Consider the following 57,671-nt stretch of genomic DNA (forward strand, 5'->3'; position numbering starts at 1 on the left):
GATCAGCGCGGCATCGTCGAGTTGCTCGCGCGGCGCGGGCGCGGTCGTGCCGATGCGCTCGATCACGGCTTGTGCGCCGGTGAACGCGTGCGGCACGTCGACCGCGAAGCGGGCTTGCGTCTTGTCGAGAATCCGCGCCGTGACCGCGGCGGGTGAAGTGCGATGAATCGGCACCGCGACGCATCCCGCGAGCCACACGCCGAGCAAGCCGGCGAAGTCATGCGGCTGATTCGACACCCGGACGTGCACCGGCTCGTCGTTCAGGACGCCGAGTTTTTCGAGTCTGGCCGCGAGCGCCGATGCCGTGCGCAGCAATTGCGCGTAGCTGACGGTGTCGCTGGCCGCGTCGATCGCGAGTGAGCCATGATGCTGTTGACACGCCGCTGCTACGAGCGCGCCGAGATTGCCTTTGCTGTTCATGATGAGTCGTCTTCAAAGAGGAAGCTTCGATTGAATCAGGGGCCGCTCAATGGCCGAACAGGAGCAAGGTTCCACCCATCACCGTGAACATCACGAAGAAGATGATGACCGTGAAACCCATGACGCGTCCCATGCCGACGCCGGCGATCGCCAGCAGCGGAATCACCCACATCGGCTGGATCATGTCGGCGACGCCTTCGCCGAGCGCCACCGAAATCGCCACCGCGCTTTGCGGCACGTGCAGATGTTCGGCGGCGGGCACGACGAACGGCGCCTGCACGATCCAGTGACCGCCGGCGCTCGGCACGAACATGCTGATCAGTGTGGACGAAACGAAGCTCCAGAAGGGCAGCGTCTGCGTGGTGGAAAACCCCATGAACCACTGCGCGATGACATCCGCGAGACCGGTGGCCGTCATGATCCCCATGATGCCGCCGTACAGCGGGAACTGCAGCAGGATGGGGCCCGCCACGCGCGCGGCGTTGTTGATCGCGCGCAGGTAGGCCTTCGGGGTCCAGTGCGTGACGAGGCCGAGCAGCAGGAAGATCATCACCAGCATGTTCAGGTCCATCGTGAACGCGCTTCTGGCCACCTTCAATCCGATATACCCCAGGCCCAGCGCGACGAGCACGAGATTGAGCAGCCACGCATTGTCGAGTTTGCCGGCGACCGTTTTCGGCGGCGCTTCCTCGGACTGGATCGTGTCCTCGGCGATCAGACGAGCCGGGTCGGCGGCGATCGACTCGTGCTCGCGCGGCATCATGATGCGAAACACCACCGGCACCACGACCGCCAGCATGAGTACCGGAATGGTGTTCAGTGGTGAGAACAGAAACTCCTTCATCGGCAGCACGTCGCCGGTGACTTTCTCGATCAGGTTCATCGGCGAGCCGCGCGTCGCGCTCAGCAGTGCGATCGAACTCGAGATGCCGCACACGTAGAAGGACCAGCCCGCGTAAGCGGCGGCAACCAGCCACGCAAAATCGACGCGAATCCGTTTGGCGATTTCACGCGCGAACAGCGCCGACACCACGAGGCCTACCGCCCAGTTCAGCATGCCGCCCACCATCGACACGAAGAACGTAAGCGTCATCGCGCCGGCGGCGGTGGCCGGCAACGAGGCGATGCGGCGCAACAGCTTCGACACCGGTCCGGACGTGGACAGCGCGTGGCCGGTCACGAGCGTCAGCGCAACGAGAAACGCAAAGCTGGCGATCTTGAACACGCCGTCGTACCAGCTCGTCAGCACCTCGGGAAGAGACGCTTTCGGTGCGATGGCGAACGCGAGCGCGCAGGTCAGCAGGGTGAGAAGAATCGCGATCACGAACGGATCGGGCATCACGCGCTCGACCAGCACGACGCATAGCCGGGTGATTCTCTGCAATCCGAAAGACCATACCCGGTTGCTGCTGGCGACCGGGGGCGCATCCGCATTCAACTTTTCCATGGCTTGTCTCCTTATGCCGGCTGCCCGCTCGAGGCCGTGCCCGCTATCGATCCCGGTTGTAGACGACCGGTCAGTCTGGATTTATAGACACTAGTTGACTGGTCGTCTACAAAAAACTATAGTTGCTCGGGTAATTCCCGATCGCGTGAAAAGAAGGGACGATCGACACGACAATCGCTGGCCGCGCGCAGTAGCGAGCTGGAGGAGGCAGGATGGAGGACAGGCTGGATGCCGCCGATACGGCGAGTACCGTAAGCGCGACGGAGGCGGCGCTCAACACGGCACGCGCGAATCGCGCCTTGCTGGTGATCGCCGTCGCACAACTGCTCGGCACATCGCTATGGTTCAGCGCGAACGGCGCGATGCGCGACTTGCAGACCGCGTGGCAATTGAACGCGTCCGGGATCGGCTGGCTGACGAATGCGGTGCAGGCGGGCTTTATCGTCGGAACCCTGGTCTCGGCAACTACGGGACTCGCGGATCGTGTGTCGGCCAGCAAGGTGTTCGCCGTGTGCGGTGTTCTCGGCGCCGCGTTGAATGCGCTGTTCGCGCTGTGCAGCACCGGGCTCGTATCGGCGATCGTGTTCCGGTTCGGTGTGGGCGTCGCGCTCGCGGGCATCTATCCGCTGGGGATGAAGCTGCTGGTCTCGTGGGACCCACGCCGGGCCGCGCAGACGCTCGCGTTGCTGGTCGCGATGCTGACGCTCGGCACGGCGTCGGTCCATGCGATCCGCGGTCTGTTCTCCACCGTTGCCTGGCAAACCGTGGTGCTCGCTTCGTCGCTGCTCGCGGTGATCGGCGCGCTACTGGTGCTCGCGCTCGGCGAAGGGCCGCACGCGCGGCGCGCGGGCAAGCGTCGCGCGGGTTTGTCGGCGGGAGTCGGGCAGGTCTTGCGGATCAGCGAGTTTCGCGCGGCCGCGCTCGGCTACTTCGGGCACATGTGGGAGCTGTACGCGTTCTGGACGCTCACGCCGCTTCTGGTGCAGCGTGCGTTTGCGGGCGGCGTGCATGCGTCGGCCAGTGTGGTCGCGCTGTGGTCGTTTCTGATCATCGCGATCGGCGCGATCGGCTGCCTGCTGGGCGGCAAGCTGAGCAAATCGGCCGGCAGCGCGCGCACCGCCGCGCTCGCGTTGACGATCTCGGGCACGCTGTGCGCGGTCTATCCGTTCGCGTCGGCGCTGGGCACCGCCGGGCAGCTTGCGCTGTTGCTGGTGTGGGGCATCAGTGTGATCGCCGATTCGCCGCAATTCTCCGCGCTGTCGGTCAAGGCATGTCCCGCCGACAAAATCGGCGGAGCGTTGACGTTGCAGAACAGCTTCGGTTTTTTCCTGTCGGCGTGTTCGATCCTGTGGTCGACGAGCGCCTATCATTCGCTCGATGCGCGGGTCGCCTGGCTGCTGTTGCCCGGACCGATCATCGGTTTGATCGCGATGAGGCCGCTGCTTCGCAAGCGGCCGCTGTGGTGATCGGCGTCGCGATGCGCGCCGGGGCGGGGCAGTGCATAGGCAGTGCAGGTGCGCAAGGGCAGGCTCGATCGAACCGTGCCAGCAGTCTCAGCAGTCAATGAGGAGAGGACAAGAAAAATGGCGACCACGACAACCAAACGCGACACGGGACGACGCGCCGAACTGGTACGCATCGGCGTAGCCATTCTCACCGAGAAGGGTTTCTACAACTTCTCGCTGGACGAACTGGTCGCGCTGGCGGGGGTGCCCAAAGGCTCGTTCCACTACTACTTCAACAGCAAGGACGCGTACGCGCTGGAAGTGATCGAGAGTTACGCCGCGTACTTCGCGCGCAAACTCGATCGCCATCTCGGCGACACCACGCTCGACCCGATCAGTCGTATCGAAGCGTTCGCCGAAGATGCGGCGAGCGGCATGGAGCGCTTCGACTTCAAGCGTGGCTGTCTGGTGGGCAATCTCAGTCAGGAACTCGCCGCGCTCGACGAAACGTTTCGCGCGGCGCTGCTGAACGTGATCCAGGATTGGCGCCGGCGCATCCAGGTCTGTCTCGACGAAGCGAAGGAGGTCGGCCAGATTCGCGCGGACGCGGATACGGCGGCGCTCGCCCGATACTTCTGGAACGCGTGGGAAGGGGCGGTGCTGTGCTCGAAGCTGGAGAAGTCACGCGCGCCGCTGGATGATGCAAGCGCGGCGTTCATCGAGCATCTTCAATGCACGGCGAATCGCGTGGGTCAGAAATAGATTTTTTCAACCGTGGCGGTGAGGTGTCGGGCGCGCCGCAAGGTGCGGCTTCATCGCACCCCCAACGGCGTTGGGCGGCGCGTGGTTCGCCGCCATGTTCAACACCGCCGCACCGCAAAGCCGCTTCTCACTTGACGCCGTGCTTCGCCTGCCAGCGATGCATGAAGGCGATCTCATCGTGCTGGGCCTTGATGATGTTCCGTGCCAGGCGCTTGATCTCCGGATCTTTCCCATACTTCAATTCCACCTGCGCCATTTCGATCGCCCCCTGATGATGCGGAATCATGTGCGCGACGAAGTCCTTGTCGGCGTCGCCGGTGTATTCGGGTGCGTTCATGTCATGCATCATTTTTTCGTCGGCGGCTTTGAACGCGTCCGTCGATTCGCCCGCTGCGCCGTGTTCCGAACCCGACATGTGCATGCCCTGCATCGCAGGCGCCTGCTGCGCGTGGACCGGCATCGCCGCTACAGCAAACGTGAAGCCGCTGAATATACAAAGAGCACGAAATGCGCGAAGGTTTTTCATAGTGGATGTCCGTAGGTAAAAAGTTGTCCCGAGTGGAGAGGGCTCGAGTGAGCATGCTGCCGGAAGAGCGGAAGTTTAACCAGGGCTCGCGCCTTCCCGGCCGTGTTCCGGTCAATTTCCTGCCGAAGGATGAAAACCGGCTGCCTCAATCACCTCGATGAGCCGCTGCTCGGCCAGCATCGACGTGATCTTGACGGTCTTGACGGAGATATCGGCGTCGAGCTTCGCCGCAGGGTCGAGCCGGTTGACCGCACGAGTGATTGCATTGGCGCATCCGCGACACGCCATGTCCGGGATTGCGAATTCCATGTGTTGCCCCCAATGAATAACCAGACACAAGCGTGGACCTTCCCACGGCGGTAAGGTCAAGCCTGTTCGCTGATTGATCGACGCGGTTGGACATCGCACACCCTGCATGGCGACGCGGATGACGGTGAAAGTGAGCACCAGAGGCCGTTTCGTAACGCGCCTGAAGACGAGCCTCGGCGCGATGCCGAAAATCGACGCCCGGCAGCGTTGGCGCGTTGAACTCGCTCGCAAGGAGCCGGTTCAACGCAGGCCTATAATAAAAAACCTCATCGCGGGCTCATGAGGTGTGAACCGAAGAGCCCGCCGCCTGCCAACCGTATCGCAACCGCAAAGAGGGCTGACAGCATGTATATCGCCATGAACCGCTTCAAAGTGACGCCTGGGTCCGAGGCTGCATTCGAAAATGTGTGGACGTCTCGCGACACCCATCTGAAAGAGGTTCCGGGCTTCGTGGAATTTCATTTGCTGAAGGGACCGCAGAAGGAAGATCACGTTCTGTATTCGAGCCATACGATCTGGCGCGACCGTGCCGCATTCGAAGCGTGGACGAAATCGGAAGCCTTTCGAGCCGCGCATCGGAGTGCGGGAAACGAAAACCGTGTGCTCTATCTCGGACATCCGGAATTCGAAGGCTTCGAGGTCATTCAGACCGTGAAATAGCTACCGTAAGTAAGGCAACGTCCCGCATCGCGTTTGGCAATGAACGGGGCGAGTTGCATGAGCCGCGCACTGCATGCGCGACGACGCGCTAGTCGTGCGCCTGCGTAACTCACAAAGGGATGGACACATGAAAGCCGTCAAAATCGGTTCGCCCGCCACCGTGGCGAATCTTCAAGTGGTCGACCTCGCGGACCCTGGTCAACCCGAGGCGGGACAGATTCGCGTGCGGATTCACGCGAGCTCGTTGAACTATCACGACTACGGCGTGGCAAGCGGCAACCTGCCTGCGGAAGCGGGCCGGATTCCAATGGCGGACGGCGCTGGCATTGTCGAAGCGGTCGGCGCTGGCGTGAGCGAATTCAAGGCCGGCGATCACGTGGTGTCATGCTTCTTCCCGTTCTGGGAAAACGGGCCGCCCGCCATCGCCGACTTCCGCACGACGCCCGGCGACGGCGTGGACGGTTACGCGCGCGAAGTCGTCGTGTTGCCGGGCCGCTACTTCACGCGTGCACCGCGCGGCTACAGTCACGCCGAAGCAGCGACGCTGACTACGGCCGGGTTGACCGCGTGGCGCGCGCTCGTCGTGGATGGGCAGTTGAAGGCCGGCAGCACGGTGCTCGTGCTCGGCACAGGCGGCGTGTCGATTTTCGGCTTGCAGATCGCCAAAGCGATGGGCGCGTCGGTGATCGCCACTTCGTCATCGGATGCGAAACTCGCGAAGCTTCGCGAGCTGGGCGCGGACCATACGATCAACTATCGCGACAATCCCGAATGGGGCAAGCAGGTTCGTCAGTTGACGGATGGACGAGGCGTCGATCATGTGATCGAAGTAGGCGGCCCTGGCACGTTGCCGCAGTCGATTACCGCTTGCCGGATTGGCGGCCATATCGCGCTGATCGGCGTGTTGACCGGACGCGCGGGACCGGTGCCGACCGCTGCGTTGATGGCAAGACAGCAACGCTTGCAAGGGCTGATCGTTGGCAGCCGCCAGGATCAGATCGACATGATTCGCGCGTTGGAAGTGACGGGCATCAAGCCAGTGATCGACAGCACGTTTGCGCTGGAGAAACTCGGCGATGCGTTCCGGCACGAGGAGTCGGGCGCGCACTTCGGGAAGATTTGCGTGACGATGTGACGAGCGCGTCGGCAGCGGGGGCGGAGGCCAGTCGAGGAGCGCGGCGCTACTCCCGCTGCTTCTACGGGGGCGGGACAGTGTTTTACCCGCAGCCCTCACCCGCGCCGCGCGAGGCCCGCGAAATCGACGCTCGTCGCTTCGCACGCTTTCGTCAATGCCGTGTCGTAGCTGGTAAAGAACACCGTGCGCGTGCTCGCCAACGATTTGAACAAATCGACCAGCACGGCGCGTGCGGCGGCGTCCAGGCCGCCGGCCGGTTCATCCGCGATGACAACGCGAGTCTCGCCAAGCGCCGCCGCCGTCAGGAAAAACTTCTTCCGCGTACCAAACGACATCTGTTCGAAATGTTTGTCGAGATGTGGCGTGAGGCCGAAGCGGTCCGCCAGATCGAGCGTATCGCTTCCGACCGCGGTCTTTCTCTGATCCGCCACATCCTTCAGATACTCGCGACCGGTCCGATCGGGATCGATCATGCAGTCCTCGGGGACATACGTGAGCACGGACTTCGCGGCGAGTGGCGCGCCGCGCAATGAATGGCCGCCGAGCCAGACGTCGCCCGAGTCGGCTTCGATCGTGCCGGCCAGGATGCCGAGCAACGTCGATTTTCCGCTGCCCGATTCATCGTTTAACGCGATACATCCTGATGCGGCGTCGTAATGCAGTCCCTGGAAGATGATGCGGTCGGCGTAGTGCTTGCTGAGGTTGTCGAATCGAAGCATGAGTTGGCGCGTAGGTGTTCAGCAGGTTGGCGTTGCGCCAGTTTAGCAGCGCAACGCCATCGCCTTCACCGGTCCGCGTCGAGCAGGAACGTCACCATCCGGTCGCACACACGGCCGAACATCTGCGTGCCCGTCACGGTCGGGCAGCCGCGCGCGCGCGCCGCTTCGATCAGCGGCGTGAGCGGCGGTTTAGTCACCACATCGCCGACGAACGTCGTGGCCGGCAAGCGCGATATGTCGATCGGCAACGGATCGTCCGCGCGCATGCCGAGCGGCGACGCGTTCACGACCACGTCGTATGCATGAGCTTGCACCGCGGCGTCCACGCTGCGTGCTTCGCCATGCCCGAGCGCATTCAATCTCCCGACCAGCGACGCGGTGCGTTCGGCATCGTTGTCGCGCACGTCGAGCAAGCCGACGCCGCTTTGCATCAGCGCATGGCCGATCGCGGAGCCCGCACCGCCGGCGCCGATCAGCAACGCGCGTTTGCCGCGCAACTCGCAGCCCGCATCGACGAGCGCCGCGACGAAACCGGTGCCGTCGAACATGCCGCCGTGCCAGTGCCCGTCCGCTGTACGGCGCAGCGTGTTGACCGCGCCGAGGAACGCCGCTTCCCCGGACAAGGTCGAGCAATATTCGGCGGCGCTGAACTTGTGCGGCACCGTGATGATCACGCCGTCGACGTTGCGCATCGGCGTGACGCCCGCGAAGAACGCGGGCAGGTCGGCGGGGGCGACGTGAGCGGGGACCACCAGCGCGTCGCGGCCGGCGGCGCGCAACGCGGCGGTCACGCCGGACGGCGAGCGCACCTGCGCAATCGGATCGCCGACGATGAAATACACCCGCGTCGCGCCGCTAAGGCCCTCGTCGAGCGAAGCGGAAAACGGCAGTGCGTGAGCTTGCGTCATGTTCGAATCTCCAGAGAATGAAGCCCTGTTGCATCGTGCACGATGCCGGGCTGTCCTGCTTGATCGGGTTGAGGTGCGAGTTAGCGATAGAACGCCACGGTTTGCTGCAAGCCCTGTTCGAGCGGCGTGTGCGGCAGACCCGGCAGCAGTTCCGCAAGTGCGGGGTCGACGGGAAACGAGGTGGCGATCGGCAACGGTTGACCGGCTGCATCGATGCGCGCGCCCGGCACGATCTCCTCGATCCGTTCGATGACCTGGTCCACCGAAACGATGTCGCCCGCCAGCGTGAACACGTGCGCGCCGCGCGGCGCTTCAAACAGCGCGGCTTCGTAAGCGGCGGCCACGTCGTCCGCGAACACGAGGCCGGTCGAACCGCTGAACGGGATCGTGTACCGCTCGTGCCGCGCCGCGGCGCGGCACGCGAGGCTCGGTCCGGCGCTCGAACCGGTTTCGCGTCCGGCGCCATACACGACGAGCGGCCGGAAGCCCACGCTGGCGATGCCGTGGTCGTGCCAGTAAGCGCGCGCCGCGCCTTCGCACGCGAGTTTGAACGCACCATATAAGGTCTGCGGAAACGGCACGCTGCCGTCGTCGGGACCGAACACGCCCGCGCTGCTCGCATACAACAGGCTTTTCAGGCCGGCGGCGCGCGCGGCTTCGAATACGTTGAGCGTGCCGATCAGATTGATTTGCGCGCCGCGCACCGGATCGAGCGCGCACGCCGGCGTCAGCACGCCGGCCAGATGAATCACCGCTTCGCAACCGTCCAGTGCGCGCGACACGTCGTCCGCTAGCGCGATGTCGCCGCTCGCCCATTGCACTGACGCGGCCCGCTCCGGTGCGAGCGCTTCCAGCAGCGGCGAGCCGGCGCGCAGATCGAACGCCTTGACGCTCAGGCCTTTGTCGAGCAGGCGGCGCATCACCCACGCCGCCAGAAAACCGCTTCCTCCAGTCACCAATACGCGCATTGCTGTGTCTCCGTGAAATGTTTCAACGCTTTGCATTTTCGCTTTTGTGGAATAGTATTCCAATTCAAGAGCAAATTCTAGATGCGCGACGAGCGGTGAAAAATTCAGCCTGGTCGTCGCCGGCAAAAGATCACAAAGGGCACAAAGGAGCAGCAGATGGTGGAGACACTCAGCGGTTTGCAACCGGACGAAAAGTTCGACGTCGTCGTGATCGGCGCGGGCGGGGCGGGCATGTCGGCGGCGCTGTTCGCCGCGATCGACGGCGCGCGCGTGTTGCTGGTCGAAAGCACCGAATACGTGGGCGGCACCACCGCTTACTCGGCCGGCACCACGTGGATACCCGCTTCGATGCACGGCCCGTCGGTCAACCCGGACGACAGCAGCGCGAACGCCGAGGCCTTTCTGCGCCGCGCGGTCGGCGAGCGCAGCAACGAGGCGTTGCGCCGCGCGTTCCTGCAGGCGGGTCCGCAGGCCGTCGCGCACATCGAGGCGAATTCGGACGTGAAGTATCGCGCGCGCCCGTTTCATCCCGACTATCTGTCCGAACTCGAGGGGTCGACATTGCGCGGCCGCGCGCTCGAACCGCTCGCATTCGACGGCCGCAAGCTCGGCAAACAGTTCGCGCTGATCCGTCCGCCGATCCCCGAGTTCACGGTGCTCGGCGGGATGATGGTCGATCGCGACGATGTCGGTCATCTGCTCAACATGACGAAGTCGTTGAAGTCGCTGCGCCATGCGGTCAAGCTGCTCGCGCGTCATGCGCGCGACCGCATGAGCTGGCCGCGCGGCACGCGTCTCGTGATGGGCAATGCGCTGATCGGCCGCTTGCTGCATTCGCTGCTGACGCGCGACGTCACGGTGCTGGTGAACACGAAACTGGAGTCGTTGCACACCGGCGCGAGCGGCAGCGTCGAAGGCATGACGCTCAGTCAGAACGGCCAGCGCCGCCGGATCACGGTGACAGGTGGCGTGATTCTCGCGAGCGGGGGTTTCAACCGGCATCCGCAACGGCGTCGCACGATGCTGCCGGGCGCCGACCCCAGCTGGTGTCCCGGCGCGCCGGGCCACACGGGCAGCGCGCACGATCTGGCGCTCGCGATCGGCGCGCGTTACGGCGAAGGCGCGCTGAGCAACGCGTTCTGGGCACCGGTCTCAGTGCGCAAACGCCGCGATGGCACGACCGCGGTGTTCCCGCATTTCCTGATGGATCGCGGCAAGCCGGGCATGCTCGTGGTCAATCAGCAAGGCAAGCGTTTCCTCAACGAAAACACCTCGTATCACCTGTTCGGGATTGCGATGCAGGAAGCGCATCGCAAGACGCCGTCGGTGCCCGCGTATCTCGTCACGGATGCGCAAGGCCTGCGCAAATACGGACTCGGCATGGTGCGGCCGGGCGGCAAGGGCCTCGCGCCATTTCTCGCGGACGGCTATCTGACCCGCGCCGATACGCTCGACGAACTCGCGGCGAAGCTCGGCATCGAGTCCGCCGGACTCGCCGACAGCGTCGCGCGCATCAACGAATACGCGCGAACCGGCGTGGACCTGGATTTTCAGCGCGGCACCACCGACTACCAGCGCGCCAACGGCGACGCGAACTGGCAAGGGCCGAATCCGTGCCTCGGGCCGATCGGGCGCGCGCCGTTCTACGCGGTGCGGCTCTATCCGGGCGACATCGGCGCGGCGACCGGCCTTGTCAGCGATCAGAAGGGCCGCGTGGTGGGCCGCGACGATCAGCCGATCGGCGGGCTGTACGCGTGCGGCAACGATATGCAATCGGTCATGGGCGGCGTGTATCCCGGACCCGGCATCACGCTCGGACCCGGGCTCACGTTTGCCTATCTCGCAGGGCGCGATGCGGCGGCGCGTGCGAAAGGGGCGCGGCCAGATGCGGCCTCGGCGGCTTCATCTGGTTGGGTCGGCGGGGCAGCACGGCGGGACAAGGAAAAAATCCTCTGATGAACCAGGGCACAACCTGGATTAAATAAAGTTATGAAATGGAATAGTATTCAACAAACGAGTCGCACCCGATCTCTGTTTAACGATGAAGCGAATTGGCGATGAAGCGTGAACCGATCCTCGAATGTGATGTGCTGGCGCTGGGTTCCGGCGCCGCTGGTCTGGCCGCCGCGGTGACCGCCGCGACGCGCGGGCTGCGCGTGATGGTGGCCGAGAAGGCCGACGTGTTCGGCGGCACGAGCGCATGGTCGGGCGGCTGGATGTGGATTCCCGGCAACCCGCTCGCTATGCGCGCCGGAATCGCGGAGGAATCCGAAGCATCGCGGACCTATCTGCGCAACGAACTCGGTGCGCACTTCGACACCGCCAAGGTCGACGCATTGCTCGAAGCCGGTCCGCAGATGGTCGAGTTTTTCGAACGCCATACGTCGATGCGTTTCATCGACGGCAATCGCATTCCCGATTTTCATACGACGCCGGGCGCGGCGAGCGGCGGCCGCTCGGTGTGCGCGATGCCGTTCGACGGCCGTGAACTCGGTCCGCTGATCGACCGGCTGCGCCCGCCGCTCGGCGTCGTGACGCTCAAGGGTATGGCGATCGGCTCGGGCCAGGATCTCGCGCACTTCTTCAATGCCACGCGCTCGCTGCGCTCGGCGGTGCACGTGCTGCGGCGGCTCGCGGCCTTCGCGGGCCACAAGCTGCGTTATGGCCGCTCGATGCATCTGGTGAACGGCAACGCGCTGGTCGCGCGTCTGCTGAAATCGGCGCATGACCGTGGGGTCGATTTGCGCACGAACGCGAAGGCGGTCGCGTTGCTGCGCGAAGCGGGTGGTGAAGCCGGTAAAGAAGGCGGCCGCGTAACCGGTGCGCGCGTCGAGATAGAGGGCGTGCCGCACGAAGTGCGAGCCGCGCGCGGCGTGGTGCTCGCGTGCGGCGGCTATCCACACGACCTCGCGCGCCGCGCGCAGACTTTCGCTTATACGCCGTCGGGGCGCGAGCACTGGTCCGCTGCGCCGCTCACGAATACCGGCGACGGCATCCGTCTCGGCGAAGCGGTCGGCGGCCATTTCGATGCGTCGCTCGAAACGCCCGCGGCATGGGCGCCGGTCTCGCTCGTGCCGCAAGGCGACGGCCAGCCGGCCGCCGCGTTTCCGCATCTGATCGAGCGCGCGAAGCCGGGCGTGATCGCGGTGACGCGGGCAGGGCAGCGCTTCGTCAATGAAGCGTCGTCGTATCACGACTTCATCAGCGCGCTGATCGGCACGACGCCCGCCAGCGACGAAGTCTGCGCGTGGCTGATCTGCGACCATCGTTTTCAGCGCCGTTATGGCCTCGGTTTTTCAAAGCCGTTTCCGTTTCCCACCGCTCCGTATCGCCGCTCAGGCTATCTGAAACGCGCGAACAGTCTGGCCGAACTGGCCGCGCAATGCGGGATCGATCCACAAGGGCTCGCGAGCACCGTCGCCGCCTACAACAGCTACGCGAAGGACGGCCACGATCCGCAATTCCACAAGGGCTCGACGCCATACAACCGCGTGCAGGGCGACGCGCGGCACGCGCCGAACCCGTGCGTCGCGCCGCTCGAAGACGGTCCATTCTACGCGGTCAAGTTGCTGCCCGGCAGCCTCGGCACGTTCGCGGGCCTCGCCACCGACGCCAGCGCCCAGGTACTCGGCGACAACGGCCAACCGGTGCCGGGCCTGTACGCGGTCGGCAACGACAGCGCCAGCATGATGGGCGGCTGTTATCCGAGCGGCGGCATCACGCTCGGCCCCGCGATGACCTTCGGTTATCTCGCGGGACTTGCTCTGGCCAGTGCAGCGCAAACGGCAAAGTCGGACTCGACGAAACAACCCACCCCGCCCACGAATTCCACCATCCAGTCACAAGGACACATGCAATGACTCTCTACGACGTCGTCACGCTCACAGTGAAAATCGGCGCGAACGCGCAGGTCTTCGAAAGTATCAAGGCAAGCGGCGACCAGCCCGGCTCGAAACTGCTCGGCTGCTGGTACTCCGATATCGGCGCGCTCGGGCAGGTCCTGGTGCTGCGCGGTTTCGACTCCGAAGCGTCGCTGATCACCGAGCGCAAGCGCATGCTGCTCGAAGGCAATCCGTTCGGTTGCGGCGAATTCGTCACCGACGTGAAGATCGACAGCTATGCGCTGTTCCCGTTTCTGCCGCCGATCGAGCCGGCCGTGCACGGCGGCATCTACGAGATGCGCGTCTATGGCACGAAGCTGGCGAGCCTGCAGCACACCATCGATGCCTGGGAGAAGGCCGTGCCCGAGCGTACCCGGCGCTCGCCGCTCGTCGGCGCGATGTATTCGCTCGACGGCACGGTGCCGCGCTTTCTGAACATCTGGCCGTATGCGAGCGTCGACGAACGCTCGCGGATTCGCGCGGAAGCGGTGCAGGACGGCATCTGGCCGCCCAAGGGCGGCCCGGCGCACCTGACCACGATGGAGTCGACCATCTGCGTGCCGGCGCCGTTCTCGCCGCTGCGCTGAACGAGACTGAACGAAGTTGACCGCACTGAGCGCGCGAGTCCGCGCTCAGTGCGCCGCATCTGAACACGAGGAGACGACATGACCCAGCATCACTCGCGAGCGCTCTCGCTATCGGCGTTGACGGTGCTCGAGCTGAGCCCGCCGCAGATGGTGGAGTGCGCCGCGCAGGCCGGCTACGACTTCGTCGGGCTGCGCCTGTTACCCGCCACCGATCATGAAGTGCGCCACGAGATCATCGGCCCCACGCCGTTAAAGCGCGAGACGCTTGCGCGATTGCGCGACACCGGGATCCAGGTACTCGACGTCGAGATTCTGCGGCTCAAGCCCGACACCGACGTGAGCGCCTATGCGCCGATGCTCGACACCGCCGCCGAACTCGGTGCGCGCTACGTGCTGGTCGCGGGCAACGATCCCGACGAAGCGCGCACGGCAGAGCGTCTCGCGCAACTGTGCGATCTGGCCGCGCCGCTCGGCCTGTCGCCGTCGCTCGAACCGATGCCGTGGACCGACGTGAAGGACATCACGCAAGGCGCGCGCATCGTGAAAGCAGCGGCGCGGCCCAACACAGGCTTGATCGTCGATCCGATTCACTTCGACCGCGCGGAGTCGTCGACCGACGCATTGCGTGCATTGCCGCGCGAGTACTTCGGCTACGTGCAGTTTTGCGATGCGCCGGCCGAGCGTCCCGCCGACCTCGACACGCTACTGTTCCAGGCGCGTTGCGAGCGTCTGATCCCGGGCGACGGTGGTATCGATCTCGCCGGCATCCTGCGCGCGTTGCCGGATCATTTGCCGCTCAGCATCGAAGTGCCGACGCAGCAGTGGGCGCGCACCGCGCCCGCGCTCGCGCGTGCCCGCAAGCTGCGCGAAGCGACGCTCGGCGTACTCGAACGGGCTTACGCGACGACGTGAGCCGTCAACCTCGTGCCGGTCCACCGGCGTGAAGCGCACCGCAAAGATGCGCTACGGACCGGCGCTGTCAATCGATAAAGACAAGAACGATCTGGAGACAAGCAGATGGAACCTTCAAGCAAGGCGATGTGGGCGAACGCGCGCGCATCGCGAGTGATCGACGTGCAGCAGTTGCTCGACGAACAGCCGGTCGGGCGCTTTCAGATTCTCGTGTTGCTGATGTGCATGTTCATCGTCACGCTCGACGGGCTCGACACCGTGATGGTCGGTTTCATCGCGCCGGCGTTGTCGAGTGCGTGGGCGGTTCCGCGCGATGCGCTCGGCCCCGTGATGAGCGGCGGGCTGCTCGGCCTCGCGTTCGGTGCGCTGTGCGCGGGGCCGCTGGCGGACCGCTTCGGCCGCAAGACGGTGATGACGTGCGCGGTGCTGTTCTTCGGCGTGTGGAGTCTCGGCTCGGCGTTCGCGACCAACATCGGCGAATTGACGGTGCTGCGCTTTCTGACCGGCCTCGGGCTCGGCGCGTCGATGCCCAACGCCGCGACGCTGATGGCCGAATACGCGCCGCAACGCTGCCGCGCTTTGATGGTGACGACGGTGTTCTGCGGCTTCACGCTCGGCGCGGCGAGCGGCGGTTTTGTCAGCGCGTGGCTGATCGCGTCGCACGGCTGGCACTCGGTGCTGATCCTCGGCGGCGTGCTGCCGATTCTCTACGTGCCGCTGATGATCAAATGGCTGCCGGAATCCGCGCGTTTTCTCGCGCTCAAGCAGACGCGCCGTGCGCGCCTCGTGACGGTGATGAACCGCCTCGAACCCGGCATGGCCGATCACACGACGCGCTTCGCCGCGCATGAAACGCCGCAGCGCGAACGCAGCCCGGTGCGTCTGATCCTCTCGCGCGACTACGCGTTCGGCACGCTGATGCTGTGGGCCTGTTACTTCGCCGGCCTGCTGACGGTGTACCTGCTCGGCAGCTGGCTGCCGACGCTGATTCGCGGCGCGGGCTTCACGCTTGCCGAAGCGGCGCTGGTCGGCGCGCTGTTCCAGGCGGGCGGCACCATCGGCTCGCTCGCGATCGGCTGGCTGATGGACCGCTTCAATCCGCATCGCGCGCTGGGCGTGACGGTGTTGCTCGGCGGCGTGCTCGCGTGGGCCATGGGGCTGCCGGGCCACGGCATCGCCGCGATCGGCATCCTGGCGTTCGGCATGGGCTATTGCATGAACGGCTCCAACACGGGTTTCTGCGCGTTGGCGGCGGGCTCGTATCCGACCCGTATGCGCGCCACCGGCACGAGCTGGATGCTCGGCATCGGCCGCTTCGGCGGGATTGCGGGCGCGATGCTCGGCGCCGGCATGCTGCACGCGAATTGGGGCTTCGGCCAGGTGTTCACGTCGCTCGCGATTCCCGCGGCGGTCGGCTCGGCGGCGGTGCTGTTGAAGGGGGCGCGTCATCGCGGGCCGGTGTTGCAGGTGAGTGCGGGGATCGGGCATTGACCTGGGCAGTTGGCTCGGGCCGTTGACTATGGCCGGTTTTCCCGCCAGCCCGCTGCCAACGTGCTTGAGTTCCGATATGGAATCGTGTTCTCATTCGGGATCGAAATCGAACTGAGAGTGCAACATCATGGCGGGGAATCTGGAGCGGGCGCTGGCCATCATCGAGTTGCTGGCGCGCCAGGGTGGCAGCATGCAACTGGCTGCGATTGCCGACACGCTGAACATTCCGCGTAGCGGCACGCACCGGCTGCTCGCGGAGTTGAGCGAAGAAGGCTATGTGCGCCAGGACGAACACGGCGAATACGTGCTGGCGCTCAAACTGGTGTCGCTCGCGCTGATGTGGCTGTCCACCGGCGGCGTGCTCGACATCTCGCAGCCGGTACTCGACCGGCTCGCAGCCGCCTCGGGCGAGCTGGCAAGGCTGGGCGTGGTCGAGGACGATCACATCACTTTCGTCGGCAAGGCGCAGGGCGCCAAATCCGGTTTGCGCTACGACCCGGACATGGGCAGCCAGCCGCCGCTGCATTGCACCGCGAGCGGCCAGGCCTGGCTGTCGACCATGAGCGACGAGGAAGCGCTCGAACTCGTGTCGCGCCAGGGCGGCATCGGCAAGGCGGGCCCGCGCGGGCCGAAGGCGCCGAAGACGATCCAGCAGTTCCTGCAGGACCTGAACGGCGCGCGCAAGCGCGGCTATGGCATCGCGAGCGAAACCTACGAGGCAGGCATGACTTCGATGGCGGCGGTGATCCGTCATCCGGTGACGGGGCTGGTGGTCGGCATCGTCAGTCTGGCGGGGCCGACCAGCCGTTTGTCGGACGCGCGTCTGAAAGAACTGGCGCCCGCGCTGCTCGAAGCCGCGACGGACATGGGCGCGGCCACGTTGAGTTCGCCGTATTTCAAGCGCAGTCTGCGCGTGGCGCCGGTCGCCGCCGTGGTGCAGCCGGTCGAGCCGAAGCGCAAGGGGCGGCCGCGTGCGGCGTGAAGCGTGATACGTGTTTGCGCACGGCGGCAAAGCGCGTCGAGATCGACGCGCCATGAAAAAATAACTGCGTGAGCTCATGAGTCCGCGGCATCAAGATGCGCGCTCGCGGGCCGTTAAAGACTTGAGCCTCACCATTCCCACAGACGCTTCCCCGACTCTCGCGACAAGTCCGTCGACCACCACTCATGCACACTGCTGCCGGCATCCGCGCCCAGCCATCGCGCGCCGAACTTCGGCGCATCATTACCGCCATCGTGATCGGCAACGGCTTCGTTGCCTACGATTTCACCGTCTATAGCTTCTCGGCCGTCATCATCGGCAAGCTGTTTTTTCCGTCGGACAATCCGGCGGCGTCGCTGTTGCTCTCGCTCGCCACCTTCGGCGCGGGCTTCGTGATGCGCCCGCTCGGCGCGCTGATGATCGGCCACATCGCCGACAGTCGCGGCCGCAAGGCGGGCCTCACCGTATCGCTCACGCTGATGACGCTCGGCACGTGGCTGATCGCGTGCGTGCCGGGCTATGCGTCGATCGGTCCCGCCGCGACCGTGCTGATGGTGCTCGCGCGGCTGATGCAGGGGCTCGCCGCGGGCGGCGAGATCGGCCCGGCCTCGGCCTCGCTAATGGAGATGGCTGGCTACGGGCAGCGCTGCTTCATGGTGAGCTGGCGCGGCGCGAGCCAGGGCGCGGCCGCGTTCGCCGCCGCGCTGATCGGCGCGGGCACCACGGCGCTGCTGTCGCCCGCCGCGATGCACGAGTGGGGATGGCGCATTCCGTTCGTGCTGGGCGGCCTGATCGGCCCGGTCGGCTGGTATCTGCGACGCCGCATGCCGGCCGCCGCGCCGCTGCAGCGGGTGCGGCTCAGTCCGCGGCGGATGTTCGCGGAGCATAGACGCCCGCTCATCTGCGGCATTCTGATGATGGCCGCGCCTTCGGTGAGCATCTATATCACCGTGTTCTACATGCCGGCCTATCTGGTCCGGACGCTGCATCGGCCGCCTGCGATCAGCTTGTTGACGGCCTGCCTGTCCGGCCTCGCGATCCTCGTGACGACGCCGCTGATCGCACGCGCGGCCGACCGGCTCGCGAGCCGCAAGACCTTGCAGTACGCGTCGCTGCTGGCGCCGCTGAGCGTGACATGGCTGGCTTTCCGCGCGCTGACCCACGGCGCGGGCGATCTCGCCGCGCTGGTCATCATCACGGCGTATGTGGTGCTGGCGCTCAACAACGCCGGCGCCAGCTCTGTGCTGATGATGGAAGCCTTTCCCGAGCAGCGGCGCGCCGCCGGGCTGTCGGTGATCTACAGCTTCGGCGTGGTGCTGTTCGGCGGCTTTTCGCCGTTCATCGTGACGTGGCTGATCGACTGGACCGGCGATCCGATGATCCCGGCCTGGTATCTGATGGGCGCGACCGTGCTGACGCTGATTGCGCTGAAGGCGTTTCCTGAACGAACGGCGGCGCTCGCCTGCGCCGATCGTGCGGCGCGGGCCCCCGGCTGAGCGCTACGTCGCGTTGCCAAGCCGCAGTTCGAATGCGCGGGCGCGCATGTCCTGCGGGCTCATGTCGAACGCGCGGCGAAACGCGCGGGTGAAGTCGGAAGGGCTTTTGAAACCGAGCCCATACGCGATTTCCCCGACCTGCAGATGCGGAAAACGGACTAGTTCGTCCGCCGCTTCCCGCAACCGCCGGTTGCGAATATAGGCGCCGAGCCCGCCCTCGTGCTCGAACCAGCGGTAGATGGTCGCGCGCTTCAGTTGCAGCGCCTGAACGACGTTGGTCGGCGTGAGGTCGCCGTGATGCAGGTTGGCCTCGACATAGCGGCGCACCTGTCCCATCAATGCAGCCTGCAGCGCCGCGCGGTCCGCGCCGTTCAGACGCGCCGCCTTGCGAAACGTGGCGAGCAGCAACTGGGCGCCCGCGTGCAGCGCGTCGATCGCGCTGGCCGGATCGAGCGACGGAATTTCGCGGGCGACCGCCGCGAGATGATCCAGCACGACGCCGGCCAGCGGCGACTGCTTCTGCACGATGCGGCCGTGAATGCCGGCGCCGTCGCGCAAACCTTCGTCGACGACGCCGGCCGGCACGAACAGGCTCAGCAGCCGGCATTTGGGTCGTTCCGCGCGGAACGGCTGGTTCAGATCGAACGCGACGATGCCTTGCACCGAACCCGCCTCGGTGCGCTTTTTGCGCATGCCGCTCACGTGGCCGACTTCGCCTTCGAGGAAGAGGTGAAACACGTAGTCGCGCCGCGTGTCGGCGGATACGCGGGCCACCGAGCGTTCCAGCCGCATCGAATCGGTGCTGCAGTCGGTGAACACCATGCCGCCGACCGCATATAAATCGATTTCACCGTCGAACCCCCCGGCGAGTTGCTCCTTCGACGGCGGCGCGTCGACCACATGGCCCACCCGTTGGCGCCACGCGAGGAACTGCTGGTCCGCCGCGAGGCCGCGCGTGCTGAACCGGCTCGTCGAAATGGCGGAGCGCGAATCGGCGGCGGCGGCCGCGGCCAGGTGTGGCGGCAGGGAACGCTGGGTCATGAGTCGGTCGCGGCTGGCAGATCGGTGCGGTTGCGGTGGCAAGGGCGGCGGCAAGCGGATCGGTAATCGAACCGCAAGCGAACCAGAAAAGTGGGGCATTTCACACGTTGTCGCCCAATATTGAGACGCATGGTAAAGCCTAACAAAAAAGATGCCTTATCGTCAGCGGATTAGATTGCAGATCGTATTCGCTGACGCCGCCGTGCAGGAGTTGGCGGCGGCCCCCGGATTCGTCACTGCGCGTCAATGAGCGCCGAGCGCGATGTGCGGCGCAAGGGTCCGAGGTATCCGCTTTGCCGGCAGGTCATTCACGGGGTGGGAAAGATGAGCGGCACGATCAAGCAACCGACCGCGCAAGGCGGTGGGCGGCGTCCGGCCAGTCTGGTGGACAGCCAGTTGGAGCATCTCGAGAACATGGTCGAGTACGTGGCGCGCGGGGGCGCAGCCGGCGTGCTGCAGGCGTTCGACCATGAGTATTGGGAAAAGCGCCTGCGCGCGCTCGAAGAGACCCATGAACTGATTGCGAGTCAGCGCGAACGCATCGCGAGGCTGCAGGGAAGGCTGGCGATGCAGGCGCAACTGGGGCTCAAGCGGCGCACCGCCGCTTGAGCCAGTAAGGAAACGGAACGCGAGGGCCGGGGTAGTAAAGCAGGGGAGAACCACAGCGATGCCGGCAGGCATTGCTAATAAAAATGGCAGGACCTGAGAGAAAGTGACGATGACGCGAACGGGCCCGCAGAGGTCCGTCGCTCGTCGCCCTAGTACCGAATAGAACACTTGCGGAACGAATCCATGCCGTTTCGCCGGCTGTTTTGCCCACCAGCGGCGGTCGATGATTTCCCCACACGCTCACGATAATCGGCGCGCATTGCGCCCGCTTTGCTGTCAATCCTGCGTCACGTCGACGAAAATAGCCGGAATTACACAGCCTATTTTCATATGAATCGTAGGCAGCCATTTAATAAAGGCATTTTCGCGGTAATTATGACCGCATTTAAACGGGGAGCGATTAAATACTGCGTATGCGAAACACGCAGTTAATCTAGCGCTGATAAACTGTGCGCCTGAGCAGTGCGGCAAGGTCTTTTACGCCATCGTCCGTTCCCTCGATTCCGGCAATGCAAACTGCCCGGAAAGACGGTACAAACAGGCCTTTTCCGCGATTTGGAAGACGCGTTCACGCCACATACTGGCCGAGGTGAGCGCAGTTAAAAGGGACATATTTCAGGTTGTTCTTTCTGGTTGTCCTTTCTTCCCTGCACGCGTGGTGTTTCGCATCAGCGATTTTCCTCGCCAAACTCATCCTCTCTGATTTTGATCAGTATCGGGGCTTGCTTTGAGCCCGTTTTTGGAAGTGACTCATGAAGCCGGGAAATCAATCGCTTGGAAAGAAACGCACTCGCAAGATCGTCTTCGCGGTGCTTGCCGTGTGCATCGCGGCGCTGCTCGGCGTGGGCTTCTGGCATTCCCAGCAGCGCGCCGCGCAGAGCGCGCCGGCGCTGACCGGCATCGCGAGCCAGATGCGCAACGACACGTCGGCATGGACGCACCAGGAGAAAGACGCATCGCAGATGCTGCGCGATATTCACGACGCCAACGTCGTCGCGATCGGCGTAAGCCCCAGCGCCATTCTGGTGTCGACGCGCGGCGGCGCGAAGTACTTCGTCACCGACCACAACGCGACGTTCTCGCATGCGCTGCTGCTCGGCGAGCCCAAGGCCGGCCAGGCCGCGCCGTATCAACTCGTGTGGCTGCCTGATGCGGACATCCAGACCGGCGGCGAGCGCTGGACCCAGACGCTCGACCACTTGCGCGACGCCATCAGCGTGCTGCTGCCGCTGTTGCTGATCGGCGGGATGGTGTGGTTCATGCGGCGCGAAATGAAAGGCGGCGCGAAGCTGCTCACCGAAACGCCCGCGCTGCGTTTCGACGACGTGATCGGCGCGGGCGAAGCGAAGGCCGCGCTCGCGGACATTCGCGGCTACCTGTCCGATCCGAAGCAGTTCACGTCGATGGGTGTGCGAGCGCCGTGCGGCATTCTGATGGTGGGCGGTCCGGGCGTCGGCAAGACCCGGCTCGCGCAGGCGCTGGCCGGCGAATGCGGCGCGAGCTTCATCTCGATCACCGGCAGCTACTTCAGCGCGAAGTACTATGGCGTCGGCATCCAGAAGGTCAAGCATCTGTTCGAACTGGCCCGCGAGAACGCGCCTACGGTGATCTTCATCGATGAAGCCGACGGGCTCGCGAAACGCACCGACACGGGCGGCGGTCCGGTCGAAGCCGAGAGCAATCGCATCATCAACCAGTTGCTGGCGGAGATGGACGGCTTTGCTTCGAACGAAGGGGTCATCATCGTTGCCGCGACGAATCATCCGGACAATCTCGACGAAGCGCTGCGCCGGCCCGGCCGTTTCGATCGCACCGTGCAGGTCCGTTTGCCCGATCGCGAAGACCGCGCGAAGATTTTCCGCTTCTACGCGGAGAAGCTGAAGTCGAAGTCAGCGGACATCGACTATGACCAGCTTGCGCGTCTCACCACGGGCTTGTCGCCGGCTACGGTGGCGATGGTCGTGAATCAGGCGGGGCTCGTCGCGCGCAAGGCCGGCGACACGGAAATCGCCTCCAGGCACTTCATGGAAGCGATCAAGATCGCCCGCATCGGCGATGTGAGCGGCGCGGAGCGCGCGCTCAGCGAAGACGAACGCACGCGTATCGCGGTGCATGAAGCGGGGCATGGGCTGGTCGCCGCGCTGCTCGGCACCGGCGTGCTGGAAGAGGTCACGATCCTGCCGCGCGGCGGCGCGCTGGGTGTCGCCCTCATCACCAAGGCGCAGGACAAGCATCTATATCGCGAGACCGAGATCCGCAACGAGATCCAGGTTCTGCTCGGCGGCCGCAACGCCGAAATTCTGACGTTCTCCGAAGCATCTAGCGGGGCCGCGTCGGATTTGCAGGAAGCGTCGCGGATCAGTCTCGACATGGTGTCGAAGTTCGGCTTCAACAGCGACGGCGATCTGTTCAGTCTCGCGGCGCTGCCGTCGCAGTACGCGGGCCTGCAAATGAAGAGCGCGATCGAGCATGCGAACGTGCTGCTCAAGGAATTGAACGAACTGTGCTACGGCCTTCTGCAAGCCTACGAGCCGGTGCTGCGCGCAATCGCCGACGAACTGCTGGAGCACGAGACCGTACCCGGCGAAACGGTTTACCGGTTGATCCGCGAACACAAGAGCACGCTCACGATCGTCCACGAGCCGGCCGCGGCTTGAGGATGGCTTTGTCGGGCGTGCGGCCTTGATGGCAGCGCGCCCACGATGCCGACAATGCGCTTACAGCGGGATGTTGGCGTCGTTAGAATCTGCTGCGCTTTTGTCGGATATGTCCGGATACGCGGCCTATACTGATTCACGCAGCGCCACTTGACGCGCCGCTGCTGACTCACGAAGTCAGCCACTGTGCGGAATTCAGTGCGGTTTCCCTGCCCGCATCCGCCGACCCCAGGCCCTCAATCAGTGCCTGGTGAACCATCCACTATTCGCTATCTTCCAATGTCGGTCCGCGGCGGGCATCACCGCGCCGCTCGTATTGCCGACCGCACCACGCCGTAGCTCGCTGGGCGACTCGCATGGACGAGTATCGCCCTCGCTATCGTTGGCTTGGCCAACAGTGCTGGTTGCGCACGGCCAACTTCGTTTAATCGCACTGAATGGCACGATCAATTTAGTTAGGTAACCGAAATATTTTTGGATTGAGTAGTGGCTAATTGAATTGCAAGGAGATTGAAATGAACACCAAACGTATCAGCGTCCTTTCGGCGACCGCCGCAGCCCTTCTCGCCCTGAGTGGCGTGGCCCATGCCGACGGGGCGTGCTCGACCGGATCGTTGCGGGGCGCGTATGGCTTCAGCGCCCACGGGCAGTTGATTGGACTGCTGGATTCGACGGGCGGCGTTCACGCGTTCGTGACGCAACCGTTGCTCAACGACGTCGCACTCGTAACCTTCGACGGCGCCGGGGGCTTCGACCGGGTCGACACCGGCACGATCAACGGCGCGCCGAAAGGCGGCACGGCTGATTTCACCGGCTCGCAAAAGGGCACCTATACGCTGAATTCCGATTGCACCGGCACGATGACCATTCGATACGACAGCGGGGTGGTTCTGCTGCTCGAAATGGTCGTCACCGATGATGCCCGGCTCATCAAGGCCGTCATCCTCGGCGAGACCATCTACACTGCCTCCCCGACCATCGACAAGACGACCTGTCAGGCACCGTGTCAGGAAGCCGTGGACGTCAGCTTCGACGGCCGGAAAATCGGCGGGCAGCAGCAGCAGCAGCAGGAGCGGGAGCGGGGCCGAGATCACTGAAGGCCATCGCCGGCCCGTGCCGCTAGGCGAAGTCGGACGGCCCCGGTGGCGGAACACCGGGAGGCGGGTCGGTTTCGCCTAACGCATCGAGTTTGGCGTCGTCTGCGTCGTCGGAGGGCGGAAGCGTTTCACCTTTGTGCGGCAGGGGCTGATCGAGGCCCGGCTCGACCGGGGTGGGAATTGCATCGCCGATAGGCTTGGAGACCTCGGTGGGCGGGCTGCCGGGGTCTTCGTCGGCCTGACGTTCGGGTTCATTCGGGGGATTTGGCATGTTTGCCATGACGCTCTCCGATTGATGGGTTTAACGAGGAGAGCAGCAATGCGCGTACCACGGGGTGAACGTGATTGACGCGATCGAAGTCGCGGCGCGGATTAGACCGCGTCGGAAGCCGTGCTGTCTTCGCGCAACGTGCGCTCGTTGCGAGGCGCCACTGTGGCCGCCGTTGGCGCTGAAACAGCCGGCGTTGCGTGCGCCGGCCGGCGCCGTGTCTTCAGCCGGAGAATCGGCTCTTCGATCAGCCGCCAGGACAGAACCGCGATCGCGAGCGAGAGCGCAAACGACGCCGCGATGCCCGCCGCGTGTGCCCAGATCGGCACCGTGCCGCCGAAGAGCGCCTCTGCGTGATGGTTGCGCGTGAGGTCGGGGATCAGATTGTGATAGAGATAAAAGCCGTAGCTGATGCGGCCGAAGCTCACCAGCCAGCCCGTTTCGAGCAGACCGATCACAACGGCGTTGCGGCAGCAGGCAATCGAACACACGAGCGCCGCGATGCAGACGCCGTATAAAGCGCTGACCGCGGTGAACAGCAGGGGATTGTCGAGCGTGCTCCATGTCGGCTCGGTCGCGCACAAACCCACGAGGCCGAGACTCAGAGCGAACAGCGTGAGGCCGTGTCCGAGCCACGCGCGCACGCGGCTGCGTTCGCCCACGATCATCAGGCCGCCGATGCCGCCTAGCGCCAGCAACCAGAAGTTGCTCAGCGGATGCGTGTAGATCGTGATCTCTTCCCAATGCGCGGCGCGCATCGCCAGCAAAGAGACCAGTCCGAGCGCGACGATCGCCCAGCACACCGCGCGATGCCGCCGCGCGGCAAGCAGCAGCAATAACGGTGCGACCACCAGATAAAACTGCTCTTCGATCGCGAGACTCCACAAATGCGAATAGCGCCCCGGCCAGTAACGGAGCACCGCGCCAATCCAGAAGTTCGACAGATAAGCGAAATGAAACGGCATGCCGCTCGCCAGTTCAGGACTTGCGAATCCGAATGCCATCAGCACGCACATTACCGTCAGCATCAGGTAGTAGATCGGAAAGATGCGCAAGGTCCGGCGAAACAGAAAGCGCTTGAGTTCGGCCCCGAATCCGCTGCCGCCGGTTTCGATGCGCGCGCGTTGCGTCGAAAGAATGCCGATGATCAGAAAGCCGCTCAGCGCGAAGAAGATCCACACGCCGAGATGACCGATCTCGCCGATGTCGCCAAACAGGCGGTGCTGAAGGAACACCATTAGCACTGCGATGGCGCGCAATCCGTCGAAGCCGGCAATCCTGCTGTTCATGTGGTTGTCTTCCAGAGTGAAGGCCGCGCGCGAGGCGCTGCCGTTCAGGGGGTGATGGAAGGACCGGAATGCCGGCGCCGGCGAAATCGGGTTCGGCGGATATGAGGCGTCGTCACGACGCTCGGCGAGCCGGCCGGTCGCGGATCAGCCGGCAGCGTGTCCGGTCCACATGAGTGGCCGCCGCCGCAAGAGGGCATCGCGGGAGACGAACGCGCGAGCTTCGGCGGGCAAGCATGCAAGCATCGTACGATGAAAAAAAGCGAAAAAAATCGCGTGCCGCGTTCAGTGATTTTTTTTCGTCGCGTATTGCCGGTCGTTTTCGGGCTGTGGGTATGAAAGCCGCAAAAGTTGCCGTAATTCGAGCGCGCAATGACTCAGTATTACCGCACGCCGACAGCCGAATTTCAGATCGCTGCTACATGAATGGAAATTAGAGGCTGGTTGTCAGCGCCCAGCGGCGGCGCGCACAGGGGTGGCCGGAACATTCTATTCTCCTCGTATTCCTACGATGTGTTGCTACGAATGCAGCGGTCGATCGACCGAGGCTTACGGCGCGTCGCGCGCCATCATTGTGCGAGGGCACGAATGGAAATTCGCCGGGGACGTTCGATCGAAGTCGATTTCTTTCGCGGCGTCGTGCTGATCGTCATCGTGCTGGATCACATTCCCGGCAGCACGTTATCGCATCTGATGCTGCACGCGTATGCGTTGTGCGACGCAGCCGAAGTGTTCGTGTTCCTCGGCGGCTACGCATCGGCGGCGGCTTATACGGCGGTGCTTACGGGCCGCGGCGAAAACGCGGCGAAGATGCGGTTCGTCAGGCGCTGCTGGGAAATCTATCGTGCGTACCTATTGACGGCAGTCTTGACGCTCGTGTCCGGCGCGCTGCTTGCGCTGCTGCATCTGAATCCGCCGATGGTCGAGCTGACCGGCTGGCTGCCCTTCTCGGGTCAGCCGCTGCGCGAGGCGTTCGACATCGCGGTGCTGCGGCGGCAACCGTATCTGTCGAGCGTGCTGCCCATGTACGTGATCTTCGCGCTAGGCGTGCCGTTCGTCGTGCCGCTCGCACGTCGTTCTTCGCTGATGGCGTTGGGTTTGAGCGTGGCGATCTGGGCGCTGGCCCGGCCGCTGGCCGCGTTATTCAGCATTGACGACATGGCCGACTGGGCTTTTAATCCGTTTGCGTGGCAACTGATGTTCGTGCTCGGCATTCTGTGCCGGGTGCAGCCTGTCAGCGCACGCTTCCACGCAAGCCGCACCGCGCGCTGGTTCACACGAGTCGCGGTGGTCGCGGTGCTGGCGTTCGCAGTCGTCAAACTCTTCGTGCTGACGCAACCGTTGCCCGGCACGCTTAAACAGAATCTGTCCGTGGATCGTGTGATCAACTTTGTCGTGATTGCCTGGCTGGCCGCGCGGTTCGTGCGGACGGGTTGCGTCGCATGGCTCGCGCAGCGCCTGCCGGCCGTGGTGACGGTCGGGCGCACCGGGCTCGTGTGTTTTGTCATGGGCACGCTGGTGTCGTTGATCGTCGACACGGCGACGCCGCACACGTTTCATGGCTTTCGCGGCGTGCTGATCGGGCTGGGCGGCGATCTGGTCGCGATCGGCGCCTTGCTGATGATCGCGCGCGGCTGGAACGGCTGGAAAGGGCAGCAGTCCGGTGCGCCGGCCAATGGGGCGGGCTACGGATGACGGCGCGATGGCGCCGCAGGCGTTTTACGCGTAATGCGCGCGCGGCCGCCAAGGCCGCTGGCGCGCTCTTGTGGCTCGCGGCTCACCCGGCTCAACCCGCGCTTGCCGCGCCCCAGGATGCCCCGCTCGCGATGCGCTGCGCCGAATTCGCGGGCGCGGTGCTGCCTGCTGAACTGATTGCATTGCCGAGCGCCGGCGCACAGATCGAAAGCGCGGCGATGGTGCGGGCCACCGCGCCCGGCAATCAGCAAGGCGGCGAGTATTGCCGCATCACGGGCCGCATCAAGGCGCTCAAAGCGAGCACGCCCGATATCCGTTTCGATCTGAATCTGCCGCGCCGCTGGAATGGCCGCGCGCTGCAGATCGGCGGCGGCGGCTATAACGGCGTGATGGTGAGCGGCACCGGCGTGATGCCGTTTTCGCCGGACCGCGCGCCGCTCGCGCAGGGCTATGCGACGTTCGGCGACGACTCGGGGCATGTCGGCGATTCGTCGCTCGCGATGTTCGGGCTCGTCGACGAAGCGGTCACCAACTTCGGCTACGCGCACCTGAAGAAGACGCACGATGCGGCCGTCGCGCTGATCGCGCACGCTTATGGCAGGCCGCCGCAGCGCATGTATTTCGCCGGCGGCTCGACCGGCGGGCGCGAAGGCTACACCGTGATGCAGCGCTTTCCCGACGACTACGACGGGGTGATCGCCAATTCGCCCGCGCTCAATTTTTCCGGCGTGCGTTTGATCGGCGTGAAGCTGGGCCGAGCGGAATACGCGACGCCCGGCGGCTTCGTTCCGCCGCTGTTGCTGGAGCGCGTGTATCAACGCACGCTCGCCGCGTGTGACCGGCTCGACGGCGCGGCGGATGGCATCGTCAGCGATGTCGCCGCGTGCCGCGCGCACGAAGCGGAGATCGTCGATTCGTTGCGCTGCGCGGGAGCCACGACTCTGCGCGACGATCAATGCCTCACCGACGCGCAACTCTCCACGCTGCTCGTGATGCGCGATGGCCTGTCGCTGCCGTATCGTCTCGGCTGGGACGTTGGCGGTTATCGCGGCTACAACGTCTTTCAGGGCACGCATCTGGCCGGAATGCTCGGGCTCGCGCATCAACGGGAGCGCTCGCCGGTGCCGACGTTCTTCGCCAACGGCTATCTGTTCGCGCAAGGCGACGGCTATATCCGCTACTTCGTCGCGCGGGACGCGGACTTCGATTCGCTGCGATTCGACCCGCAACATCCGGGAAAATATCGCGCGCAGCTGATGGCGTTATCGCAGACGATCGGCGCGATGAACCCCGACCTGTCGCGCTACATCGCGCACGGCGGCAAGCTCATTACGTTGCAGGGCCTCGCCGACGAAGTGATCAGCCCGAATCAGACGATCGCGTACCACCAGGCGCTGATCGATCGCTTCGGCGCCGCGCAGGTCGACGATTTCATGCGGCTTTACATGGTGCCGGGTTTTCAGCACGGCAGCGGCGCGTTCATTCCGTCGGTGGATCTGCTAGGCGCGCTCGACAACTGGGTGACGCGCGGCACGGCGCCCGAAACCTTGACGGCAACCGACATCGCCGCGGCAACCAATGGACGCTCGCGGCCGTTGTGCCGCTACCCGCTGTTTCCGCGCTACACCGGCAAGGGCAACGTGAATCAGGCAAGCAGTTTCGTGTGCGCCGAACCTTCCGGGCCTTGAGGCGGATCAAGGCGGGGTGAAGCAGGAAATGAGGGTGGCGGGCAGTTCTTGCAAAACGCCTGCTGATGTTGCAATTGCAACCTGTCTGGCCGGTGCGTCGCTGGGCGTGCAGTCACACGCTGCAACAAAGAAGGGCGGCGCCGCTTGCCTCTGCGCCGCCGCCCGACACGAGATGGACGTAGCAGCGGTGGTGGGCGCCGATCCACCTCGCTGCAACGCGGCGCAGCGCGCGCGCCAGTCCGCGTCCTTCGTCGTATTGCTATGGAACCCGAACTATTCTGCATTACAGAGCGGCTGGCCGCTCCGTTCGTCGCGCCGTGCTTTCGCGGCACACGGCTTTCGGCAGTCCGCGCCGCGCCGTCGCCTTGCGCGCTGCACGGTTTCGCACTTTCCATTACATTGCGGGGGCGGTCGCGCGTTCGCGCCGTTCCTTCCAATCGGATAATGGTGTCTGCCATCGTCGAATCCATGCAGCCAATCGTCTCGGTCACGAACCTGTCGAAAACCTATGCCAGCGGTTTTCATGCGCTCAAAAATATCAACCTGGCTATCAACCGTGGAGAAATCTTCGCCTTGCTCGGCCCGAACGGCGCGGGCAAGACCACCCTGATCAGCATCATCTGCGGCATCGTCAATGCCAGCGCGGGCCGCGTCACCGTGGACGGCCGCGACATCGCCGCCGACTATCGCGGCGCCCGCTCGCTGATCGGCCTCGTGCCGCAGGAGCTGACCACCGATTCCTTCGAAACCGTCTGGGCGACCGTGTCGTTCAGCCGCGGGCTGTTCGGCAAGCCGAAAAACCCGGCGTACATCGAGAAGGTGTTGCGCGACCTGTCGCTGTGGGAAAAGCGCGACAGCAAGATCATCACGCTGTCGGGCGGCATGAAGCGCCGCGTGCTGATCGCCAAGGCGCTGTCGCATGAACCGCGGGTGCTGTTCCTCGACGAGCCGACCGCCGGCGTGGACGTCGAGTTGCGGCGCGACATGTGGAAGCTGGTGCGCTCGCTCGCCGAAAGCGGGGTGACGATCATCCTCACCACGCATTACATCGACGAAGCCGAGGAGATGGCCGACCGCATCGGCGTGATCAGCGGCGGCGAGATCATGCTCGTGGAAGAGAAGACGGAACTGATGCGCAAGCTCGGCACGAAGCAGCTGACGCTGCAACTGGACAGCCCGCTCACGCAGGTGCCGGCGTCGCTGGCCGGCTACGCGCTGGCCGTCGCGAAGGACGGCAACGAGCTGATCTACACGTACGAAGGCGACGGCGGCCGCACCGACATCATCGCGCTGCTCAAGGCGCTCGACGATGCCGGCATCCGCTTCAAGGACCTGCATACCACGCAGAGTTCGCTCGAAGACATCTTCGTCAGTCTGCTCCGAGGTGACCAATGAATATCCACGCAATGCGCGCGATCTACAAGTTCGAGATGGCGCGCACCTGGCGCACGCTGATGCAAAGCATCATCGCGCCGGTGATTTCGACTTCGCTTTACTTCGTCGTGTTCGGCTCGGCGATCGGCTCGCGCATCAAGGAAGTGGACGGCATCAGTTATGGCGCGTTCATCGTGCCGGGGCTGATCATGCTGTCGTTGCTGTCACAAAGCATCTCGAATGCGTCGTTCGGGATTTACTTTCCGCGCTTCACCGGCACGATCTACGAGCTGTTGTCGGCACCGGTGTCCTACCTGGAGATCGTGGTGAGCTATGTGGGCGCGGCGGCCACCAAGTCGATCCTGCTCGGGCTCATCATTCTCGCCACCGCCGGACTGTTCGTGCCGCTGCAGGTCCAGCACCCGTTCTGGATGGTGCTGTTTCTCCTGCTGACGGCAGTGACGTTCAGCCTGCTCGGGTTCATCATCGGCATCTGGGCGGATAACTTCGAGAAGCTGCAACTCGTGCCGCTCCTGATCGTCACGCCGCTGACCTTTCTCGGCGGCAGCTTCTATTCGGTCAACATGCTGCCGCCGTTCTGGCGGGTCGTGACGCTGTTCAACCCGATCGTCTATCTGGTGAGCGGCTTTCGCTGGAGTTTCTTCGGCCTCGCCGACGTGAACGTCGGCTTGAGTCTCGGCATGACCGCGTTGTTTCTCGCAGTGTTTCTGCTGATCGTCGGCTGGATCTTCAGGACCGGCTACCGGCTCAAGAGCTGAGGGCGTGTGGCGTCGCGCGGAATTGGCGGCGCTCCCGAACGCGGCATGCGAAACTGGCGGACACCTTCACCCCGGAGCCGATTGCCACCATGTCTGTTGATCTGAGTCTGATTGAGCGAAGCGCGTGCGATGTCGTCGAACTGTTGCGCGAGGAGGCGCTGAGTCCGCATGACCTGCTCGACACGCTGGCCGCGCAGGTGGCGCGCGTCGAGCCGCAGGTCAATGCGCTGCCCACGCTGTGTTTCGAGCGCGCGCACGCGCATGCCGATGCGCTGCTGAAAAAGCCGGTGGCCGAGCGCGGCCTGCTGTGCGGCCTGCCGGTGCCGATCAAGGATCTGACCGATGTCGCGGGCGTGCGCACCACGCGCGGCTCGCTGGTCTATCGCGACCGGATACCCGCCACCTCCGACGCCGGCGTGAGGCTGCTCGAAGCGCACGGCGGCGTGGTCTATGCGAAATCGAATACGCCGGAGTTCGGCTCGGGCGGCCATACGTACAACAGCGTGTTCGGCATCACGCGCAATCCGTGGGATCTGTCGCGCTCGGCGGGCGGCTCGTCCGGCGGCGCGGCCGCCGCGCTGGCGTCGGGCACCGCGTGGGTCGCGCAAGGCTCGGATCTGGCGGGCTCGTTGCGCACGCCGTCGGCGTTCTGCGGCGTGGTGGGTCTGCGGCCTACGCCGGGGCGCGTGTCATACGGCCCGGCCGCCAATCCCTACGACACGCTCGGCATTCACGGCCCGATGGCGCGCAACGTGACCGACGCGGCGCTGCTGCTCGACGCGATGTGCGGGGAAGTGGAGAGCGTACCGTTGTCGCTGGGTGAGCCGGCGCGGTCGTTTCTCGCGCATGCGCGCAGCCCCCGGCGTCCGGCGCGCGTCGCGTTTAGCGCGGGGCTCGGCATCGCCACGGCCGAACCGGAGATTCTCGCGATCTGCCGTCAGACCATGGATCGGCTAGCGGGCGCCGGCATCGGCGTGGATGAAAGCGATCTCGATCTGAGCGCGGCGACCCAGGCGTTCCACACGCTGCGCGGCATCGCCTACGCGACCAACTACGAGGACGTGCTCGCGCAGCATCGCGACGTGCTGAACCCGAACGTGATCTGGAACATCGAGTTCGGTCTGCAACTGGACAACCGCGCGATGCGCTCCGCGCAGCGCACGCGCGCCGAACTGTTCCACAAGATGATTGCGCTCCTGCAACGCTACGACGTGCTGATCTGCCCGGCATCGATCGTGCTGCCGTTTCCGGTCGAAGCGCGTGATATCCGCGACGCGGCCGGCCAGCACTTCGACACCTACATCGACTGGCTCGCGATCACCTACGCGCTGACGCTCACCGGCATGCCGGTCATCGCGATTCCGTGCGGGATGAGCGCGAGCGGACTGCCGGTGGGCATCCAGATCGTCGGCAAGGTGCGGGGCGAGGCGGCGTTGCTGTCGGCGGCGCGGGCGGTCGAGGAGATCATCGGCACGTGGGCGACCGGCCAGCCGCAAGTGCGCTGAGCGCACGGCTCACGGGCAGGTTCATGTCCGTACTGGATGTCTGTGCCGCAGGCCCGCACGACGTGACGGCGTTCGCCGTCACGTCGTCGTTCTCGAACTACGACACATACGCGTGCGCGACGTTGATCAATTGCACGCGATTGCGCACGTTGAACAACTGCCGCAAGCGGCGCAGGTGATAGTCGACGTTATGCGGCGAGAGCCCGAGGAAGTACGCGATCTCCTTGTCCCGCTGACCCTGCACGACCGCCTTCAGCACCGCGTGCTGCAACTCGCTCAACGCGACGCGCTGCTGCTGCGCGGGCGCGATGCCGATCACGCTTTTCGCATGCGTCCAGATGAACTCGTGGATCGTGTGCGCGAACATCAGCGTTTCCGCGACGATCGATTCGGTCATCCAGCGCGGGTTGCCGATCTCCGAGTTGAAGCACAGGCTCGCGCTCAGCTCCGGCTCGGGCAGCGGCATCCGCGTGAGAATCCCGCTTTTGCGGCCGGTCGTCTCCAGCATGTCGATCAGGCCGCCCAGCCGTTCGCTGCGCATTTGCGCGCGCGGCAACTCGGCGCGCATGTCGGCGGTGTTCCACAGCAACGGCATGCCGGTCGGCGACGCCAGCGTGACGCGCGGGTCCAGCTCGAAATAGCGCTCGCGGAAATAGCGCGTGAGCCAGCTCTGCGACTCGTAGCTGCTCAGCACGAACATTGTCTTGTGATGGGACGACGTGCGCGTGGCCGAGTAGCTGAACGAGTCGAAGCCAAGCTGCCTGATGCGCCGCCGCACGAATTCGATGCGGTCCTGCGCGCTGCCGAAACGCCCCAGCGGACTGATGACCGGCGCGGATCGCCGCGCGGCGGGCGACGGCGTGCCGATCTCTTCCTCGGTGAAGAGGGTGAGAAATCCAGTGGGCGCGGCACCGGTTGCGGTGCGGGTCGATGCTCTCGATGCTTCGGCCGCGTGGGCCGATTTCACGGGTTGCCGCGTGCCGGCCGGGTAGGCCGGTTGTGCGGACCCCGCGGGGTTGCATGCTGCCGACGCGTGCCCGGCTTCGCCTTGCGGCGAGCCGGTCAGCCAATGCGGCAGCGTATCGCATTCGTGTTCCATGAAACGGTAGCTCCGGCGTTCGAAACGCGTGAAAGACGACAACCTGAATGATTAGCTATTTCCGAAAATTACGGTAGCCGGTTCCTTGCTATCATTTTCGCGATCTTGCGCTGACCGCGAACCGGCAATGCGGGTGTGGCGGGGTTTCTCCTTGCATACGCACCTCCTGGGAATGGACGTGATGGCACGAATTCCGAAGCTGACAACGACGCTCGCCTACGACCGCTACATGGCGGGCCAACGACTCGTGTCGAGCGTGGACCGTGCGTGGCGGCACCTCGTGCTGCGCGCGTATCTCGAACCGGCCGAGCAGGAACTGCTGGAAGCGCCCGGCCTGCAGGACCTCACGCTGATGACGCTCGCGAGCGGCGCCGAGCACCTCGAACGCAATCTGCACGGGCGCTGGGAAAGCGCCGATCTGCGCGTGGGCGACGTGTGGTTCGTGCCGCCCGCGCCGATCTCGTGGCGCTGGCATTCGATCAGCGACGAGCCGCTGTCAACCGTTCATTTGCACCTCGAGCGCAGCCTGATCGACAGCGTCGCCGCGCAGATGGAACTCGGCGGCTCGCACGAATTGTCGCTCGGCGACGCAATGCAGTTTCACGATCCGCTGATCGCCGCGATGCTCGGCGCGTTGCATCGCGCGGCCGGCGATCCTGCCGATTCGCGTTTGTACGTCGATGCGCTGGTGCACGCGCTCGCCGCGCATCTGCTGCAGCATTATTCGCGCGGGCGCGAGGCGTCCGGCCGGCTGCTCGCGCCGCCCGAACAGCTGGTGCCGCGCCGCATTCGCCGCGTGACCGACTATATCCGCGCCAACCTTGCCGCCGATCTGACGATCGACGAACTGGCCGGGCACGCCGGATTAAGCAGTTTTCATTTTGCGCGGGTGTTTCGCCGCGAGACTGGCGAGCCGCCGCATCAGTTCGTCACGCGCTTGCGGCTGGAGGAAGCGGCGAGGCTGCTGCGCGCCACCGATCAGACCGTGTTGCACATTGCGATTGCGGTTGGTTTCGAAAGTGCCAGTCATTTCTCCGTGCAGTTCAAGCGTGGCTATGGCGTGACGCCGCTCGCTTACCGGCTGCGCGGCTAACGCGCGGCGGATCGCGCAAGTGCTGTTGAGGCCGCCATTGGCGATCGCAGTGGCGGAAGTGGCCGGATGCATGCCGCGTTTGCCGTGCTCGCAGTTTTTGCCGCTTTGTGCTGCTTTGATCGTCCGGCGGTGTTGCCGCGCCGCCGTGCTACCTTCTGACGGGAATCACGCACTTTGCGCAGTGTGCTGCGCATTGCGCGGCTTGCAAACTACGAACTTTCGTGGCGACTATCCGGCAAGACCTGGCATGGCTATAGCGCGCGGGCCTTTGCGACGCTTTCAAGGTGCGCGGCGGGCTGCGCTCCAACTGGCCTGAGCGCATCGAAAGCAACTGTATCTGTCGAAGCCTTGCGCCGGACGACAGAATGATGCCCGCATGGCCTTGGCCCAGCCCGCGTCTGACCGACCTTTCCATTCACCCGTCACACTGGATATCTTGCGATGACCCGACTTCGAATCACCTCCTGCGGCCACGTCTTCACTGCCGAAACCCATCCCGACGCGCCGCACACCGTGGCCGCGTTCCTGAAGCTTTTGCCGTACCGCCAGAAGATTATCCACGTGCGCTGGAGCGGTGAAGGCTGCTGGGTCCCGCTCGGCGACTTCAAGCTGGAAAATGACGGCGTGGCGGTAGGCTTCGAGAATCACACGAGCCACCCGTCGGTCGGCGACATTCTGTTCTACCCGGGCGGCTACAGCGAGACCGAGATCATTCTTGCGTACGGCTCCTGCTGCTTCGCGAGCAAGATGGGGCAACTGGCGGGCAACCATTTCCTGACCGTCGTCGAAGGCCGCGACAAGCTGCGCGAACTCGGCACCAAGGTGCTGTGGGAAGGCGCGCAGGACGTGCTGTTCGAGAAGCTCTGAGCGGCGCGCGCCGCGCGCGTCCCAAAGCCTGGTTAATTCTCGGCCGGCAAATCGCGCATACTGGAGCGCAAGCGCGGCGTGTGAAGCGTCCGCGATCTGCCTCCCCGCGCGGTTTGCAGCGATGCACTCGCGTTGCGTATGGAGCGGCACACTCTTTTCGCCGCGCTGCGGCGTCAGGTCTCCTACATGACGGACTCGCACATCTCTCCGCTGAGCGCTTTCGCCGCACAGTTGCGTTCACAGCAGGTCGATTTGACCGAGCGCTGGATGAAGGCCGTCTTTCACGACGCAGAACTGACCGAATCCGACCGGCTGACTTACGAGCAGCTGGCCGATCACATCCCGAACATCCTCGACGAAATTTGCGCAGCGCTGGAGCAGCAGGACCTCGACTCCGTGGAGAGCGCGATGGAGCGCGACGCGCGGCTGCACGGCAAATTGCGCTGGAAGCAGGGTTACCGGATCGACGAACTGGTGCGCGAACTCGATCTGTTTCGCCAGATGCTGAGCGGCACGATCGTCGAGTTCAGCGAAGCCCGGCCGTATTTCACGCGGCGCCACGAGGAGCGGGCGCGGCATTTCATCGACGAAGCCGTCGGGTTCGTCACGCTCACGTCGATCCGCGAGGTCGTCACCGAACGCGATCGCAAGATCGACGATTACACCGGACGGCTCGAGCGCGCCAATCATGAACTGACGCTCAAGCAACGGCTGGTGGCCGAACTATACGAATCGCGGATGCAGATCACGCGCAGTGTCGTGCACGATCTGCGCAACTTCCTCAATGTGTTTTCGATGGCGCTGCAGCTGATCAGCCGCGCGCCGTCCAAGGTCGAGACGGCGCTCGCGCTGGCGAGGCGCCAGACCACCGATATGAAGACGCTGGTCGACGAGCTGGTCGAATACTCGGTCGTGCTCGGCGACAGCAGTCCGCTCACGCTGGAGCGTTTCGCGCTGCGCGAACTGTTCGATGAACTGGTGATCTCGTGCGAGGCCGCCATCGAAGCGAAAGGGCTGCGTCTTCAGACGGCGTTCGACAGCGCGCTCGACGAGGTCGTGTCCAACCGGCTGAAGCTCAAGCAGGTGGCGCTCAACCTGCTCACCAACGCGGCGAAATATACGCGGGCGGGCCGGATCGAACTGGCGATGACCGCGCTGGAGAACGATTGCTGGCAGTTGCGCGTATCGGATACCGGCGTGGGTATCGGCGAGTCCGACCGGGAGCGCGTGTTCAAGGAATTCGAGCGCGCCACTCACGAAGATATTCCGGGCGCGGGTTTGGGGCTCGCGATCGTCACGGAGTTGTGCCGGGTGCTCGAAGGCGAGATCCGTTTCGATTCGCGGGAAGGCGAGGGGACGGTGTTCGAGATTACGTTTCCGATGCGCCTCGAGGCGGCGGGCTCGTAAGCCGGGCGCGTCGGCGGACGCTGCGATTCGGCGTGTAGATCCGGCTCGTGGCTCATGGCTCGTGTCTCGCGTGAGCTGATCTGATTCGTTTTGTTCTCCGTGTCACGCCTCTTTGCGGATCGCGGGCTTGGCTTGCGCTCTGTCTTTCGCGCGCTATGAATCTGAAAAGAGCTTAAAACGGCCTGTGAAATATGGGCTGGCATAAGACGATTCCCGCGACATCGCCGTAGCCTCCGAAATGCACTATACCGTTTAGCCTATGAGAGCTTGTTTGTAGCTCTTTTAGGAGTTTTCGTATTTCCTTTTTTGGTCCCGTTGAAGACACTGTCCACATCGCTTTTGCCGGCCAAGTGGAAGCGCGTTGTATTCCTAAGTTTCAGCTTGACCGTGCCAAATATTTAGGAAGCCATAGGAAAAAACTTGGCGAGTGTGTTTCGATAAAGACTTGGGAGGGATGTTGAACAAGACCTATAAAACCGTATGGAACACCACGACCCGCACCTATGCCGCAGCGTCCGAACTGGCCGGGCGACGTGGTGCGACAGGCGCGTCGGCGTGCCGGGCGCTGCTGGCCGCCAGTGCCGGCCTGTTGAGCGCATTGGCGTTTTCACAGGCAGCCCGTGCCGACGATTGCACGTCCCAGGCGCCGAACTGTCTCGACGTCGCGCAGGCGCTGACTGCGCAAACGCCAAGCACGTCCACGGCCGACGCCAATGATGCGGCGAGGGACGCCGCGATCGCCAACGCAAGCGTGTTCGCAGGTACGCCGGAAGGTGCCGCCGCGCAGCCGGTCGTGATGCTCGCGGCTGCCGGTACCCCGCCGGTGACCGACTACATCGCCGTCAGCCCCAACGTCGTGCAAGGCACCAGCACCAGCGCGTCAAACGATATGAACGCGATGGCGATCGGCCCGGCGGCGACCGCCGCGAATATCAATGCGCTCGCCATCGGCGCCGAGTCGGGCGCGGCTAGCAGGAGTTCAACGGCGATCGGCGCCTCGGCGGGCGCGCTGTCACCCTACTCGACGGTCGTCGGTGCGGCGGCCACGGTCGGTGTCATGGCGGACAACTCGGTTTCGATCGGCTACAACTCCCGCTCGATCGGACTCAATAGCGCGGCGCTCGGCGCGTTTGCCTACGCCGGGGCGGCCGGCGGGCTGGCGATCGGCTACAACGCGTTCATCGCAAGCGGCGGGGCGAATGGGCTGGCGCTGGGTTCGAATGCCACGGCCAGCGCGGCGGGCTCGGTGGCGTTAGGCGGCGATTCGGTCGCGGATCGCGCGAACGTAGTGTCGTTGGGCAACAGCACGCAGAGCCGGCAGATCGCCTATGTCGCCGCCGGCACGCAAGCCACCGATGCGGTCAACGTCGGCCAGCTCGCCGGGGTGGCCGACGCGCTCGGCGGCGGCGCGTCGATCGACTCGAACGGCGCGGTGGTCGCGCCGTCCTATACCGTTGGCGGCACGACTTACAACGACGTCGGCTCGGCGCTGGCCGCAGCCGCGTCGGAGGGTGTGCGCGCGAGCGGCGACGCGTTGCGCTACGACAGCGCGCAGCACGACGTCGCGACACTCGGCAACCCGGGCACGCCCGTCAAGCTCCGTAACATCGCCGACGGCACGGTGAGCGCCGACAGTTCCGAGGCTGTGACCGGCTCGCAGCTGTATGGCGTCGATCAGGCGGTCACGCAAAATTCGACATCGATTACCGACATCACGAACAACCTCAGCAAAATTACCAACGGCACGCTGGGTCTCGTTCAGCAAGACCCGGTCTCGCGCGATCTGCGGGTCGGGAACAGCACGGACGGCACGCATGTCGACTTCACCGGTACAGCGGGGCCGCGTGAGCTGCTCGGCGTCGCGGCCGGCACGGCGGCGGGCTCGGCGGTCAATCTGGGGCAACTCAGTCCGGTCGTCGAATCGCTCGGCGGCGGCGCCGCGATCAATCCGGACGGCACGTTGCACAAGCCTGTCTACAACATCGGCGGCGCCACATATACCGACGTGGGCGCGGCCCTCGCGGCAGCCGTCACGACCAGTGTTCAGGCCGGCACCGATGCGCTCCAGTACGACTCGCCAGCGCATGACAAAGTCTCGCTGGGCAACGCGGCGGTGCCGGTCCAGGTCACCAACGTGCGCGACGCCAATCTCACCGCCGGCAGTTCCGACGCGGTCAACGGTGCGCAGCTGTTCAGCACCAATCAGGCGGTCGCGCAGAATACCAGCAGCATCACGAATCTCGACCAGCGCGTCACCGACAACACCTCGGCGATCACCAATCTCGACTCGCGCACTTCGATCGTGGAAGGGGACGTGACCAACATCACGAACCAGATCACGAACGGCGAGATCGGCCTCGTCAAGCAGGATCAGACGTCGCGCGATCTCAGCGTCGCCAAAGACACGGATGGCGCGCGCGTCGATTTCACCGGCACCGCCGGCGCGCGCGAACTCACTGGAATCGCCGCGGGCACGACAGACGCGTCCGCGGTCAATCTCGGCCAGTTCAAACCGATGGTGGCTGCCCTCGGCGGCGGCGCGCAGATCAACGCGGACGGCTCGGTGACCGCGCCCACGTATCACGTGCAGGGCGGCACGCAAGCCACGGTCGGCGACGCGCTTGGCTCGCTCGACAACGGCCTCAGCACGTTGCAGCAGAACCTGGCGACCGGCGGCATCGGTGTGGTCACGCAAGACCCGGCCTCGCGCGCGATCAACGTCGGCGCGACCACGGACGGCTCGCTAGTCAACATGGCCGGCACGGCGGGCAATCGGGTCGTGACCGGGGTCGCGCAGGGCGCGGTCAGTCCGTCAAGCAGCGACGCGGTCAACGGCTCGCAACTGTATGCGCAAGCGGCGAGCACGGCGGTGGCGCTGGGCGGCGGTGCGACCGTCAATCCGGATGGCACGGTGACGGCGCCGTCTTATAACGTGGGCGGCACGGTCGTGAACAACGTAGGCGGTGCGCTCACCAATCTGGATGGCCGTGTCACGCAGAACACCACCGATATCGCGGGATTGCAAACCACCCTCGGCAACCTCAACGGTGCGGTCGCGAATGCGGTGCAGTACGATACGTCGGCCCATGACAGGATCACGCTCGGCGGCACGGCGGCGAATGCACCGAAGGTCCAGCTGACCAATCTGAAGGATGGCGAACTATCGCCCACCAGCACCGATGCCGTGACCGGCGCGCAACTCTATAGCACCAACCAGCAGCTCAGCAACCTCGGCCAGGCCATCAACAACGTTCAAACCACCGGCGACGCATATGTGTCCGTCAAGAGCGCTGGCGATGCGGCGCAGGCGATCGGCAACGGCTCCGTTGCGATCGGCGGCGGCGCTATAGCGTCGGCGCCGAATTCGGTGGCGCTCGGCGAGGGCTCGGTCGCCGACCAGACCGGCACCGTATCGGTGGGCTCGGCGGGCAACGAGCGGCGCGTCACCCATGTCGCCGCAGGTCAGGCGCCCACCGACGCCGTGAACATGCAGCAATTCCAGGGCGGCCTCAGCGAGGTCGCGCGCAACGCGTATTCGGGCACCGCGTCGGCGATCGCGCTGACGATGGTCCCGGAGGTCGATGCGACGAAGAACCTCGCGCTCGGAGTCGCGACCGCCGGGTACAAGGGCTATCAGGCGGTGGCCGTCGCCTTGTCCGCGCGCGTCACGCAGAATCTGAAGGTGAAAGTCGGCGCGGGCATCAGCTCGGCCACGACGACGGTCGGCGCCGGCGCGGCGTATCAGTGGTAGCGCAGAGGGGAAGTGCGATGCGCGTGAGCGGCGCGAAGAGGGTGTCGCGAGGGAGGGCATGGGCGGCGGCGCGTTGCGTACGCGCCGCCAGCACCCCGTCGTCTGAACGCGCGGGGTGCGAAGCCAGCCTTTATTTGAACAGCTTCATTGCTTGCGAGATCGTATTGACCACGCCCCATGCCAGCGGAATCATCACGTACAGCCAGAAGATTGCGAGCTTCGCCTTGCTGGACTCAGGCGCGGTTTGAATCTGAGCGGTCGACATGCGTATCTCCTTAGGCGCCTTTGGCGAGTTGTGCATCGGTCATGTGGTGCTTGTCGTCCACACGCTTGACCAGCAGGTTGCAGACAAAGCCGATCACCAGCAGCACGGCCATGATGTGAACGGTCATGGTGTAGGCATCCGCTTTGGCGACGCCGTTCGCAACTTCATACGCGCGAATGTAGTTCACCAGCACCGGCCCGGCGACGCCGGCGGCGGCCCACGCCGTCAGCAGGCGGCCGTGAATGCCGCCGACGAATGCCGTGCCGAACATGTCCGCGAGATAAGCGGGCACGGTGGCGAAGCCGCCGCCGTACATCGACAGGATCACGCAATAGGCGAGCACGAACAGCGCGATCTGGCCGGACGTCGCGAAACTCGGCACCAAGTAGTACAGCACCGCGCCGAGCACGAAGAAGACCGAGTAGGTGTTCTTGCGGCCGATCCAGTCCGAAGCCGAGGCCCACACAAAACGGCCGCCCATGTTGAACAACGACAGCAAACCGACGAAACCGGCCGCCGCCGCCGCCGTCACCGTGTTCTTGAAGCTCTCCTGAATCATCACCGACGCCTGGCCGAGAATGCCGATGCCGGCCGTCACGTTGAGAAACAGAACCAGCCAGATCAGATAGAACTGCGGCGTCTTCAACGCCTGATCGATATGCACGTGGTTACGCGAAATCATCTTCTTCTGGGTGGTCGCGGCGGGCGTCCAGCCGGCCGGCTTCCAGTCGGCGGCCGGCACGCGGATCGCGAGCGCGCCGATCGACATCGAGATGAAGTACGCGATGCCGAGCACGACGAAGGTCTCGGCCACGCCGACGCTCGTCGCGCTGCGGAAGTGGTTCATCAGCGCCACCGACAACGGCGCGGCGATCATCGCGCCGCCGCCGAAACCCATGATCGCCATGCCGGTTGCCATGCCGCGGCGGTCTGGAAACCAGCGGATCAGCGTCGACACCGGCGACACATACCCCAGGCCGAGCCCGATCCCGCCGATCACGCCGTAGCCGAGATAGAGCAGCGCGATCTGATGCAGGTGCACGCCGAGCGCTGAGACCAGGAAGCCGCCGCCGAAGCAGCATGCGGCAGTAAACATCGTGCGGCGCGGGCCGACGTGTTCGAGCCATTTGCCCGCAAACGCGGCCGACAAACCGAGGAACACGATCGCCAGCGAAAAGATCCAGCCGAGCGCGGTCAGTGACCAGTCATCGGCGGCGGATTGGGTGATGCCGATCACTTTGGTCAGCGGGCCGTTGAATACGGAGAAGGCATACGCCTGGCCGATACACAGATGGACGGCAAGGGCTGCGGGCGGGACCATCCAGCGCGAAAAACCCGGTTTCGCAACGGTGGCCTGCTTCGAAAAGAATGGGGCGGAGTCTGGCTTGTCGCCCGGCTCGGTGATGCTGCTCATGGTCGGTCTCCGTTGAGGGATTCTTTGTTATCGGCGTCTGGTACTCAATGCTTGAGGCGATGCAGCGTAAAACCTGTAGGCTCGCGCGCCTTGTCTATATGCATTTTTTTCATGTGACACCGGCAAATTCGTGCGGAATTTTGCTTCGACGAACGATAGTTCGCGAATTTCGCCTTTGCAATATGAAGCTCCAGAACATAAGGCACTCTCCTGACGAAAATCCTCCCATATCCGTCCCGGCCCGGCAGGCCGCGCGAACGCGCGAACGAACCCGAGGCGCAAAGACAAAACGGGCCGGCCGTGGCATCTGCGCCACGCCGGCCCGTTTGGGCAGTCATTGATTCGCGGGTATCAGGCGACGCCGCGCCCGGTCTTCATCTTCGCCGCGACGAGTACGGAGATCAGGCAGCCGATCGCCAGATACGCGGCCACCGGATGCCATGAGCCACCGGCAAAGCTGACCAGCGCTACGGCGATGAACGGCGTGAAGCCGCCGCCGACTACGCTCGCCACCTGATAACCCACGCCCGCGCCGCTGTAGCGATACTCAGTGCCGAACAGTTCGGTGAACATCGGTTGCTGCACGCTCACCACCATGTCATGCGCGATGTTCGCGAGCATCACGGCGAACACCACGATCCACACCGTCGAGCGCGCTTCGAGCGCGAGGAAGAACGGCACCGCGCTCAACATGCCCACCAGCGCGCCGATGATGTACACGCGGCGGCGGCCGAAGCGATCCGCCAGCAACGCAAAGCACGGAATCGTCACGCAGCTCAGCGCGCCGACCAACAGGCCGATCGTCAGGAAAAATTCGCGCGGCATGTGCAGGTTCGCCGTCGAGTAGTTCAGCGCGAACGCCGTCACGATATACATCGTGAACAACTCAGCGAGGCGCAACGCGATGATCAGCAGGAATGCTTTCGGATGTCGCAGCAGCGCTTCGACGATCGGCAGGCGCACGCTGCGCTCGCCACGCTTGCCGACTTTTTCGACAAACTCCTTCGACTCTTCCATGCTCGAGCGGATCCACAGCGCGATCAGCACCAGCACCACGCTGAATAGGAACGGCAGGCGCCAGCCCCAGCTCAGGAACGATGCGTTGTCCATCGAACGGCTGATCAGCGCGACCAGGCCGGTCGATAGCACGAGACCCACGCCATAGCCGACCTGCACACCGCTGCTGTAGAACGCTTTCTTTTTTTCCGGCGCGCTTTCGACCGCCATCAACGCCGCGCCGCCCCATTCGCCGCCGACCGCGAAGCCCTGAATCGCGCGCAAGGTCACGAGCAGCACCGGCGCCCACCAGCCGATCGTGGAGAAGGCCGGCAGCAGCCCGATCGCTGCGGTTGACAGGCCCATCATCATCACCGTGAGCACCAGCATGCGTTTGCGTCCGAGGCGGTCGCCGTAGTGACCGAACACGAAGCCGCCGAGCGGACGGAACAGGAAGCCGACGCCGAAGGTGGCGAATGCGGCGAGCGTGCCCATGGCCGGGCTGACTTGAGGGAAGAACTCGGCGTTGAACACGAGCGCGGCGACGATGCCATACAGCAAGAAGTCGTACCAGTCGACCACGGCGCCGACGAAGCTGCCGAGCGCGGCCTTGCGCGCCTGGTTGCGCGCGGTGGCGTGGGCGGCCGGTGTGGCCTTCGGGAGGGTGGTGCTCATAACGCTGTCTCCTTGGAACTTGCGGACTGCGGGAGGGGATCGGCGGCGGAGGCAGGGCCGTGGCCGCAGCCGATCCGTGGCAGGATGTCCGGAAGGTTAATGATGCGAAGCGGATCTCACAATCCGCTCGGTGGCGATTTTGCGCGATCATCGAACGCAGCTGCGCGCATAGCGCGCGTTTTGCGCGTTTACACCGAGGCGGGCTAGCTGGATCGAAGCGGCCGCAACAGCGAAGCGGCGCTGGCCGCCGCGTGCTAACGTGACAAATGCGCTGACGGTGACAAATTCATGTCACCGGAAAACAACATCTGCTGATATACTACATACCGAATATTGATAAATGCGGCATTGCAGCATATGATTGAGTCATTCGTTCACTCAATCGTTTGGAGTTACAAGTGGAATTTGCGTCTCTTATGCTTTTCGCTATTGCTGTTGTGGGTTTGGGTGCTGCGGGCACCGTCTTGTTGACCGAGTGGATTCCGCAGCGGGTCGCGCAGCTTGCATCGCAACATGGCCGCTTCGTCGGCTTGGGCGAGCAGCGCGGCGCAGCGGCGCCTGCGCCGTATCGCACGCATGTTCGAGCAGAGGCGATGAATGTCGTCAGAACTTCAAACTGAAACGGTGGCCACTCCGCTCACCTTGTCGTTGCAGCCGATCGGCGCGAGCGCGAGCTTGCGCGATCAAGCGTATGCGATGCTGCGCCAGGCGATTGCCGACGCGGACATCTACCGGAATCGCGAAGAAATCCGTCTCGACGAGCGCGTGCTGAGCGAATCGCTTGGCGTGAGCCGCACGCCGGTGCGCGAGGCGATGACCCTGCTGGAACAGGAAGGCTTTTTGCGCATGGTGCCGCGGCGCGGCATTTACATCGTGCGCAAGAGCAAGCGGGAAATCGTCGAGATGATCCAGATGTGGGCGGCGCTCGAAAGTATGGCGGCGCGCCTCGCCACGCTGCACGCCAGCGACGAGGAAATCGCCCGCCTGCGCCACATGTTCGACAATTTCCGCGACGCGACGCCGGCCGAGCACATCGCCGAGTATTCGGACGCGAACATCGCGTTTCATCAGGCAATCGTCGAGTTGTCGAAGTCGCAGATCATTCTCGACACGATCAAGAACATCTTCATCCACGTACGGGCAATCCGGCGCATGACCATTTCGCAGAGCGACCGCGCGTCGCGTTCGATCGTCGATCATCTGCGGATCATCGAGGCGCTGGAGCAGCGCGATACCGAACTGGCCGAGCGGCTGGTGCGTCAGCATTCGCTGGATCTCGCGGCGTTCGTCGAGGCGAATTGCGATTTTCTGGACTGATGGCTGCTGGAGTCTGCGACTGGACGTGGCGGACTGAAGAAAGGCCCGCGGTGTGAAAACACCGCGGGCCTTTTCGTTTGCGCGCCGCTCGCGAGGCCTGTTCACAGCCGAGGGATAAACCTCGCTTGACGGCTTCAAAAATATGGTATGTGATATATCAACAGCGAGCCAAACGCATCGCGAATCGGTGTTTTCCCTTGGCGGAGCATGAAAGCCAACGGATTTTTCGCCGCAAAGCCATGACTGGTAAGCAATAGCGCCACGCAACCCCGAAGCGGACGTCCTCGAAATTGGCCTTGCTTGAATGTGATATATCACATACGGTATGTAGCGCGGCCAGCAAGACGTCGGTGACGACGGGCGCATGTCGAAGCGAATGCGGCCGTCGATGACCGTTGCACAACCGAGTGACAGGAGACAACCATGTCCGCAGTTGTTTCATCCCTGAGTCCGAAACCGGGCAGCACGACAGCCGATGACACGCTCAGGCAGAAAACCCGCGATGCCGGCGTCATCTCGGGCGGCCATCTGGTTGCGAAGGCGCTGAAAAACGAAGGGGTCGACACGATCTTCACGCTGTGCGGCGGCCACATCATCGACATCTACGACGGCTGCGTCGACGAGGGAATTCGCATCATCGACGTGCGCCACGAGCAGGTCGCCGCCCACGCGGCCGACGGCTACGCGCGTCAGACCGGCAAGCTCGGCTGCGTGGTCACGACCGCCGGCCCCGGCTGCACGAACGCGGTGACGGGCATCGCCACGGCGTTCCGGTCCGAGAGCCCGGTCCTGCATATCGGCGGACAGGGCGCGCAGACGCAGCACAAGATGGGCTCGCTGCAGGACCTCCCGCACGTCGACATCATGGCGCCGATCACCAAGTTCGCCGCCAGCGTGTCGAGCACTGAACGGGTCGCGGACATGATCTCGATGGCGGCGCGCGAGTGCTTCAACGGCGCGCCCGGCCCGTCCTACCTGGAAATTCCGCGCGACGTGCTCGACCGCGAAGTGGACGTGACGCGCGCGATCGTGCCGCAATCGGGGCACTATCGGGCGTCGACGAAATCGGTCGGCGATCCGCGCGACATCGAAAAACTCGCGGACATTCTCGTGAATGCCGAGCGGCCCGCGATTCTGTACGGGCAGCAGGTGTGGACCGCGCGCGGCCATGAAGAGGCGATCGCGCTACTGCGCGGCATCGACATCCCCGGCTATTTCAACGGTGCGAGCCGCGGGCTGCTGCCGCCGGGCGATCCGCACCATTTCGACCGCACACGTTCGCAGGCGTTTGCGAATGCCGACGTGCTGATCGTCGTCGGCACGCCGTTTGATTTCCGCATGGGTTACGGCAAGCGCATCAGCAAGGAGCTGACGCTGGTGCAGATCGACATGGACTACCGGACGGTCGGCAAGAATCGCGATATCGACCTGGGCCTCGTCGGCGATCCGGGCGCAATCCTGGCGGCCGTGCTGCAAGCCGCGAGCGGCCGCCTGAAAGACGACAAGCGCCAGGCGCGCCGCAAGTGGATGGCGCAGTTGCAGGACGCCGAAGCGAGCGCGACCGAAAAACTCATGCCGCTCTTCAAGTCGAATAGCTCGCCGATTCATCCGTACCGCGTCGCTTACGAGCTCAACGAATTCCTCTCCGACGACACCGTCTACATCGGCGACGGCGGCGACGTCGTGACGATTTCCGCGCAAGCGGTGCGCCCGCGCCGTCCGGGTCAATGGATGGACCCGGGCGCGCTCGGCTCGCTCGGCGTGGGCACTGGCTTCGCGCTCGCGGCCAAGCTCGCGCATCCGCACAAGGAAGTGCTGTGCTACTACGGCGACGGCTCGTTCGGCATGACCGCGTTCGACATGGAAACCGCCAACCGCTTCGGCGCGCCGTATCTCGCAGTGATCGGCAACAACTCGGCGATGAATCAGATCCGCTACGGCCAGCTCGCCAAATACGGCGCAGAGCGCGGCAATGTTGGCAACCTGCTGAGCGATGTGCCGTTCAGCAAGTTCGCTGAAATGCTCGGCGGCCACGGCGAGGAAGTGCGCGATCCGGCGCAGATTGCCGGCGCATTGCAGCGCGCCCGCGAAGCGATTCATCGCACCGGCCGCTCGGCGGTGGTCAACATCTGGGTCGACCCGCGCGAGTACGCACCGGGCACGAAGAACCAGACTATGTACAAGTAAATCGCAGCCTTCAGGAGACACGACATGAGCAAAGCACTCGACGGTGTGCGCATTCTCGATTTCACGCATGTGCAATCGGGACCGACCTGCACGCAATTGCTGGCATGGTTCGGCGCGGACGTAATCAAGGTGGAGCGGGCCGGCGCAGGCGACATCACGCGCGAGCAGTTGCGCGATATTCCGGACGTGGACAGCTTGTACTTCACAATGCTCAATCACAACAAGCGTTCGGTCACGATCGATACGAAGAACCCGGAAGGAAAGCAGGTGCTCGAAGCGTTGATCCAGAAATGCGACGTGCTGGTGGAGAACTTCGCGCCGGGCGCGCTGGATCGCATGGGGTTCACCTGGGAGCGCATTCAGGAACTGAATCCGCGCATGATCGTGGCGTCGGTGAAGGGCTTCGGTCCCGGGCCTTATGAGGACTGCAAAGTCTACGAGAACGTCGCGCAATGCGCGGGCGGCGCGGCCTCGACGACCGGCTTCGACGACGGCCCGCCGGTCGTGAGCGGCGCGCAGATCGGCGATAGCGGCACGGGCTTGCATCTGGCGCTCGGCATCGTCACGGCGCTGTATCAGCGTACGCATACCGGTCGCGGTCAGCGCGTGCTCGCGGCAATGCAGGACGGCGTGCTCAATCTGTGCCGCGTGAAACTGCGCGACCAGCAGCGGCTCGATCGAACCGGCGTGATGAAAGAGTATCCGCAATATCCGAACGGGACGTTCGATGAAGCGGTGCCGCGTGCGGGCAATGCGTCCGGCGGTGGCCAACCGGGCTGGATTCTGAAGTGCAAGGGCTGGGAAACCGACCCGAACGCGTATATCTACTTCATCACGCAGGCGCCGGTATGGGCGAAGATCTGCAACGTGATCGGCAAGGAAGAGTGGGCCACGGACCCTGACTACGCGACGGCCCCTGCGCGCCTGCCGCGTCTGAAGGAGATTTTCGCCGAGATCGAGCGCTGGACGATGACCAAGACCAAGTTCGAGGCCATGCAGATCCTCAACAAGTACGATATTCCGTGCGGGCCGATCCTGTCGATGAAGGAAATCGCCGCGGAGCCTTCGCTGCGCAAAACCGGCACGATTGTCGAAGTGGATCATCCGACGCGCGGCAAGTATCTGACAGTTGGCAATCCTATCAAACTGTCCGACAGTCCGACCGAGGTCAAACGCTCGCCGCTGCTCGGCGAGCATACGGATGAAGTGATGGCTGAACTCGGCTATTCGCCTGAGCAGATCAGCGCGTTGCGTACGGCCGGCGCGATCTAGTCGCGCGCAACCGGCAGTCAAGGTCCGTAGTCAACGAAAGGTCGTGCGCAAGCGCGCAGGGAGCGATGAATGGATACGTGGATGCGGTTCAAGTCGAACGACGGTGGCATCGTGTTCGGCCGGGTAGAAGGTGGCTATCTGCACGAATACGAGAGTCTCGAGCGGCCCGTGCCGACCGGGGCGGTGCTGTCGTCGCGCGCGCTGACGCCGCTGGCGCCTTGCGCGCCCGGCAAGATCGTTGCGCTGTGGAACAACTATCACGCGCTGGCGGCGAAGCTCGACAAACCCGTGCCCGCGCATCCGCTCTTTCTGCTCAAGCCGGCGGGCTCGGTGATCGGTTCGGGCGAGCCGATCCAGCGACCGCCCGGCTACGCGGGCAAGATTGTCTATGAAGGCGAACTCGGCATCGTGATCGGCCGGCGCTGCCGCAATGCGAGCCTCGAAGAGGCGGCCGATGCGATCTTCGGCTACACCCCAGTCAACGATGTGACCGCCGCCGATCTGCTGAATGAGAATCCGCACTTTCCGCAGTGGTGCCGCGCGAAAGGATTCGATACGTTCTGCTGTATCGGACCCGCGATCGTCTCCGGTTTCGACTGGCGGCCAGCGCGTCTCGTGACGATGCTCGATGGCGTCGAACGGCAGAACTATCCGCTCGCCGACATGGTGTTTTCGCCCGCTGAGCAGGTGAGCATGATCTCGCAGGATCTCACGCTGGAACCCGGCGATGTGATCGCGTGCGGGACGTCGGTGGGCGTCGGATCGATCAGGGATGGCGCGATGGTGTCGATCACGATCGACGGAATCGGCACGCTCAGCAATACGTTGAGCGCCGCCGGGCGCACCGATGCCGCTGGGCAGTCCGGGACAGCCGCGACGGCGGGAGTTGTCTGAAGGCGCAGAAGTATGCGGCCCCTGAGCCGCGTCCTTGCATCGCAAACCGGAGGGTCACGCATGCTGCAAACGTCTGACAGTGCCGCGTGGATGAGCGTGTTTTTGGCGCTGGCAGCGGCTCTTGCCGCCGCGTTGGCCTCTGTGTTGACGGTTGCGCTTGCCGCGGTCGGGCAACGGCTGCTGGACCGCAAATCGACTCGTCGACCGTATTGGCACGCGGGCGCGTTGGCCGCCGTGCTTGCAGGATTGCTAGCGGCGGGAACGGGGGCGAGCGACGCGGTGATCGACGCGTCGGTGGCAGGCGCCGTGTTCGGCGCATGGCTCGTGCGCGGCTGTGATCTGACGCGGCGGCCACGTCTTGTTACGCTGCTGGGCAGCGGCATGGGCCTCGCCGTTATGTCGGGCGGGATAGTGCGCTATCTGTCGGCGGCAACGGGGCGCGCGAATGCCGAGCGAATCGAACTCTATGCCGCGGTATTCATTGGTGCGCTGATCTTCGCCACTTGCGCGATTGCGTTGTGCAAATTACGCGGTGCGCTGCAGTTGAAGGCAGTGACGCGTCCGGGCCACCGCATCGTCAATCTATTTGCGATCTTGCTGTGCGCCTGGCTGGGCTACGGCTTCGTGACCGAGCAGGCGCAGCCGTTCGGACTTGCCGCGCTGCTTGCAATGAGCGCGCTGGCATGCTCGCTGGGCGTGCATCTGATGATCAGCCGCGAGTATTCCGCAGCCGGCGATGCGAGCCACGTGAGCCACGCGTTACACGTGCATGCGTTTGCCGCGCGTTGCGGTGGCCTCGCGCTGGACAAGCGAGGACTGCTCGCACAGATCGAGTGGCATGGCGGAGAGGAACCGGCATGGACACCACGCGAGACGGGCACGCTGCGCGCGTCGGCATATCGATACCGTCGAGGAGGGCATGACGGCGCGAGCGTGACGAGGCGTCAACGCATGCGCGCCTGGCATCGCCCGACTCATTTCATCGCGCGCCGCTGAATATGAAAATGCCCACATATCGAACGGCAAGCGTGAAGCGCGGCGGGCCTGACGTGACCCTCAGCCCGCCGATGTTTTCAGTCCGCCGCCACCGCGAACTCGCTGTAGTACTGGTCTTTCTTGTGCAAGATCAGTTGCGCGAGAAAGTCTGCATCGTATGCGCGGTGAAGATGGCTGTGATACCGCTCGATGTATGCCGTGATGCGGGCCACTTCGCCACTGAATTCCTTCAGCATGTCGAGTGTCGCGCGGTCCCAGCGAAAGCGCAGACCGAGGTCGCTGAACGCGGCGTTGTAGGCGCTCAGATGAGCGTCGTCGGGATGGTCGGCGGAAAGACGGGCAGTGCCCGTGCTGGCGGTGCGAGATTCAACCGGAACGTGGTTCATGATCGGCCTCCTGGGCTGCCAAGTGAGAGAACACGCTTGCAGCATAGAAGTACTGATAGATTTACAATAGTTAAAGTTTTATTGGTTTTTCATAACCTACTGCTTATACACGCTCAATTCCCTGACGCGCGTGATCTTCTCGATCAGATCCGCGCCTTCTTCCATCAGGAAGCGTTTGAACGCGACCGCAACCGGCGGCAGGCGTTTGTTCTTGCGGTGCACGACGTACCAGTTGAGCATTACCGGGAAACTCTCGACATCGAGCACGACCAGATGCCCCAGCTGCAATTCGAGGCTGATGGTGTGCGCGGAGAGAAACGCGATGCCCATGCCGGCGATTACCGCCTGCTTGATCGTCTCGGTGCTTTTGATTTCCATCGCGATCTTCAGATTGGAGAGACGGCCGGCAAAGCCTTCTTCCATCGAATTCCACGTATCCGAGCCGCGCTCGCGCACGATGAACGCCTCGTTTGCCAATTGGCTGAACTTGATGTTGCGCTTGTGGGCAAGCGGATGCGTGGGTGCCGCCACGATCACGTACGGGTGCGGCGCGAACGGCTCGTTGGTCGCGTCGGTTTCGTGCGGGGGGCGCACCATGACCGCGATATCGGTCTGGTTGGTCGCGAGTTGATGCAGCAGTTCTTCGCGATTGTGCACGGCGAGATTGAGTACGACACCCGAATATCGGCGCGTGAATTCTGCCAGCAGCCGCGGAAAGAAGTAATCACCGGCACTAATTACCGCGACATTCAGCTTGCCGCCGGAAACGCCCTTGAGCTGACTCATCGCTTCGTCGACTTCATGGAACTGCTGAATGATCGCGCGGCTGTAGTGGAGCATTTCAGTGCCGGCCGGCGTCAGATAGATCTTTTTGCCCAATTGTTCGAAGAGCGGCAGGCCGGCATGTTCTTCGAGTTGCCGGACCTGGGTGGAAACGGCGGGCTGCGTCAGATGCAATTCCTCTGCGGCGCGCGAGAAGCTCAAGTGGCGCGCCACCGTTTCGAAGACCTTCAATTGCCGCAGAGTCGCATTGCGCATTGTCATCGCCGATATATAAGCAAATGTGAATCGACATAATAACAAACTTTAATTATTAGTAATTCAGCAATCACCCTAGCATGGCTCTGTATAAGGAAGCGAAATTGCCGGTGAAGTATGCGGGTTAACGCTCAGACGCCAAGCGTGGCGGACGAAACAGCCCGGCAAGTTTTTATGTCAACGCATTAATTGTCGGAATAATCGGCTTGCGGAAATCGTGATGTTTTGAGTTTGATGTTTTTTTAAAGAAGTCGAAAAATAAACAATTAAATCTTCCCGAATAGCAAGGCTTTTCGGGTTTAAACCATAAGGTGGGACACATACAGCGCGGCGGGTTCCCCGAAGGAAACTGCCTTCGGGACGTTGACCGGCCGCACTAAATACATAGTGGAGACAAGGCTCATGGACAATATCACCCAGCAAACCCCGACTCGAATGTTTTGGAGCGGTCGTTGGTGGCAACTCGTTATCGGCATAGTGTGCATGGCGCTCGTGGCCAATCTGCAATACGCGTGGACGTTGTTCGTCGGACCGATGAACGCCAGGCATCACTGGGGCGAAGCGTCCATCCAGCTTGCCTTCACTATTTTCATCCTGACTGAAACGTGGCTCGTGCCGTTCGAGGGCTGGCTGGTCGACCGGTTCGGGCCACGGCCCGTGGTTGCGGCGGGCGCGGTATGCGCGGGCTTGTCGTGGGTGATGAATTCGTACGCGACGACGTTGGGCGTGCTGTATGCGTCGGCGGTCATCGGCGGGATTGGCGCGGGTGGCGTGTACGGCACGTGTGTCGGCAATGCGCTCAAGTGGTTTCCCGATCGGCGCGGTCTCGCCGCGGGTCTGACGGCCGCGGGCTTCGGCGCGGGCGCGGCGATCACGGTGATTCCGATTGCCAACATGATTACGCGCTCGGGATACGAGCATGCGTTCTTCTTCTTCGGCATCCTGCAGGGCGTCAGCATTCTGCTGCTAGCGTTGCTTCTGGTGAGGCCGGCGCTGCGCCAGAAAGCGATCCGCCCGAGCAAATTCGCGGTGTCGAAGGCCGACTTTACATCGCGCCAGATGATCAAGACACCGGTGTTCTGGGTGATCTACGTGTCGTTCGTGGCAGTCGCGGCGGGCGGTCTGATGGCGACTGCGCAAATCGGTCCAATCGCGAGAGACTGGGGCCTCGCTCGCATTCCGATGTCGTTCCTCGGCATGACCTTGCCGCTGCTCACCGTCACGCTTTCGATCGATAACATCTTCAACGGCTTGACGCGTCCGCTGTGCGGTTTCATCTCCGACAAGATCGGCCGCGAAAACACGATGTTCCTGATCTTCATCGGCGAGGGCCTGGCGTTGCTCGGCTTGATGCAGTTCGGCAGCAATCCGTACGCGTTCATGACGTTCGCCGCGCTGATCTTCCTTTTCTGGGGAGAGATCTTCTCGATCTTCCCGGCGATCTGCGCCGATACGTTCGGCAGCAAATATGCAACGGCGAACGCGGGCACGTTGTACACCGCGAAAGGCACGGCGGCTTTGCTGGTGCCGGTCGCATCGGTGCTCGCCGCAGCGGGCGGCTGGAGTCTCGTTTTCATCGTGTCCGCCGTGATCACGATCGCCGCGGGCATCTCCGCGAAGTTCGTGCTCGCGCCGATGCGCGCGCGCTGGATCGAATCGGCCAACGAGCCGCAAGGCGTGCTGGCGGTCGCGGGCAACAACGGCAAGGCTTCACGCCTGAGCCACTGGCCTGAACAGTCCGGGGAATGACATGAGTGGCACGCGCGCGTCAGTCTCGTCATGAACGTATCGTTGCAGCAGCTCAAGGTGTTTGTCGCCGTCGCGCGTGAGCGGAGTTTCACGCGCGCGGCGCGCGAGTTCGATTTGACGCAGTCGGCAGTGAGCCGCTGTGTGCGCGAACTCGAAGACGCCGTTGAGTTGAAACTGTTCGACCGCACCACACGCCAGGTTCAATTGACGAATGCGGGCGCGAGTCTGGAGCGAAGAATCGGCCGCTTGCTCGACGAAATCGAATTGACTTTGCTCGCCGAGCGCACGGCTTACGACGGACATACCGGCGTCGTGGTGCTGGCGAGCAATCCGGTGTTGTCGTCGGGCTGGGTTGCGCAGGCGCTTGCACGCTGCGCGTCGGCGTTTCCCGAGTTGGTCGTGTCCGTCAGGGATCAGTCGCAAAGCGCCGTGCTCGCGAGTGTGGAACACGGTGAGGTGGACTTCGGCGTGATATCGCTGGCCGAACCGTTCGACCACGATTTGCTGCACGCGCAAGTGGTCTTCACGACGCCGCTGCACGCGGTGATCACGCCCACACATCCGTTGGCCCGGCACGACAGCATTGCGTGGCGCGCGCTGCGCGAATGGGGGATCATCACGCTGAATGCGGACACGGGTGTTCGCGCGGCGCTCGACCTTGCGTTCAACGCGAATGAATTGAAGCGGCGGCCGTTGCAGGAACTTGGCCATGTCGCCGCAGTGTCGCGAATGGTCGAGTTGGGCCTTGGCGTCGGCGTGTTGCCGGTCGATGCGCATTGGCCGTCGCCGGGTGAAGCGCTAGTGAGCCGGCCTCTGGTTCCGGAAGTGACCGTCGCCACGTTGCTGGTGCATCGCCGGAATCGTTCCCTTCGACCGAATGCTGCCGCGGCCTGGACGCAGTTCGCCGCGCCGTCTGCGTCACAATCAGTCTCGCGCACGGCCGTTGCGCAAAGCCGAACCGTCTTGCACGAGCCTTAGGGTCGGCCTCGATTGCTGGCGCTTCTGTTCAGTTGCCTCCGCCAGCAGTCCGCCACGTAACATCCACTCAAGGAGCTTCATGATGGAAACTGAAACCGACCTCAGACACCATGATTTGCTGATCGACGGCAAGCGCCTGCCGCCCGGCACCGGCGAGTATTCCGTCGACATCAACCCCGCCACCGAAGAACCGATCGCGCTGGTGGCCCAAGGCAGCGCCGCTGACGTGGATACGGCAGTGCAGGCGGCACGCGCCGCGCTGAAGGTGTGGAACTCGATCCGCGCGGCCGAGCGCGGCCGCATTCTGGCGCGGCTCGCGGGCCTGATGCGCGACAATCTCGACGAACTCGCCGCACTCGAAAGTCTCGACGCCGGCAAGCCGATTGCCGCTGTGATGCGCCAGGACATTCCAGCCGCGATAGATACGCTCGAATACTACGCAGGCTGGTGCGACAAGATCAACGGTCAGGTGGTGCCGGCGCGCCCCGATGCGCTGACGTACACGGTGCGCGAGCCGGTGGGCGTGGTTGCCGCGATCGTGCCGTGGAATTTCCCGCTGATGATCGGCATGTGGAAGATCGCGCCGGCCCTCGCATGCGGCTGCACGCTGATCGTCAAGCCCGCCGAAATCACGCCGCTTACCGCGTTGCGCATCGGCGAGCTGGCGCTCGAAGCGGGCGTACCTCCCGGAGTACTGAATATCGTCACCGGCAAGGGGCGTGTGGTCGGCGATGCGCTGGTGGCTCACCCGGGCGTCGACAAAGTGACGTTTACGGGCTCGCCGTCGGTCGGGCGCGGCATTTTGCAAGGCGCCGCCGTCAACTTCAAACGCGTCACGCTGGAGCTCGGCGGCAAGTCGGCGAACCTGATCTTCCCGGATGCGAATCTCGACAATGCGGTGCGCGCCGCGGCCTCGGGCATTTTCTTCAATACCGGCCAGGTGTGTTCGGCAGGTTCGCGCATCCTCGCGCATCGCGACGTGTACGACGAAGTGGTCGAGCGCCTCGCCGCGCGCGCGAAGTCGATCAAGATCGGCGATCCGTCGGCGCGTGAAACGTCGATGGGTCCACTCATCTCCGCCGCGCAGATGAAAACCGTGCTCGGCTATGTCGAAGCGGGAAGAGCCGAAGGCGCATCGCTCGTGACCGGCGGTTCGCGGATCGGCGATCGCGGCTTCTTCGTCGAGCCGACGGTGTTCGCCAACGTCGAACACGAAATGCGCATTTCGCAGGAAGAGATTTTCGGTCCGGTTGCCAGCGTGATTCGCTTCGACGACGAAGCCGATGCGCTCAGGATTGCCAATGGTACGTTGTACGGCCTTGCGGCCGGGGTGTGGAGCGCGGACATCGGACGGGTGCACAGGGTGGCGCGGGACCTGAAGGCGGGAACCGTGTGGATCAATACCTACGGCTATACCGACGTGCGTCTGCCGTGGGGCGGGGCCGGCGACTCGGGCTTCGGCCGCGAGCATGGCGACGTCGCGATTGAAAACTTCACCGAGCCGAAGGCGGTGTGGCTGGCGATCGATCAATAGCGCCGGTAGCGGAGTCAACGAGAAAAAGGATCGAACGCGTACAGCGTTCGATCCTTTTCTATCGCGGCAAATGCCACGAACAACGGAACGTCGCGACGCTCCGCTCAATCGCCCTGCAATGCCATCCGCTCACGCAGCTTGATCAGCGCAAGCACCACGTCGATGGTGGGCGTCGGCTCGGCGACGAGGCGGCCCATTTCCTGTACTACCGTCAACAGCGGATCGATTTCCATCGGGCGGCGATTTTCCAGGTCGACCAGCGTCGATGTCTTATGCGCGCCGACCGCGCCCGCGCCATCGATCCGCTTTTCCACATCGACCCGAAAGTGCACGCCGAATTGTTCGGCAATGCGCTTTGCTTCGAGCATCATCGTGCGTGATACCGCGCGCGTGCCCGGGTCGCTGGTGAGCACGTCGAGCGTGGCATGCGTCAAGGCGCTGATCGGGTTGAAGCACAGATTGCCCCACAGCTTGAGCCAGATTTCGTCGCGGATGTTGTCGCGAATCGGCGCATCGAAACCTGCCGCCTGCATGATTTCGTGCAACTGCTGAATGCGGGGCGTGCGTTCGCCGCTCGGCTCGCCGATCGGAAATTTCTTGCCGTACACATGCTTGATGACACCCGGCTCGACGATCTCCGCAGCGGGATACAGCACGCAGCCGATCGCCCGTTCGGGACCGAGCTTGGTCCATTGAGTGCCGTCCGGGTCGACGCTTGCGAGGCGCGTGCCCGCGAAGCGTCCGCCGTGTTGATGGAAGTACCAATAGGGAATGCCGTTGACACCGGTGACGATCGCCGTGTGCTTGCCGAGCAGCGGCTGCATCGCATCGACCACGCCGGGCAGCGAATGCGCCTTCAGCGTGATGATCACGAAGTCCTGTACGCCGAGTTCGCGCGGGTCCGACGTGCAGCGAACCGGCGCGCTGAAAGTCTCGCCGTCCATGATCAGACGCGCGCCATGTTCGCGCATGGCCGCCAGATGTGCGCCGCGCGCGATGAAACTCACGTCCGCGCCGGCGCGTGCGAGTTGCACGCCCATCAAACCGCCAATTGCTCCCGCTCCGAAGATACAGATCTTCATGATGCCGCTCCCGTGACTGTGAAA

The 57,671-nt window shown here is 64.1% G+C and carries 49 protein-coding genes (1 of these 49 cut by a window edge); 32 read left to right on the forward strand and 17 right to left on the reverse strand.

Annotation, left to right across the window (positions count from 1 at the left end; translation table 11 throughout):
• A protein-coding gene (locus FVF58_RS25565) for a class I adenylate-forming enzyme family protein (RefSeq protein WP_149672613.1) crosses the window boundary here: on the reverse strand, window positions 1–420 show its 5' portion. It extends 1,077 nt beyond the left edge of the window; only the first 420 of its 1,497 coding nucleotides appear in the window; it begins with the start codon at window positions 418–420; its stop codon lies off the left edge, out of view.
• A gap of 46 nt (window positions 421–466) precedes the next feature.
• The gene (locus tag FVF58_RS25570; RefSeq protein ID WP_149672614.1) at window positions 467–1,867 is read right to left on the reverse strand and encodes a short-chain fatty acid transporter; all 1,401 of its coding nucleotides are present in this window, start codon (window positions 1,865–1,867) and stop codon (window positions 467–469) included.
• 212 nt (window positions 1,868–2,079) lie between these two features.
• Here FVF58_RS25570 and FVF58_RS25575 point away from each other — a divergent pair, with 212 nt between their 5' ends.
• Complete coding sequence (locus FVF58_RS25575) at window positions 2,080–3,333, forward strand: MFS transporter (protein WP_149672615.1); 1,254 nt, start codon at window positions 2,080–2,082, stop codon at window positions 3,331–3,333.
• 117 nt (window positions 3,334–3,450) lie between these two features.
• Window positions 3,451–4,074, forward strand: a complete 624-nt coding sequence (locus tag FVF58_RS25580; RefSeq protein WP_149672616.1) for a TetR/AcrR family transcriptional regulator — start codon at window positions 3,451–3,453, stop codon at window positions 4,072–4,074.
• A gap of 127 nt (window positions 4,075–4,201) precedes the next feature.
• On the opposite strand, the gene copM is transcribed toward FVF58_RS25580, so the two are convergent.
• Together copM and FVF58_RS25590 are read right to left on the reverse strand one after the other, a co-directional pair.
• Complete coding sequence (gene copM, locus FVF58_RS25585; RefSeq protein ID WP_149672617.1) at window positions 4,202–4,600, reverse strand: CopM family metallochaperone; 399 nt, start codon at window positions 4,598–4,600, stop codon at window positions 4,202–4,204.
• Between the two features lie 111 nt (window positions 4,601–4,711).
• The gene (locus FVF58_RS25590) at window positions 4,712–4,909 is read right to left on the reverse strand and encodes a heavy-metal-associated domain-containing protein (protein WP_149672672.1); all 198 of its coding nucleotides are present in this window, start codon (window positions 4,907–4,909) and stop codon (window positions 4,712–4,714) included.
• A gap of 345 nt (window positions 4,910–5,254) precedes the next feature.
• Here FVF58_RS25590 and hmuQ point away from each other — a divergent pair, with 345 nt between their 5' ends.
• Both hmuQ and FVF58_RS25600 read left to right on the forward strand, forming a co-directional pair.
• Complete coding sequence (hmuQ, locus tag FVF58_RS25595; protein WP_149672618.1) at window positions 5,255–5,569, forward strand: heme-degrading protein HmuQ; 315 nt, start codon at window positions 5,255–5,257, stop codon at window positions 5,567–5,569.
• Window positions 5,570–5,696: 127 nt separating this feature from the next.
• A complete protein-coding gene (locus FVF58_RS25600; protein ID WP_149672619.1) occupies window positions 5,697–6,704 on the forward strand; it encodes a zinc-dependent alcohol dehydrogenase family protein in 1,008 nt (335 codons plus the stop codon).
• 95 nt (window positions 6,705–6,799) lie between these two features.
• On the opposite strand, the gene FVF58_RS25605 is transcribed toward FVF58_RS25600, so the two are convergent.
• From FVF58_RS25605 to FVF58_RS25615, 3 genes are all read right to left on the reverse strand, one after another.
• Window positions 6,800–7,423, reverse strand: coding sequence for an ABC transporter ATP-binding protein (locus FVF58_RS25605; RefSeq protein WP_149672620.1), 624 nt, complete (start codon window positions 7,421–7,423; stop codon window positions 6,800–6,802).
• 65 nt (window positions 7,424–7,488) lie between these two features.
• Window positions 7,489–8,331 carry a shikimate dehydrogenase family protein gene (locus tag FVF58_RS25610; protein ID WP_149672621.1) on the reverse strand — a complete coding sequence of 281 codons (843 nt, stop codon included), beginning with the start codon at window positions 8,329–8,331 and terminating at the stop codon, window positions 7,489–7,491.
• Between the two features lie 80 nt (window positions 8,332–8,411).
• A complete protein-coding gene (locus tag FVF58_RS25615; RefSeq protein ID WP_149672622.1) occupies window positions 8,412–9,299 on the reverse strand; it encodes an NAD-dependent epimerase/dehydratase family protein in 888 nt (295 codons plus the stop codon).
• 156 nt (window positions 9,300–9,455) lie between these two features.
• Here FVF58_RS25615 and FVF58_RS25620 point away from each other — a divergent pair, with 156 nt between their 5' ends.
• The 7 genes from FVF58_RS25620 to FVF58_RS25650 all read left to right on the forward strand — a co-directional run bounded on the left by FVF58_RS25620 (window position 9,456) and on the right by FVF58_RS25650 (window position 18,648).
• The gene (locus FVF58_RS25620; RefSeq protein WP_149672623.1) at window positions 9,456–11,255 is read left to right on the forward strand and encodes an FAD-dependent oxidoreductase; all 1,800 of its coding nucleotides are present in this window, start codon (window positions 9,456–9,458) and stop codon (window positions 11,253–11,255) included.
• A gap of 101 nt (window positions 11,256–11,356) precedes the next feature.
• Window positions 11,357–13,159, forward strand: coding sequence for an FAD-dependent oxidoreductase (locus FVF58_RS25625; protein WP_149672624.1), 1,803 nt, complete (start codon window positions 11,357–11,359; stop codon window positions 13,157–13,159).
• Entirely contained in the window at window positions 13,156–13,767 is a 612-nt protein-coding gene (locus FVF58_RS25630) for an NIPSNAP family protein (protein WP_149672625.1), read from the forward strand. The genes FVF58_RS25625 and FVF58_RS25630 overlap by 4 nt, the downstream gene beginning before the upstream one ends.
• 78 nt (window positions 13,768–13,845) lie before the next feature.
• Entirely contained in the window at window positions 13,846–14,679 is an 834-nt protein-coding gene (locus FVF58_RS25635; protein ID WP_149672626.1) for a sugar phosphate isomerase/epimerase family protein, read from the forward strand.
• Window positions 14,680–14,784: 105 nt separating this feature from the next.
• The gene (locus FVF58_RS25640) at window positions 14,785–16,170 is read left to right on the forward strand and encodes an MFS transporter (RefSeq protein ID WP_149672627.1); all 1,386 of its coding nucleotides are present in this window, start codon (window positions 14,785–14,787) and stop codon (window positions 16,168–16,170) included.
• Window positions 16,171–16,297: 127 nt separating this feature from the next.
• The gene (locus FVF58_RS25645; protein ID WP_149672628.1) at window positions 16,298–17,152 is read left to right on the forward strand and encodes an IclR family transcriptional regulator; all 855 of its coding nucleotides are present in this window, start codon (window positions 16,298–16,300) and stop codon (window positions 17,150–17,152) included.
• Between the two features lie 185 nt (window positions 17,153–17,337).
• The gene (locus FVF58_RS25650) at window positions 17,338–18,648 is read left to right on the forward strand and encodes an MFS transporter (RefSeq protein ID WP_149672629.1); all 1,311 of its coding nucleotides are present in this window, start codon (window positions 17,338–17,340) and stop codon (window positions 18,646–18,648) included.
• Window positions 18,649–18,651: 3 nt separating this feature from the next.
• On the opposite strand, the gene FVF58_RS25655 is transcribed toward FVF58_RS25650, so the two are convergent.
• A complete protein-coding gene (locus FVF58_RS25655; protein WP_149672630.1) occupies window positions 18,652–19,689 on the reverse strand; it encodes an AraC family transcriptional regulator in 1,038 nt (345 codons plus the stop codon).
• A 246-nt stretch (window positions 19,690–19,935) separates the two neighbouring features.
• Between FVF58_RS25655 and FVF58_RS25660 the strand changes: the two genes are divergently transcribed.
• The 3 genes from FVF58_RS25660 (at window position 19,936) to FVF58_RS25670 (ending at window position 24,052) form a co-directional block, all read left to right on the forward strand.
• Entirely contained in the window at window positions 19,936–20,298 is a 363-nt protein-coding gene (locus FVF58_RS25660; protein ID WP_246217199.1) for a hypothetical protein, read from the forward strand.
• 752 nt (window positions 20,299–21,050) lie between these two features.
• Complete coding sequence (locus FVF58_RS25665) at window positions 21,051–22,955, forward strand: AAA family ATPase (protein WP_149672631.1); 1,905 nt, start codon at window positions 21,051–21,053, stop codon at window positions 22,953–22,955.
• A gap of 515 nt (window positions 22,956–23,470) precedes the next feature.
• Window positions 23,471–24,052 (forward strand): hypothetical protein, encoded by a 582-nt coding sequence (locus FVF58_RS25670; RefSeq protein WP_149672632.1) that lies wholly within the window; start codon window positions 23,471–23,473, stop codon window positions 24,050–24,052.
• Between the two features lie 22 nt (window positions 24,053–24,074).
• Here the strand turns inward: FVF58_RS25670 and FVF58_RS25675 are convergent, their stop codons facing one another.
• Both FVF58_RS25675 and FVF58_RS25680 read right to left on the reverse strand, forming a co-directional pair.
• Window positions 24,075–24,332 carry a hypothetical protein gene (locus FVF58_RS25675; protein ID WP_188130928.1) on the reverse strand — a complete coding sequence of 86 codons (258 nt, stop codon included), beginning with the start codon at window positions 24,330–24,332 and terminating at the stop codon, window positions 24,075–24,077.
• Window positions 24,333–24,424: 92 nt separating this feature from the next.
• Window positions 24,425–25,609 (reverse strand): acyltransferase family protein, encoded by a 1,185-nt coding sequence (locus tag FVF58_RS25680; protein WP_149672633.1) that lies wholly within the window; start codon window positions 25,607–25,609, stop codon window positions 24,425–24,427.
• Between the two features lie 585 nt (window positions 25,610–26,194).
• On the opposite strand from FVF58_RS25680, the gene FVF58_RS25685 reads away from it, so the two are divergent.
• The 5 genes from FVF58_RS25685 (at window position 26,195) to FVF58_RS25705 (ending at window position 32,647) form a co-directional block, all read left to right on the forward strand.
• Entirely contained in the window at window positions 26,195–27,301 is a 1,107-nt protein-coding gene (locus FVF58_RS25685) for an OpgC domain-containing protein (RefSeq protein ID WP_149672634.1), read from the forward strand.
• Window positions 27,298–28,989 (forward strand): tannase/feruloyl esterase family alpha/beta hydrolase, encoded by a 1,692-nt coding sequence (locus FVF58_RS25690; RefSeq protein ID WP_149672635.1) that lies wholly within the window; start codon window positions 27,298–27,300, stop codon window positions 28,987–28,989. The genes FVF58_RS25685 and FVF58_RS25690 overlap by 4 nt, the downstream gene beginning before the upstream one ends.
• Before the next feature lie 468 nt (window positions 28,990–29,457).
• Complete coding sequence (locus FVF58_RS25695; protein WP_149672636.1) at window positions 29,458–30,384, forward strand: ABC transporter ATP-binding protein; 927 nt, start codon at window positions 29,458–29,460, stop codon at window positions 30,382–30,384.
• Complete coding sequence (locus FVF58_RS25700; protein ID WP_149672637.1) at window positions 30,381–31,142, forward strand: ABC transporter permease; 762 nt, start codon at window positions 30,381–30,383, stop codon at window positions 31,140–31,142. The genes FVF58_RS25695 and FVF58_RS25700 overlap by 4 nt, the downstream gene beginning before the upstream one ends.
• Window positions 31,143–31,231: 89 nt before the next feature.
• Window positions 31,232–32,647, forward strand: coding sequence for an amidase (locus FVF58_RS25705; protein ID WP_149672638.1), 1,416 nt, complete (start codon window positions 31,232–31,234; stop codon window positions 32,645–32,647).
• Between the two features lie 97 nt (window positions 32,648–32,744).
• On the opposite strand, the gene FVF58_RS25710 is transcribed toward FVF58_RS25705, so the two are convergent.
• Window positions 32,745–33,746, reverse strand: coding sequence for a helix-turn-helix transcriptional regulator (locus FVF58_RS25710; RefSeq protein ID WP_149672639.1), 1,002 nt, complete (start codon window positions 33,744–33,746; stop codon window positions 32,745–32,747).
• 181 nt (window positions 33,747–33,927) lie between these two features.
• Here FVF58_RS25710 and FVF58_RS25715 point away from each other — a divergent pair, with 181 nt between their 5' ends.
• From FVF58_RS25715 to FVF58_RS25730, 4 genes are all read left to right on the forward strand, one after another.
• Entirely contained in the window at window positions 33,928–34,839 is a 912-nt protein-coding gene (locus tag FVF58_RS25715) for a helix-turn-helix domain-containing protein (RefSeq protein ID WP_149672640.1), read from the forward strand.
• 441 nt (window positions 34,840–35,280) lie between these two features.
• Window positions 35,281–35,706 (forward strand): DUF3830 family protein, encoded by a 426-nt coding sequence (locus tag FVF58_RS25720; RefSeq protein WP_149672641.1) that lies wholly within the window; start codon window positions 35,281–35,283, stop codon window positions 35,704–35,706.
• A 186-nt stretch (window positions 35,707–35,892) separates the two neighbouring features.
• On the forward strand, window positions 35,893–37,113 hold the full coding sequence (locus tag FVF58_RS25725; protein ID WP_149672675.1) for a sensor histidine kinase: 1,221 nt from the start codon (window positions 35,893–35,895) through the stop codon (window positions 37,111–37,113).
• Window positions 37,114–37,567: 454 nt separating this feature from the next.
• Entirely contained in the window at window positions 37,568–40,864 is a 3,297-nt protein-coding gene (locus FVF58_RS25730; protein WP_149672642.1) for a YadA-like family protein, read from the forward strand.
• A 130-nt stretch (window positions 40,865–40,994) separates the two neighbouring features.
• Here the strand turns inward: FVF58_RS25730 and FVF58_RS25735 are convergent, their stop codons facing one another.
• The 3 genes from FVF58_RS25735 to shiA form a co-directional block, all read right to left on the reverse strand.
• Window positions 40,995–41,129 carry an MFS transporter small subunit gene (locus tag FVF58_RS25735; protein WP_149672643.1) on the reverse strand — a complete coding sequence of 45 codons (135 nt, stop codon included), beginning with the start codon at window positions 41,127–41,129 and terminating at the stop codon, window positions 40,995–40,997.
• Between the two features lie 10 nt (window positions 41,130–41,139).
• Window positions 41,140–42,543, reverse strand: coding sequence for an L-lactate MFS transporter (locus FVF58_RS25740; RefSeq protein WP_149672644.1), 1,404 nt, complete (start codon window positions 42,541–42,543; stop codon window positions 41,140–41,142).
• Between the two features lie 351 nt (window positions 42,544–42,894).
• Complete coding sequence (gene shiA, locus FVF58_RS25745) at window positions 42,895–44,214, reverse strand: shikimate transporter (protein ID WP_149672645.1); 1,320 nt, start codon at window positions 44,212–44,214, stop codon at window positions 42,895–42,897.
• A 398-nt stretch (window positions 44,215–44,612) separates the two neighbouring features.
• Between shiA and FVF58_RS25750 the strand changes: the two genes are divergently transcribed.
• The 6 genes from FVF58_RS25750 to FVF58_RS25775 all read left to right on the forward strand — a co-directional run bounded on the left by FVF58_RS25750 (window position 44,613) and on the right by FVF58_RS25775 (window position 50,880).
• Window positions 44,613–44,834 carry a hypothetical protein gene (locus tag FVF58_RS25750; protein WP_149672646.1) on the forward strand — a complete coding sequence of 74 codons (222 nt, stop codon included), beginning with the start codon at window positions 44,613–44,615 and terminating at the stop codon, window positions 44,832–44,834.
• On the forward strand, window positions 44,812–45,531 hold the full coding sequence (locus FVF58_RS25755) for a GntR family transcriptional regulator (RefSeq protein ID WP_149672647.1): 720 nt from the start codon (window positions 44,812–44,814) through the stop codon (window positions 45,529–45,531). The genes FVF58_RS25750 and FVF58_RS25755 overlap by 23 nt, the downstream gene beginning before the upstream one ends.
• A gap of 423 nt (window positions 45,532–45,954) precedes the next feature.
• Complete coding sequence (locus tag FVF58_RS25760) at window positions 45,955–47,718, forward strand: thiamine pyrophosphate-binding protein (protein WP_149672648.1); 1,764 nt, start codon at window positions 45,955–45,957, stop codon at window positions 47,716–47,718.
• Window positions 47,719–47,742: 24 nt separating this feature from the next.
• On the forward strand, window positions 47,743–48,990 hold the full coding sequence (frc, locus tag FVF58_RS25765; protein ID WP_149672649.1) for a formyl-CoA transferase: 1,248 nt from the start codon (window positions 47,743–47,745) through the stop codon (window positions 48,988–48,990).
• Between the two features lie 69 nt (window positions 48,991–49,059).
• The gene (locus FVF58_RS25770; RefSeq protein ID WP_149672650.1) at window positions 49,060–49,884 is read left to right on the forward strand and encodes a fumarylacetoacetate hydrolase family protein; all 825 of its coding nucleotides are present in this window, start codon (window positions 49,060–49,062) and stop codon (window positions 49,882–49,884) included.
• Between the two features lie 60 nt (window positions 49,885–49,944).
• Complete coding sequence (locus FVF58_RS25775) at window positions 49,945–50,880, forward strand: NAD(P)(+) transhydrogenase (Re/Si-specific) subunit beta (RefSeq protein ID WP_149672651.1); 936 nt, start codon at window positions 49,945–49,947, stop codon at window positions 50,878–50,880.
• Window positions 50,881–50,957: 77 nt separating this feature from the next.
• Here the strand turns inward: FVF58_RS25775 and FVF58_RS25780 are convergent, their stop codons facing one another.
• Entirely contained in the window at window positions 50,958–51,266 is a 309-nt protein-coding gene (locus FVF58_RS25780; protein ID WP_149672652.1) for an HAD family hydrolase, read from the reverse strand.
• A gap of 96 nt (window positions 51,267–51,362) precedes the next feature.
• Entirely contained in the window at window positions 51,363–52,310 is a 948-nt protein-coding gene (locus FVF58_RS25785) for a LysR family transcriptional regulator (protein WP_149672653.1), read from the reverse strand.
• 396 nt (window positions 52,311–52,706) lie between these two features.
• Here FVF58_RS25785 and oxlT point away from each other — a divergent pair, with 396 nt between their 5' ends.
• The 3 genes from oxlT to FVF58_RS25800 all read left to right on the forward strand — a co-directional run bounded on the left by oxlT (window position 52,707) and on the right by FVF58_RS25800 (window position 56,565).
• Window positions 52,707–54,053 carry an oxalate/formate MFS antiporter gene (oxlT, locus tag FVF58_RS25790; RefSeq protein WP_149672654.1) on the forward strand — a complete coding sequence of 449 codons (1,347 nt, stop codon included), beginning with the start codon at window positions 52,707–52,709 and terminating at the stop codon, window positions 54,051–54,053.
• A 30-nt stretch (window positions 54,054–54,083) separates the two neighbouring features.
• The gene (locus tag FVF58_RS25795; protein ID WP_149672655.1) at window positions 54,084–55,031 is read left to right on the forward strand and encodes a LysR family transcriptional regulator; all 948 of its coding nucleotides are present in this window, start codon (window positions 54,084–54,086) and stop codon (window positions 55,029–55,031) included.
• 82 nt (window positions 55,032–55,113) lie between these two features.
• A complete protein-coding gene (locus FVF58_RS25800) occupies window positions 55,114–56,565 on the forward strand; it encodes an aldehyde dehydrogenase family protein (protein ID WP_149672656.1) in 1,452 nt (483 codons plus the stop codon).
• A 104-nt stretch (window positions 56,566–56,669) separates the two neighbouring features.
• Here FVF58_RS25800 and FVF58_RS25805 read toward each other — a convergent pair whose 3' ends face one another.
• On the reverse strand, window positions 56,670–57,647 hold the full coding sequence (locus FVF58_RS25805) for a 2-dehydropantoate 2-reductase (protein ID WP_149672657.1): 978 nt from the start codon (window positions 57,645–57,647) through the stop codon (window positions 56,670–56,672).
• Window positions 57,648–57,671: the final 24 nt, after the last annotated feature.

The sequence above is a fragment of the Paraburkholderia panacisoli genome (assembly GCF_008369935.1).
Classification (GTDB): Bacteria; Pseudomonadota; Gammaproteobacteria; order Burkholderiales; family Burkholderiaceae; genus Paraburkholderia; species Paraburkholderia panacisoli.

Coding starts and splice junctions, on each gene's coding strand:
- FVF58_RS25760 (WP_149672648.1), top strand. CDS start 45,955: ATGTCCGCAGTTGTTTCATCCCTGAGTCCGAAACCGGGCAGCACGACA.
- FVF58_RS25600 (WP_149672619.1), top strand. CDS start 5,697: ATGAAAGCCGTCAAAATCGGTTCGCCCGCCACCGTGGCGAATCTTCAA.
- FVF58_RS25610 (WP_149672621.1), bottom strand. CDS start 8,331: ATGACGCAAGCTCACGCACTGCCGTTTTCCGCTTCGCTCGACGAGGGC.
- FVF58_RS25640 (WP_149672627.1), top strand. CDS start 14,785: ATGGAACCTTCAAGCAAGGCGATGTGGGCGAACGCGCGCGCATCGCGA.
- FVF58_RS25740 (WP_149672644.1), bottom strand. CDS start 42,543: ATGAGCAGCATCACCGAGCCGGGCGACAAGCCAGACTCCGCCCCATTC.
- FVF58_RS25710 (WP_149672639.1), bottom strand. CDS start 33,746: ATGGAACACGAATGCGATACGCTGCCGCATTGGCTGACCGGCTCGCCG.
- FVF58_RS25735 (WP_149672643.1), bottom strand. CDS start 41,129: ATGTCGACCGCTCAGATTCAAACCGCGCCTGAGTCCAGCAAGGCGAAG.
- FVF58_RS25685 (WP_149672634.1), top strand. CDS start 26,195: ATGGAAATTCGCCGGGGACGTTCGATCGAAGTCGATTTCTTTCGCGGC.
- FVF58_RS25590 (WP_149672672.1), bottom strand. CDS start 4,909: ATGGAATTCGCAATCCCGGACATGGCGTGTCGCGGATGCGCCAATGCA.
- FVF58_RS25615 (WP_149672622.1), bottom strand. CDS start 9,299: ATGCGCGTATTGGTGACTGGAGGAAGCGGTTTTCTGGCGGCGTGGGTG.
- FVF58_RS25800 (WP_149672656.1), top strand. CDS start 55,114: ATGGAAACTGAAACCGACCTCAGACACCATGATTTGCTGATCGACGGC.
- FVF58_RS25715 (WP_149672640.1), top strand. CDS start 33,928: ATGGCACGAATTCCGAAGCTGACAACGACGCTCGCCTACGACCGCTAC.
- FVF58_RS25675 (WP_188130928.1), bottom strand. CDS start 24,332: ATGGCAAACATGCCAAATCCCCCGAATGAACCCGAACGTCAGGCCGAC.
- FVF58_RS25785 (WP_149672653.1), bottom strand. CDS start 52,310: ATGACAATGCGCAATGCGACTCTGCGGCAATTGAAGGTCTTCGAAACG.
- FVF58_RS25635 (WP_149672626.1), top strand. CDS start 13,846: ATGACCCAGCATCACTCGCGAGCGCTCTCGCTATCGGCGTTGACGGTG.
- FVF58_RS25575 (WP_149672615.1), top strand. CDS start 2,080: ATGGAGGACAGGCTGGATGCCGCCGATACGGCGAGTACCGTAAGCGCG.
- FVF58_RS25605 (WP_149672620.1), bottom strand. CDS start 7,423: ATGCTTCGATTCGACAACCTCAGCAAGCACTACGCCGACCGCATCATC.
- FVF58_RS25650 (WP_149672629.1), top strand. CDS start 17,338: ATGCACACTGCTGCCGGCATCCGCGCCCAGCCATCGCGCGCCGAACTT.
- FVF58_RS25690 (WP_149672635.1), top strand. CDS start 27,298: ATGACGGCGCGATGGCGCCGCAGGCGTTTTACGCGTAATGCGCGCGCG.
- FVF58_RS25705 (WP_149672638.1), top strand. CDS start 31,232: ATGTCTGTTGATCTGAGTCTGATTGAGCGAAGCGCGTGCGATGTCGTC.
- shiA (WP_149672645.1), bottom strand. CDS start 44,214: ATGAGCACCACCCTCCCGAAGGCCACACCGGCCGCCCACGCCACCGCG.
- FVF58_RS25730 (WP_149672642.1), top strand. CDS start 37,568: ATGTTGAACAAGACCTATAAAACCGTATGGAACACCACGACCCGCACC.
- FVF58_RS25655 (WP_149672630.1), bottom strand. CDS start 19,689: ATGACCCAGCGTTCCCTGCCGCCACACCTGGCCGCGGCCGCCGCCGCC.
- copM (WP_149672617.1), bottom strand. CDS start 4,600: ATGAAAAACCTTCGCGCATTTCGTGCTCTTTGTATATTCAGCGGCTTC.
- frc (WP_149672649.1), top strand. CDS start 47,743: ATGAGCAAAGCACTCGACGGTGTGCGCATTCTCGATTTCACGCATGTG.
- FVF58_RS25700 (WP_149672637.1), top strand. CDS start 30,381: ATGAATATCCACGCAATGCGCGCGATCTACAAGTTCGAGATGGCGCGC.
- FVF58_RS25755 (WP_149672647.1), top strand. CDS start 44,812: ATGTCGTCAGAACTTCAAACTGAAACGGTGGCCACTCCGCTCACCTTG.
- FVF58_RS25805 (WP_149672657.1), bottom strand. CDS start 57,647: ATGAAGATCTGTATCTTCGGAGCGGGAGCAATTGGCGGTTTGATGGGC.
- FVF58_RS25695 (WP_149672636.1), top strand. CDS start 29,458: ATGCAGCCAATCGTCTCGGTCACGAACCTGTCGAAAACCTATGCCAGC.
- FVF58_RS25580 (WP_149672616.1), top strand. CDS start 3,451: ATGGCGACCACGACAACCAAACGCGACACGGGACGACGCGCCGAACTG.
- oxlT (WP_149672654.1), top strand. CDS start 52,707: ATGGACAATATCACCCAGCAAACCCCGACTCGAATGTTTTGGAGCGGT.
- FVF58_RS25775 (WP_149672651.1), top strand. CDS start 49,945: ATGCTGCAAACGTCTGACAGTGCCGCGTGGATGAGCGTGTTTTTGGCG.
- FVF58_RS25620 (WP_149672623.1), top strand. CDS start 9,456: ATGGTGGAGACACTCAGCGGTTTGCAACCGGACGAAAAGTTCGACGTC.
- FVF58_RS25795 (WP_149672655.1), top strand. CDS start 54,084: ATGAACGTATCGTTGCAGCAGCTCAAGGTGTTTGTCGCCGTCGCGCGT.
- FVF58_RS25570 (WP_149672614.1), bottom strand. CDS start 1,867: ATGGAAAAGTTGAATGCGGATGCGCCCCCGGTCGCCAGCAGCAACCGG.
- FVF58_RS25670 (WP_149672632.1), top strand. CDS start 23,471: ATGAACACCAAACGTATCAGCGTCCTTTCGGCGACCGCCGCAGCCCTT.
- FVF58_RS25660 (WP_246217199.1), top strand. CDS start 19,936: ATGAGCGCCGAGCGCGATGTGCGGCGCAAGGGTCCGAGGTATCCGCTT.
- FVF58_RS25625 (WP_149672624.1), top strand. CDS start 11,357: ATGAAGCGTGAACCGATCCTCGAATGTGATGTGCTGGCGCTGGGTTCC.
- FVF58_RS25645 (WP_149672628.1), top strand. CDS start 16,298: ATGGCGGGGAATCTGGAGCGGGCGCTGGCCATCATCGAGTTGCTGGCG.
- FVF58_RS25770 (WP_149672650.1), top strand. CDS start 49,060: ATGGATACGTGGATGCGGTTCAAGTCGAACGACGGTGGCATCGTGTTC.
- FVF58_RS25630 (WP_149672625.1), top strand. CDS start 13,156: ATGACTCTCTACGACGTCGTCACGCTCACAGTGAAAATCGGCGCGAAC.
- FVF58_RS25725 (WP_149672675.1), top strand. CDS start 35,893: ATGACGGACTCGCACATCTCTCCGCTGAGCGCTTTCGCCGCACAGTTG.
- FVF58_RS25720 (WP_149672641.1), top strand. CDS start 35,281: ATGACCCGACTTCGAATCACCTCCTGCGGCCACGTCTTCACTGCCGAA.
- FVF58_RS25680 (WP_149672633.1), bottom strand. CDS start 25,609: ATGAACAGCAGGATTGCCGGCTTCGACGGATTGCGCGCCATCGCAGTG.
- hmuQ (WP_149672618.1), top strand. CDS start 5,255: ATGTATATCGCCATGAACCGCTTCAAAGTGACGCCTGGGTCCGAGGCT.
- FVF58_RS25665 (WP_149672631.1), top strand. CDS start 21,051: ATGAAGCCGGGAAATCAATCGCTTGGAAAGAAACGCACTCGCAAGATC.
- FVF58_RS25780 (WP_149672652.1), bottom strand. CDS start 51,266: ATGAACCACGTTCCGGTTGAATCTCGCACCGCCAGCACGGGCACTGCC.